This is a genomic window from Nitrosospira sp. TNL300 (assembly GCF_055385915.1).
Genome location: NZ_AP041005.1, coordinates 748,938 through 806,608, shown reverse-complemented (window position 1 = coordinate 806,608; position 57,671 = coordinate 748,938). Strand labels below are relative to the sequence as shown.

Genomic DNA, 57,671 nt, shown 5'->3' with positions numbered 1-57,671 from the left:
TTCTGTATTTCCTCAGTACTTATTGCCTAAACACGCGCTGACACTGCTGGCTGGACGTATTGCCAATGCCGATGCCGGCAGTCTCACCACGCTTCTTATCCGCTGGTTTGTCTGGCGCTACGGTGTCAATATGAATGAAGCGGTCAATTCGGATATCCACAGCTACCGAACCTTCAACGATTTTTTTACCCGCCCTCTGCTTCTGGAGAGCCGTCCGATATCCGACGCGGAGTATGTTTGTCCAGCCGACGGCCTCGTAAGCCAGCTCGGTGTCATTTCCGGCGACCAGATATTTCAAGCCAAGGGACACAATTATTCCGCTGCTGCGCTGCTGGGAGGGGATACCCGGCTGGCGGAAAAATTTTATGGGGGCAACTTTGCCACACTGTATCTGAGCCCAAGGGATTACCATCGGGTCCACATGCCTGTAGATGCACGTGTGAGCCGAATGATCTATGTTCCGGGAGATCTGTTCTCCGTGAACGCGAAAACCGTTCGTGGTGTCCCCGGGCTGTTTGCGCGCAACGAGCGGGTGATTTGCATATTTGAATCGGAATTCGGACCATTTGCTTTAGTACTGGTGGGCGCCACTATTGTTGGGAGTGTGGCCACTGTATGGCATGGGGTGGTCAACCCGCGGGACTCGGAGGGGACGCGCGATGTGCGCGAGTGGCGGTATGACTCACCGGATCTGGTGCTCAGAAAAGGGGATGAAATGGGCAGATTCCAATTGGGATCAACAGTGGTAATGTTATTCCCGAAAAACGAAATAGTGTTTAATCCGGCCTGGGCTCCCGGCCGAACCATACGGTTCGGGGAAACGATGGCGGCCAAGGCTGATCCAGCCAGATAGAGAGAAAAGAGAAGAGCGTTCCTCGTTTCCTTCTTCCCTCTCGCTCGCAGAGACGGCAGGTTATAGGCGGGCTGAAAGAAGCAAACGCTATCAGGAAGAATACGGGAAGTGATGAGTCTTCCTGATCTCCTTGATCTCCATGACGACTCGCACGACCCGGAGTGGAGCCGAGCGAACCACGAGCAGGCAGGTTATCTTTAACTGAAGAATATAAGAATCATCCCCCTCTCAGGCGATCGATCATGCCTGAGCCGCCTTCAATATGGGTTCGTCCGCAACAACAGTGGCAGTGGGTTCCGATTCCTGTTGAAATTCCTGGATGAGCTCCTGCCCTACCCTTAATAAGGTTTCCCTGAACTCCATCGCCACTTCCGGGTGCTGCAAGCCATAGGCGATGGTCGCCTCCAGGAAGCCCGCCTTGCTGCCGCAATCATAATGCTTCCCCTGGTAACGGTAGGCCAGGACAGATTCCAGCTTGAGAAGGCGAGAGATTCCGTCAGTAAGCTGAATTTCTCCTCCTGCTCCCGGGTTCAGATTGCTGATGCAGTCAAAGATGGCAGGGGATAGAACGTAACGACCTACGATAGCCATCGTAGATGGCGCAGTATCGGGAGAAGGCTTTTCCACTACCGCCCGGATTTTCAGCGTATCGCTCTCTGCATCTGTGTCAAAAGCATCCACGATTCCATACCGCCGCGTCTGTTCGCGCGTAACCTGACGCACCGCTATGAGGCTGCTTTGGACTTGTTCATACTGGGACACCATCTGTGCGAGTACAGGAGGATCTCCATCGATCAAATCGTCCGGAAGCAGCACGGCAAATGGTTCGTTGCCCAGGAGATGCCGCGCGCAGTAAATTGCATGCCCCAAGCCGCGGGGCTCCTCCTGGCGGACAAAACTGAAGTGAACGCCACCTGGCGTCAACTGTCGCAGCATTTTCAGCGAAGCATGTTTTCCCTGCGAGGCCAATTCGCTTTCCAGTTCCACTGCCCGGTGCAGATGATCTTCAATGGCGCGCTTGCTCCGATGGGTAATGAAAATGATTTCTTCGATACCTGCCGCAGCCGCTTCTTCCACCGCATACTGGATCAACGGCTTGTCCACAATGGGCAGCATTTCTTTGGCCACTGCCTTGGTCGCGGGCAGAAAGCGGGTGCCAAGTCCGGCTACGGGAAACACGGCCTTGCGCACCGCTCGCGGGGATTTGCGAACAGAGGGTCCGGCAGTCAACGAAAGCACATCTTTTCGGTTCATTACAGGTGTGGCAGTAATGCTCATGAGTAATCTCCCCCTAAAACTTCATCTATATATTAATAATGTTACAAGAGCGCTAAGCTCGAAAGATAATGCTCCCTTAGGGGCATTGGTTATAGTTGCCGCATATACGCGACCAGATCGGACTTCTCCTCATCTGTGAGCTTGAGCCCCAGCACCAGATTGAAAAACTCGACCGTATCTTCAAGGGTCAGCAGGCGACCATCATGAAGGTACGGGGGGCTGTCCTTGATACCCCGCAGTGTGAAAGTCTTTATCGGCCCATCCCCCGGCTCATTCAGGAAACGCTCGAGCTTCAGATCATGCATCTGATGATCGAGGAACGTGGGAGGCTGGTGGCAGCTCACACATTGTCCCTTCCCGAAGAAGAGTTTCTCTCCGCGCATTTCCTTCTCAGAAGCCTTGGTCGAATCAAGTCTGCCGTCACTCTTGAGTTTTGGAGCAGGCGGGAAATCGAACATGTTCTGAAGCTGCGCCATATGACTTACGTGAATCCGATCAAAAATAGTCATTCCTTTTTTCATGGCGTGAATAGGATCGCCATTGAAGTAGGCGGTACGGAATTCGAACTCGGTGAAGTCTTCCACTGAGCGCAGGCTGCGTTTCGAACCGTGTATCTGCTGGTTATACATGCCGCGCAGGCTTACGGTATCGAGGCGGAATCGACGCTCTTCCGGACGAATATCGGGACTCAGATGAAATTGCCCTGTCGTATGGCCATTGACATGACAGTCGAAGCACGTCACCCCCAGGCTCGGTTCTGTACTTTTACGGTCATCTGTCGGATTAAATTCTTCCTGCGGGAAGGGAGTAAGCAGCATGCGAAAACCATCGAGCTGCACAGGAGTCAGGATATCCTTGAACAGGCGATAATAATTGTTGATCGACACAACCTCTCCCCGCGAAACATCCCCTAGCTCGGGCCGGCTCTGGAGGAATATCGCAGGCGGGAATTCCGGCAGGAAAGCTTCCGGCAAGTCATGGTCGACATCAAACCGTTGCAGCCTGGGAAACATGTCGATCTGCATTTGGGGAAACACTTGCCCCCCCGGAGACTGCTTGGGATGAGGCAGTGATGGATACGGAAATGCGTTTTTGCTTTTTATCTCTTCAGGCGTCATTCCGGCGAGCCTCTGCCATGTCATGCCTGACGGCAAACGTGCGGTCGGTCCCATCGCCAGCGGTTTGCCGCGAGACATTTTCGCCTCCTTATCCAGGCGCGGCGTCAAATCATATCGCCGCTGCAGCAACTCGCGCTGGACTCTCATGACCTGAGGGCGCTGTTCTACGTCCCCCTTCATGGTTTCTTCAAAAGTTTGCATCGGCTTCTTGGCGTTCAACGGATCCCGGTAAAACTCAAACCCGGGTGTCTTTCCATTGTCCGGTTGATTCCCAAAAGCTGGCGAAGAAGGCTTTGCGTTCTTTGCGTCAAAAACATTGGAACGATCATGTTCGTCTTTTTTCTGTTCCGGCCGGGTGACAGACACGCGGTGAACTGTCTGGGCATCTTCAACCGCATCGTGCGGAGCACGATTTGCGGAATGCTTTGCGCGATCGTCCTGACTCAAGGCGCCATTCATTCCCGCACTCAAGCTGAGGAATCCTGCACTCAGGATAAGGATATTCATATTTTTCATCGTCGATCCTCCTTTCTTGACTGCGGGCAGCCAGCACGCACTTATTCCCGCATTTTCTTGTCCGGATTTCCCATGTTCAGCTAAACGATTGAAATAATGTCATGTCCAGGAAAACAACTCTGTTCGAAACCGCACACACGGTCGCCCGGTCAAGCCCTGAGCGGGGGAGGCAATATTCAGTACTTCTGGCAGGAGGCGCCGAATAGTGTCCTGATTTACTCGGCTGACTGAAAAAACCGCTTGAATCTTGTAGGAGACAATTCGGAAGAATGAACAGCATGCGAAGCATAAAACGCTGCCAGGCACTCGTATTCTTTTTTTACGACCTCATACTGCTCGCCCGCGCTTGCCTCCAGTTGCTGGCGGTCTGCAACTGCAAGATGCCCCCGGCGGCAGCGAATCGCACCGGCGGCCTGAAGCTTGTGTGCCGCAACCGTTACGCTTTCGCGGCGTACGCCCAGCATGATTCCTGCCTGCTCGTGGGTTATATGAAGCTCATTTCCCGGCAGACGATCCAGACTCATCAATAAAAGATAGCTCAACTGTTGATCAACCGTATGGTACCGATTGGAGACGGCTACCTGTTCGGTCTGGACCATCAGAGCATGGGCAAAGCGCAGGATGAATTGCCTCAGTTCGTCGCCCAGCTCAAACTCATCTCTTACGAAACTGGTTTTAATGCGATAACCCTTACCGGTGCTCAGCACCAGAACACGAGCAGGATAGTTTTCACCGCCCAGCAGTGCCGAAACGCCGACTAACCCCTCGTTTCCGATAATTCCGGTCTGTGTACACGCTCCGCTTGCCGTCTCATACAGCCGTGCAACTACGGAGTTTGTCGGGAAATACACATATTTGAAAGGAAGACCGGGGTCGTAAATGACTTGACCGGCTGGCATGGGCACATGTTCAAGAAGAGGCAGCAAGCGGGTGTAGCTTGGGAGAGGCAGTGCTGCGAGAATCTGGTTCTGCTTGGGACTCTGCGGTGGAAGCATGATGAACTTCAATATAGGTCTGGCATCGGAAAATGTAGCCGGCACATGTCGCCCATAACGCTTGTCGTTTTACAGCAGTATTAGCAGTATTTCTAGGCCTGAGCTTATTCCTTTGCAACTCTGCCCATCTCTTTCGGGCATAAGACAGTCTTTAGTTTTCATTCTTCAATTTCAGACCATCTATCTCTGCTACCCGAAGAATCAGAATGTTAAATATTAGCGGGTACAATTACCGGATTCTGTACGGTGACACACATAATACTTCCGGGTCCTATTGATAAGACGAGAACAGAAATGGAAACGAATCTGGCAAATGGGAAAGAATCGGGCAGGCGAATACAGAAGCCAGGATGAGTGAGCGGGCTGAAGTGTGCGTTCACACCGGCATGGATCTGCCGTCGGTCAATGCCAGCCAGCCGCGAATGAGACGGTACGCCACCCAGAATCCCGTGCCCACGACGAGAATGTACGCAAGCATGATGCCGATGATGGTCGCAAACAACAGGGCTGCAATCACCAGCCAAAGCAAGGCATACCAGAAAGTGCGTATCTGCCAGCCGAAATGGGAATCAAGCCAGGTGCCGCGCACATCGCTCCGCTTCGCGTAGTTGAGAATCACTGCGATGATCGAGGGCCACCCGGTGAGAAAGGCTGTAATGATGAATGCCGGTCCCAGGATTCCCATCAGGACGCTGAAACCATGCAACAGATAGACGAGATGAGTGAGATGAAGCAGCCCAGCAGATACAGGACGCTCTATTCTTCGGCCGAACTCGCTCATGGTTGACGCTCCTCGCGACTACTTGGCTACGGGCTCCTCCTCCGCGGGATCGTCGTAAACCTGGGGGGGAGGATTCCCATCGTAGATCAAATGCTTGCGCTGTTGCAAGTAAGCGTCGCGCACGAACAGATAAGGCTCAAGCGCTGCTTCATCACGGATCTTCATCGGGCCGGAGAGTCTTGCCCGCTTGTCAATGACACCCAGAACGGAAAGCGGCACCGTGACGGGAGCACCGATCACATAAGTTCCGATGTAGAAAAGGACATTCGTAAATAGAGCGACTGGATACGAGGCAACATCGCGGTTGCTGCTAGGCCCAAGCAAGGGAACAAAAAGGTAAGTGTTTGCATCCACCCCCCACACCCCCAGTGTTTGTCCAAAATCTTCATCGTGCTGGGTCAAACCCATGGAAGCAGCCGGATCAAAGAGTCCGGCGACACCAACGGTGGAATTGACGACGAAGCGCAGACCATCACGAAATCCCTGGCGTGCCTTGCCTTGCAGGAAATCATTCAGGACGACGTTCGGATACTGGATATTGTCATAAAAATTCCCCACCGAGCGTTGCACCCGGACAGGGACGTAATCCATATAGACGTCGGCCACCGGCTCGATGAGTTTCCGGTCGACCATGTCAGTAAAAGTGTAAAACTTGCGATTGATACCCTCAAATGGGTCGATCGGATCCGTATAGTCTGTACCCTGATCGTTCGGCGCCGTCGATCCCTTCGTGCGGGTAGTAGCACATCCCGTGACGAGCATTGTGCAGGCAAGCAGCAAGAGGACAGTGATACGGTTATATGTCACGGATTTATGATGAAAATGACAAAAAGGCTACGGATCAATGAACATGGAGGCACCTAACGCAAAGTATAAACATAAATCGTTCCAGTGGCAGATAAAAAAGATGAGTCTGGGAACGGGCTGGGCAGACACTGCGAAGAACTCCGGAAAAGACTGGGGATCGGGATAGAAAGAGGGTATATAGTGAGAGTAAATCGGAAAAGCTTTTTGGACCGCTTTATAGTTGATGCATTTTGAGCGTTTCAGCGCCGATAATCGTTAACCGTCATCTCTATCCGGACGCACAGGCATCAAGCGAAACAGTCAGATCGAGAGTGCGCTCATCTGCCCCAGTTCCTCCACGATAGCACCGAGAGCGCGAAGGAAATCAGCAACCTGTTTCGAAGAATTGGAGGCACCCAGGCTTACCCGCACAGCGCAACGAGCCAGAGCGGGCTCCACTTCCATCGCTTCCAGCACATGGCTTCGGCCGGGGTTGACACTGGAACAGGCAGCACCGCTTGCCACTGCGAAACCTGCCTTATCGAGACGCACTACCAGAGTATCCCCTTCGATACCCGGTAGCGCAAAATAGCAGGTATTGGGCAGACGGGAAGCGCCGAAACCAAAAACAGTCCCACCCATCTCTATCAGGCCCTGCTCCAGTTGCTGGCGTAATGCCGAGATATGCGTGGTATGTTCCGCTATTCGTCTCTTGACTAACTCGCAGGCCACGCCAAATCCCACAATTGCGGGAACGTTTTCGGTACCCGAACGCAATCCGCTTTCATGTCCTCCTCCGTAGATGAGAGGTTTTAGCAGGAGCCGCTTATCCATGATAAGCGCCGCGGCGCCCTTGGGGCCGTAAATCTTATGGGATGACAGTGTCAGGGCATGTACATTGAGCGAGGCAAAATCGACAGGTATCTTGCCAAATGCCTGTACCGCATCTGTATGAATCCACGCACCTCGCGCGCGGGCCTTCTCCGCCACCATCGAGACATCCTGAATCACGCCTGTTTCGTTGTTTGCCAGCATGACTGAAACCAGCCCCGACTGTTGATGCGACAGTGCCTCGTCAAGGTCGGCCGGGTCCAGCCGGCCCTGATTATCGACCGCCAGGCGACGTAGATTCCAGCTTCCGCGCGAAGCACGCGCCAATTCCTGCGCGGTTTTCATCACGCAGGGATGCTCGATCGCGCTTATGGCAATCTGTCCCGGCTTCATGTAACCCGCGGCGCCCTGGATGAACAGATTATTGGCTTCCGATCCGCCGCTGGTGAAAACCACCTGCGATGGCTGCACCCCCACTGCATCCGCCACCTGCTCGCGCGCGCGATCAACCGCCCGGCGAGCTGCAATGCCGAGGGCATGCCGGCTGGAGGGGTTGCCGTACTCTTCCTGAAAGTACGGCAACATGACATCAAGCACGGTTTTATCGACAGCAGTCGTGGCGTTATGGTCGAAATAGGCGTAAGTCATCGTCCGGGCCCTTCAAGCTCATCGAAATGGAAAATCGGACCTGAAACCAGCAGACTGTTACCGCTCAGGCAAGAACTGTACGATGTTGCGATGAGGAGCAGACTCTCACATCCTGCAGGACAGCAATATCCTTCACCTTGGGGTTTGATACGAGCTGCTCCAGTGTAACCAGCGCCAGGTAATCGCGTATCCGCGCGTTCAGGTTCGCCCATAAATCGTGCGTCATGCAGCGCTGATCATTGTGGCAGTTTTCCTTGCCTCCGCATTGGGTGGCGTCGATGGGTTCATCCACAGCCAGAATAATGTCTACTACAGATACCTCGTTCATGGGTTTGGTCAAGCGGTAGCCACCCCCGGGGCCGCGCACGCTGCCTACCAGCTTGCTGCGCCGCAGCTTTCCGAACAACTGTTCAAGATAAGACAATGAAATTTTCTGACGTTCACTGATACCCGCCAATGTAACCGGCCCATCCGCGCTGTGCAACGCAAGATCAATCATTGCCGTTACTGCAAAACGACCCTTGGTTGTTAACCGCATTTTCTGCTCCCGAATAGAAATTGACACTGAGTGAAACCACAAAATAATCGGCGACAAATCCCGCACAGTTGCCGGAACAAAGCGCTCCGAACAAGTCTTCCTGATTCAATTCAACGAAAGCGCTCGTTGCGCATCAATCTGGAATTCAGATGCTCCCTCCGAACGCCTTCCTCACGTAAACAATTCCAATACCCGACAACATTGGTCAAGTATATAAATCCCCTTTGTCATGGTCAACTATTTTGTCCGGCTATTTTCGTTTAAACCTGACTGCCGTCAACTCTTCCTGTCATTATTCAATTTCGTTTGCATCAGGGGTATCAGGGGTATCAGGGGTATCAGGGGTATCAGGGGTATCAGGGGTATCAGGGGTATCAGGGGTATCAGGGGTATCAGGGGTATCAGGGGTATCAGGGGTATCAGGGGTATCAGGGGTATCAGGGGTATCAGGGGTATCAGGGGTATCAGGGGTATCAGGGGTATCAGGGGTATCAGGGGTATCAGGGGTATCAGGGGTATCAGGGGTATCAGGGGTATCAGGGGTATCAGGGGTATCAGGGGTATCAGGGGTAAGCGAGAAAGCAGCAGCGTTCGCCTGCATCCGCTTCTCACAGGCGCCCAGTATCCCCCGCAATATATTGACCTCTTCCTTTTCCAGGCGCGCTCGGGCAAATAGCCTTCGCATGCGCTGCATCAGCCGTTTCGGCTCCCGGGGATCGAGAAAACCACTGTTGATCGCGACCTGCTCCAAGTGAGCGTAAAGCAATTCGATTTCATCAAAGGTCGCTGCCGCTCCGCCGCCACGCAGGGTCGACAACACAGGCTTGATTTCCAGCAAACTCGTGCAGGCCATGCGCAATTCGTACGCCATGACCTGCACAGCGCTGGCAAGATTGAGAGAGGAATATTCCGGGTTGGCTGGAATATGGATGATGATCTGGCACTTGCTGACTTCAAGCGTCGTAAGGCCGGACATTTCCGTGCCAAACACCAGTGCAACGAAATCCTTTTGCGCAAGATCGAGCAGTTTGGCCGCACCTTGCCGGGCATCAAAAACTTCGTGGGAGAGATCGCGTTGGCGGGCCGTTACAGCCGCTGCCAGAACAGTGCCGCTGAGCGCTTCATCGAGCGTGCCGCAGACTTCTGCCTTATGGAGGATATCCAATGCGCCAGTGGCCCGTCTTTCAGCTTCCTTGTCAGGGAAAAACCTGGGATTCACAAGATAGAGCGACTCCAGCCCCATGGTCTTCATTGCCCGGGCCACTCCCCCGATGTTACCGGGATGGCTGGTATGGCTCAGGACAATTCGGACTTTATCGAGCATCTCGCGCCCTGACGGATTATCTGGGTTAAAATCCACGATTCACTTTATTTTGAATCCCGACAAATGCATCCCATGCTCACCATCGCGGTAAGGGCCGCGCGCCGCGCAGGCGGCATCATCAATCGTGCTGCACAGAACCTGGATTTACTGAATGTTTCGCGCAAGGCGCATAATGATTTTGTCAGCGAAGTAGACGGGGCTGCAGAAAACGCGATTATCGAGACGCTGCTCGATGCCTATCCCGGCCATTCCATTCTAGCAGAAGAAAGCGGTGCCCAAGGTGATCCGGGCAAGTCTGAATATCAGTGGATCATCGACCCCCTGGACGGCACCACCAATTTTCTTCATGGTTTCCCGCATTACTCGGTTTCGATCGGATTGATGCATAAAAACGTCTTGTCGCAGGCAGTGGTCTATAACCCGGCAGCCAACGAATTATTCACCGCAAGCCGTGGGGCAGGCGCCTATCTCAATGACCATCGCTTGCGCGTGAGCAAGCGCACCAAGCTTGGCGACTGCCTGATCGGCACGGGCTTCCCGTTTCGCGAATTCACGCATGCCGAGGCCTACCTTGCCATATTCAAGGATATCATGCCCCGGGTGGCGGGGATCCGGCGCCCCGGCTCCGCCGCGCTCGACCTGGCCTATGTCGCGGCAGGACGATACGATGGCTTCTGGGAGTTCGGGCTGTCAGCCTGGGATATGGCGGCTGGCTGCCTGCTCATTACCGAGGCAGGCGGACTGGTGGGAGACATGGAAGGAAACGATACCTATCTGAAAAGCGGCAACGTGGTTGCGGGTAATCCGAAAGTCTTCGGCCAACTGTTGCAGGTCATTGCCCCGCACCTGACACTGGAACTGAAGACGGCTCAAGGCATGGGATGATGCATGCGGGAGCCCATGAAAAGGATGGAAGCGGTAATCTCCGTTTTCCTGGAGCGGCCCGCCCGGCGTCAATCCTGATGTCAATCCTGATAGGCAGCCAAAGGAAGATAGGCAATCCGAGGAAGGCGTGTGAAACAACCGGATAAATAACGTCATGTCCATCTCAGCGGATGCCGAACGGCAGCGATTGGAAAACCAGCGGCAGGGCCGGGAAGCCTGGCGTTTGTGGGGACCTTATCTTTCAGAACGCGCATGGGGTACCGTGCGGGAGGACTACAGCCCGGATGGGACGCCCTGGGAATATTTCGACCATGACCAGGCGCGTTCGCGCGCTTATCGCTGGAATGAGGATGGGCTGGGCGGTATCTCGGACGAGGCGCAGCATCTCTGTTTCTCACTGGCGCTCTGGAACGGCAGGGATGCCATCCTCAAGGAGCGCGCCTTCGGTCTCACGGGAAACCAGGGCAACCGGGGAGAAGACGTAAAGGAATGCTATTTCTACCTCGACGCAACGCCTTCTCACGCGTGGCTCCATTACCTCTACAAATACCCGCAATCCCCATTCCCCTATACGCGGCTGATCGAGGAAAACGCCGGCCGTTCGCGCGCAGAGCCTCCGTTCAACCTGATTAACAGCGGCGTTTTCTCGGAAGACCGGTATTGGGATGTGGAAGTCTTCTACGCCAAGGCGTCCCCGCATGAACTGCACATCCGCGTAGTTGCAAGCAACCGCGGGAAAGAGGAAGCTTTACTGTGGCTGGTGCCGCAACTGTGGTTTCGCAATTACTGGTCCTGGTCGGGAAAAGATGAGGTAAAACCTCTCCTGCACGCAGCCTCCGCGCCTAGGAATGCCACCTGGGCGGTGATGGCAGAGCATCCCGCGCTGGGAAACTATTATCTCTACGGCCGGCAGCAAGCCGATCTTCTCTATACGGAGAATGAAACCAACAATACCAGGTTATGGGGCGTGCCCAACGCCGAACCTTACGTCAAAGATGCCTTTCACCGTTATCTCGTGCAGGGTGAGCAGTCCGCTGTAAATCCCGCAAAAAAGGGAACAAAATTCGGCGCAGCGCATAAGCTCGCAATCCCGCCCGGCAAGACAGGCATGATCGAGCTGGTGCTCACGGCTGAATCCAATCTTCATCCGTTCGAAAATCAGGACAGGATTTTTGCCCAACGCCGTACGGAAGCGGATGCTTTTTTCCATACGTTCCTGACAGACGACGCGCCCGCCGAGGATCAGCGCATCCTGCGGCAGGCACTGGCGGGCATGATATGGACCAAGCAATTCTATCACTACGATGTATCCGACTGGCTGAAAGGTGACCAGGCAACACCGCTGGCATCGAGGCGGCAGGTGCGCAACCACGCCTGGTCCCATCTCAAAGCGAGCCATGTCATTTCCATGCCGGACACTTGGGAATATCCCTGGTTTGCCGCCTGGGATCTCGCGTTTCACTGCCCTACGCTGGCGCTCATCGACGTGGATTTTGCCAAGGAACAGATCGAACTGCTGCTGAATGAAAACTACCTGCATCCCAACGGGCAAATCCCGGCATATGAATGGACATTCAGCGATGTGAACCCGCCGGTGCACGCAATGGGCGCGCTCAAGGTATTCCGGGCCGAGCGGGTGCAGCGCGGCAGGGGTGACATCGGTTTCCTTAAACGCGTGCTGCACAAGCTTTTGCTGAATCATACCTGGTGGATCAATCTCAAGGATTCAACAGGCACAAATGTATTCGAGGGAGGGTTCCTCGGACTAGACAATATCTCGGTATACAATCGCTCCGAGCCGCTCCCGCCGGGTTACACACTCAAACAGGCTGATGCAACCGGCTGGATGGCGATGTTTTCCCTGCAACTGACTGTCATGGCACTGGAAATTGCAGTGGAAGACCCAGCCTATGAGAATATCGCTGTCCAATCCTATAGCCAGTTCCTGGCAATTGCCAATACGATTGCCGGACATACCGGAGCTGGCGTTTCCCTGTGGGACGACATCGACGGCTTCTTCAAGGATCTTGTCGTAGAGCCGGACGGAAGCACACACCGCATCGACGTTTTCTCCTGGGTGGGCATCATTCCGCTGTTTGCGTGCGAGGTCGTGGATGCACGCCTGCTTGCTAACCGCAAACGTTTCAATGCACTGCTATGGGAACACAAGGGTGGAATGTTCGATGGAAGCGTGATATGCGCCTGTCCCGTCGACACCAACGAACGGGGGGAGCATCTGCTATCCCTGGTGACCCCCGCGATGTTCGTCAAGATATTGCCCCGGATTTTTGATGAAGAAGAGTTCCTTTCCCCACACGGGGTGCGCAGCGTCTCCAAGCGCCATGCCACGCAAGGAAACCTCGGCCATATCCCGGGCGTCGGCGATGCTGTCATCCGATATGTTCCTGGCGAATCCGACTCCCCCCTGTTCGGAGGCAACTCGAACTGGCGCGGACCGGTGTGGATGCAGACCAACTATCTGCTCATTCAAACCATCGAAAAGATGCATCGCTACCTCGGCGATGCCTTTACTTTTCCTGCCCCCTGCCTGAATCATTACGAAATCAACCTCAAATACGCTGCCAACCTATTAGCGGAACGGCTGGTGGATATTTTCCGCCGCGATGAATCCGGCCTAATCCCGGCCTTCCCCGAAAAGAGCCCGCATCAGACAGATCCTCACTGGCGCGACCTGCTGCTGTTCCATGAGTATTTTCACGGTGAAACCGGGCGGGGTTTAGGCGCCGCTCACCAGACCGGCTGGACCGGCCTAGTGGCGAACCTGGTAATGCGGCGCTATCGGAAGGGGATTCCGGAGTTTTGGAAGAGACAAGCGGAGGAAAGAACGGGTCAATGACAAGAGTCAATATCATTGTGGCAGAGGAAATTTCGGCTGTGGCTCAGCTTGAAATTGCCGATCTGTAGTTTCCGTCTCTGGAACAAGAACGGAAAATAGCTTACCATCATATATGATTTCCCATATTTATGGGTGAAAAATGAAAACCACCATAGAGATACCTGACGAGTTATTCCGGAAAGCAAAAGCAGTAGCTGCCCTACGCGGGCAGAGTATGAAGCAATTTATCACCCAATCCATCATGACCTCGCTGCAAAATCCCACCGATGTTCAACCGGTCCGCCGAGAACCCACAGGATCGAACCCAGCGGATGCATTCAGCCAGGAACTCGCCACACTTGCCGCACAAATATCGGAAGCATGGCAGGGCCCACAGGATGCCGCAGCAGCGATACGGGAGCAACGACGCGAACTTGGTACGGACGTCGATGGTCATTGACGCCTCAGTATGGGTAGCTGCCCTACTGAAGAATGACCGTCACCACGAAGAAAGCGCCTCATTATTACACACCCTTGTGCAGCGTAACCAGCAAGCCGCTATACCACTATTGGCGTGGCCCGAAATTGCAGGGGCGATTGCTCGTAAAACCGGTAATAGCGAGCTGGCCAGAATAGCAGTTGCTTTTCTAAACAAGCAAGCATGGCTGGAAAGCGTACCTCTTGACTCCTCCATTGCGCGGCGTGCTACCACGATAGCGACTGAGCAGCGCCTGCGTGGCGCGGATGCAGTCTATGTGGCGCTTGCGTTGCAACGCGACGGGGTGCTCATCACTCTCGACCTTGAAATGCTACAACGTGTTCCAATAGCTGTGACCGCGCATATGCCTGGGGACTGTTTTAAGGGTGCGTGAAAGCGACCAGGAGATCTCACGATAAAAATCCACAATAAAAAAATTTCAGTAATGAATGCGATAATTAAGGAATGCATCCTAACCAATCCATAGAACAGATTCGACTCGCTGTATCCGCTCAGCTTGATCCATTGACTCGCTCTACCCTTGGACAATTTATGACACCTTGGGCAATCGCTTGTTTTATGGCGTCTCTGTTTTCCGAGCGAACTCCTGTGACGCTATTAGATGCGGGGGCTGGAGTAGGATCTCTATCTATGGCATTCCTCAATCGCTTCCCTAAAAGCCACATAGAAGCTTGGGAAATTGATCCAACGCTTCGTGGTTACCTCATCGATTTATTGTCTGACGCTAATGCTACGATTCACGGTAAGGATTTTATTGAGGATGCAACAAACAATATTCAGTTTGGATTAGGTGCCCGATTTAGTCATGCAATCCTGAATCCACCCTACAAAAAGATTAACAGCAATAGCGCGCACCGCGCATTACTCAAAGAACTCGGTATCGAAACAGTCAATCTCTACACAGCTTTTCTGGCCTTGACGATCCTGCTGATGGAGAACGGCGGCGAAATCGTGGCAATTATTCCCCGCTCTTTCTGTAATGGTACTTACTACCGGCCTTTTCGAAAATTAATGCTATCGAAGTGTGCGATCGATCATATCCATATTTTTGAATCACGCAAGAAGGCGTTCCGGGACGACGATATTCTGCAAGAGAACGTTATCATCAAGCTTGTCCGCAACAAGATACAGGGTGATGTTGTTATTTCCGAAAGCCATGATGGAAGTCTGATCGACTACGATGAAAGCGTTTTATCTTTCAATCAGATTGTAAAACCAGACGATAGCGAAAGCTATATTCATATCCCGGCAGTTGCTGGCAAAGAGGAAACGCATTCACCCTTGTTTGCTCATTCAGTGAACGAGATTGGAATCGATATCTGTACGGGACCTGTAGTGGATTTTCGTTTACGAGAATACTGCCGAACCGAATTGTGCGAGGGTGCTGCTCCATTATTATATGCGCACCATTTTTCGGACGGTATAGTTCGCTATCCAAGAGCCCACAAAAAACCCTCGGCTATCCTTATCAATGATAAAACCCGTCGTTGGTTGATGGTATCCGGCTGCTATGTGGTGACAAAGCGTTTTTCATCCAAAGAGGAAAAGAAGAGAGTAGTTGCGTCTGTGTTTGACGCGGAAACACTGCCATGCAAATTGGTCGGGTTCGAAAACCATTTGAATATCTTCCACTCCGGCAAACATGGTCTAGATCGGGAGACAGCTTATGGTCTGGCCACATTTCTGAATTCGACCGTCGTAGATAATCATTTCCGGGTATTTTCAGGTCATACTCAAGTTAATGCTACTGACCTTCGGAACATGCGATATCCCTCTCGCCAGCAACTTCGGGAGTTTGGTCGCATAGCGATGATCAAAAATCTAAGTCAATCTGAAATTGACGCCATGATCAAGGGGGCCAGAGAAACAAAGTGGTTACCAAGGCGACTCGACTTCGCGAGGCTTTGCAAGTCATTACTGATCTCGGGCTGCCCAGCCAGCAACAAAACGAACGCACTGCTCTTTCTTTGCTCGCACTTCTGAACTTGAGTGCTAATAAACGTTGGCATGAAGCCGAGGCACCGCTCATCGGAATTACTCCTATCATGGATTGGTCCCGAGATCACTATGGTCGGGCATATGCCCCTAACACCCGAGAGACTTTCCGCCGCCAGTCAATGCATCAAATGGTTGCTGCCGGGATTGCACTCTACAATCCCGACAAGCCGGACCGAGCAGTAAATTCTCCTCACGCCGTTTATCAGATCGAACCAAGTCTCCTGTCAGTACTACGGGCTTATGGTACCGATAAATATCGCATGTTTCTGACGGAATGGTTAGCAAACCGAGAAGTACTTATCGAACGGTATGCAAAAGCCAGGGCAATGCGAATGATCCCGGTTCAAATTTCCGCGGGACAAGAAATTAAGCTATCCAGCGGTGAACATAGTCAATTAATAAAAAATGTCATCGAGGATTTTGGGCCTCGATACGTTCCCGACGGACAGCTGGTCTATGTCGGGGACACTGGAAACAAGTGGGCGTTTTTTGATCAGGAGTTGCTTGCAACCCTGGGAACCTTGATAGATGAGCATGGCAAAATGCCCGATGTTGTCATCTACTGCCTCATCCGCAATTGGTTACTGCTAATCGAGTCTGTAACCAGTCATGGCCCGATTGATGGCAAACGACATGCCGAGCTGGTTCATGTGTTTGGCAAATATACCGCAGGGTTAGTCTATGTATCGGCCTTTGCCAATCGGAGAATGATGAACAAATACTTGGACGTCATCTCATGGGAGACGGAGGTATGGGTTGCCGATGCACCTTCTCATATGATCCACTTCAACGGTTCTCGATTCTTGGGACCGTACTGACCCACGGCCAGCGGTTATCGAGCGCCTGCTTGCGAAATTCCTCCAATTCTGGAATGTAGTTATACCTGTAGAAAAGAACTGAGCAGTAGTTGCTACAGGCAGAATTCGAATAAAAAAATTGGATGAGGCGGCGTTGAATCGTTTTTTACCACGCGGAATAAATGGAAAACTTGACTCAACACACTCCCATGATGCAGCAATACCTGCGCATCAAGGCACAGCATCCCGATATGCTGATGTTTTACCGTATGGGGGATTTCTACGAGCTGTTCTTTGAGGACGCGGAAAAAGCGGCGAAGCTGCTCGACATCACCCTGACCCGTCGCGGCACCTCGGCGGGAGAGCCGATCAAGATGGCGGGCGTGCCTTACCATGCAGCGGAGCAGTATCTGGCAAAGCTCGTCAAGCTTGGCGAACCGGTCGTGATCTGCGAACAGGTGGGTGATCCTGCCACTTCGAAAGGACCGGTAGAACGCCAAGTGACGCGCATCGTCACCCCCGGTACCCTGACCGATGCCGCACTCCTGGAAGACAAGCGCGACAACGTCCTGCTTGCCTTGCTCGTGCATGAATCCACCGTGGGATTGGCGTGGCTCAATCTTGCGGCGGGGCAATTTTCTGTAATGGAGACTTCGGTGAACAATCTCGCAGCCGAACTCGAACGCCTGAAGCCCGCCGAGATTCTTTTGCCGGAATCACCGAATCTTGCCGGGATCAACGAAAGGGTGATGCAGGAGAAGTTATGCGTGAAGCATTTGCCGGCATGGCAGTTCGACACCGGGGCGGCTGTGCGCAATCTCTCCCGGCAGTTCGGAACACATGACCTTTCCGGTTTCGGCTGCGAGGATCTGGATGTTTCTCTCGGCGCCGCAAGCGCGTTGCTCGATTATGCCCGGCTGACACAGGGCGCCAGCATAGCCCATGTCAAGGGGTTGCGGGTTGAGCGGGAGGATACCTATCTGCGCATGGATGCCGCCACCCGCCGCAACCTGGAGATTTCCGAAACCATACGAGGCGAAGCGTCGCCCACTTTATTGTCCCTGCTGGACACCTGTTCGACCAATATGGGCAGTCGGCTGCTGCGGCACTGGCTGCATCATCCGCTTCGCGACCGCGGGCTGATCCAGAATCGGCTGGAGGGCGTATCCTTTCTAGCGGGTGAGGCGGGAATCGGACCTTATCTTTCGGTGCGCGATTGCTTGAAGCGCGTGACGGATATCGAGCGCATTACTGCTCGTATCGCACTGAAATCGGCAAAGCCACGGGACTTATCCGGGCTGCGCGACAGCCTGAAACGGCTGCCCGCAGTCAACAACGCCATTGCCGGTACTGCCACTACAGGCAGTGACAGCAGTAACAGCAGTGACGTGAACGCGCATGTCGCGGCGCTCATCCACTTGATGGCGCCAGACAATGCTCTCGTTGCGCTGCTGGAGAAATCGCTGAAGGAAGAACCGGAGGTGATGCTGCGTACCGGAGGCGTGATTGCCGATGGCTATGACGCCGAGCTGGATGAGCTGCGCGCGATACACAATAATTGCGACGAGTTCCTGCTGCAACTCGAAATCCGGGAAAAGACCCGTACCGGTATTGCGAATCTCAAGGTGGAATACAACCGCCTGCACGGTTTTTATATTGAAGTGACGCATGCCCACACCGAGAAAATCCCCGACGATTATCGTCGCAGGCAGACGCTGAAGAATGCCGAGCGTTATATTACGCCTGAGCTCAAAGCTTTCGAGGAAAAGGCGCTTTCTGCACAGAGCGGGGCACTGGAGCGGGAGAAATTGCTGTACGGCGAGCTGTTGGATATACTTTCACAGTATATCGACCATCTGCAACAGGTTGCGCGCAGCGTTGCCGAACTGGATGTCCTTGCGACCTTTGCCGAACGCGCACTGGCACTTGACTACACCCTGCCCATTTTCACTAGTGACAGCGTTATCGAAATCCAGGCAGGTCGGCATCCGGTAGTTGAAAAACAGGTGGACAGCTTCATCGCCAATGATGTCCGGCTTGGCAGCAGCGAACGTGACAGGCGGCAGATGCTCGTCATTACAGGACCCAATATGGGGGGGAAATCCACCTATATGCGCCAGGTTGCCCTGATTGCGCTGCTCGCCCATTGCGGCAGCTTTGTTCCGGCGCACAGCGCGCTCATCGGGCCGCTGGACCAGCTTTTCACACGAATCGGCGCATCCGATGATCTCGCTGGAGGACGCTCCACCTTCATGATGGAAATGACCGAGGCGGCGAATATCCTGCACAACGCCACCGCGCAAAGCCTGGTGCTGATGGATGAAGTGGGCCGGGGAACCTCTACGTTCGATGGACTGGCGCTCGCTTTCGCAATTGCCCGTTATCTGCTGGAAAAGAGCCGGAGCTACACGTTATTCGCCACGCATTATTTCGAATTGACGCGGCTTGCGGAGGAGTTTGCGCAGGTCGCCAATGTGCACCTGCGCGCCGTGGAGCACAAACATCATATCGTGTTCCTGCACGCCGTCAACGAAGGTCCTGCCAGCCAGAGCTACGGCCTCCAGGTGGCCGCGTTGGCCGGGGTGCCTGACCCGGTAATAAGAACAGCGAGAAGATACCTGCTGAAACTTGAACAGGAGGCGTTGAGCAATCAACCGCAAGGAGACTTGTTCTCCGGGGACGACCCCTTCTGGAAGCAGGACAGGATGCCGGAAGGTTCCGTTGATAAAAATGACGGCCCGCCGGAGCATCCTGTGCTTGCACTGTTACACGCTATCGTGCCCGACGACTTGAGCCCGAAACAGGCCCTGGATCAGCTCTACGCCTTGAAGAAGGCAGCAGAAAAAGAATAGCTTCGACTTTCCTTTCTCTACCGATGGCTTTACCGGTAGTGGGCCCGCATCTTAGTGCTCATGCCCATGGCCATGACCATGCGGACCATGTGCATGGCCATGAGCCAGTTCTTCGGCAGTAGCGGGACGCACATCGGTTACCTGGCATTCAAATCGAACCGACTGTCCTGCCAAAGGATGATTGCCATCCACCACGACCTTGTCTTCGGCAATGTCAGTCACTGTATATATCCGGACATTGTCCGACTCTTCCTCGCCCCCTTCGAATTTCATGCCCACCACGACATCCTCGGGAAAGCGGCTGCGCGCCTCGACCCGCACGAGTTCGCTGTCATATTCACCAAAGGCATCCTCCGGTTCCATCACGACCAGGCAACGGTGCCCTGCTTCTTTGTGATTCAACTCTTCTTCCACCTTCGGAAACATTTCATCATTGTAACCACCGTGGAGGTAGCTTACAGGAAAATTGGATTTCTCCAGAATTTCACCGGTTGAATCAGACAAAATATAGTTGAGCGATACCACGGTGCCTTTTTCAATTCGCATATCGTTGAGCCTGCAGGGTTAGGTTATCAGGAATTTCCTCAGGAAATGATAAAAATGCTACGAGCCCATGCTCTCTTGGGCTCGCTGCCTTCATCGAGAATCATTCATTATTGCACTCGCAATCCTGAAATGGAATACGGCTTTTTTGTGAACCCGCCCCGGTCAACCGAAATGGAGACGGGTCAAGCAGTGTTAATCGACCTGACAGAAGCATGATTCAGGGCAGGATTTATTCCTGATTCCGGGTTTTCTTCATTTGCCATGAGTTCCCTTACCGGCGCAAAGCTGAGGCGGTGCACAATGGAGACACCGTGAACTTTCAGCGCGGCAAGATGCTGCTCCGTGGAATATCCTTTATGCTGATCGAAGCCATAACGGGGAAAACGCCGGTGTAAGGCCCTCATCTCGGCATCACGAGCGGTCTTGGCAAGAATCGAGGCAGCGGAAATTTCCGGCACCAGGCTGTCGCCCCTCACGATGGTAGTCACGGGAAACTTCAGGCGGGGACTGTGGTTTCCATCCACCAATACCCGTGCTGGCGTCACCTGCAATTTTTCGATCGCGCGTTTCATCGCCAGCAGGCTTGCTTGCAGTATATTCAGCCGGTCGATTTCCCTGACGGATGCGGACCCGATAGCCCAGGCAATCGAATGCGCCTTTATGGCAAGGGTCAGGCTGTTGCGCTTTCCCTCGGTAAGCGTTTTCGAATCTGCCAGACCCTCTATAGGAGAAGCTGGATCGAGTATCACACAGGCGGCAAACACCGGTCCTGCCAGCGGCCCCCTGCCTGCCTCATCCACACCGCAGACCCAATGGTATTCATCGCTGCACATGGGTTAACTCCCGTGCTCTTCCGGAAGTATTTCAGGTCTCTTTTGGCCTGACGGTACACATCAGTTCGGCCTCGGCAACAACGCGGCCGTCCACTTCCGCCCGTGCTGCATATTTCCAGATTCCGATCCTCTCCCTCAGAACTGTAGCCTTGAGTATCAACTGATCGCCTGGTTCCACCGGCCGCTTGAAGCGTGCATTATCGATGCCGACGAAATAATAGACGGAATTCTCGTCCGCTTCCACATTGGCTGTCTTGAGCGTCAGAAGAGCAGCCGCCTGCGCCAGCGCTTCGATCACCAATACCCCTGGCATGACGGGATGATGAGGAAAGTGTCCTGTAAAAAAAGGTTCGTTGATCGTTACATTCTTGAGCGCGGTAAGACTCTTTCCCGGTTCGAAAGCGAGAACACGATCGACGAGGAGCAGGGGATAACGGTGAGGAAGGTACTTCAGAATTTCATGGATGTCCATTAGCGCGATGTTTTCCCGGGTTCTTGATAAGAAGTGAATAAAGGATGATCAGAGGACTTGCCCGTTGCACCTGCCCGACGAGCTACTTGTCGGCCAGCGCTTTGAGTACCTTGTCAGTAATATCGATTCGCGGGCTCCGATAGACGAGATCGCGCAGGGGCAATATGAGGTCGTATTTCTCGGTCTCGGCAATGATTTGAATGGCCTTGGTGGCGGTCAACTGAAGTGCCGCAACCTCATCGTTCTGGCGCAGGCTCAGATCTTCGCGCATCTGCCGTTGCCCGCGCTGGTATTCCCGGTTAAGCGCAGCCAGATCGCGCTCCTTGCTGCGGCGTTCCGCTTCTGGCATGCGCTTTCCTTCTTTTTCCAGCAAATCCTGAAGCTCCTTCGCCTGTATCGCGAGTTTCTTGAGCTCCTGGTCCCGCGGGAGGAATTCCCTTTCGATTTTTCTAAGCGCTCTGACGGCGGGTGCAGATTCAGCCAGAACGCGTTCCGTGTCGACAACGCCGATCTTGATATCTTCTGCCAGCACACTTGCGGTCCCGTAGATAGATGCGACGAGAATGCACGTTATCGCGATTAAAGTTCGTCCCAGTATCTTGTGTTTCAATTTTATCTCCGGATCTAGAATTGTTGCCCAAACTGAAACTGAAAACGCTGTATGTTGTCACCGGGCTGACTGTTCAAGGGCTGGGCCACGCTGATTTTGAGCGGTCCCATAGGGGATATCCAGGTAACAGCGATACCGGCAGAATAACGCAAGCCCTCCTGCTCCGGTCTTACTCCGCCAGGCCCCCAGACCGTGCCGCCATCCAGAAATGCGCTCAGGCGTACAGTGCGGTCATTTCTCATGCCGGGCATCGGAAACAGAACCTCGATATTACCTACCGCACGTTTGTTACCTCCCAGGGTTCTGTTGGTTGCGTCCCTGGGACCAAGCGAACTGATGTTGTAACCCCGCACAGAGGTATTGCCACCCGCGAAGAAATTCTTGAAAAAGGGAAGCTCTTTACCGAAATAACCATCCCCATATCCGAGTTCTCCATTCAGCATCAGCGTAAATATCTCGGTGATGGGGAAATACCAGCGAAGGTCATAACTCAATTTGTAATAAGTGAGGTCTCCTCCCGGCATGCCCACCTCGGCGAACACGCGCTGCGTGGTTCCCGAAGTTGTCCAGATTGCACTGTCACGACCATCCCGCCTCCAGCTGAGTGTTGCAGGTATGTTGAGCGTAGTTCGCCCGAATTTATTCACGAAATCGATATTACGCTGCGGACTGTCAGCCCCAAGATCGATCGTGGTTTGTTCCGCTCCCAGCCCCCCCAGGATGCTGTCATTTTCGTTGATGGGAATGCCGAAACGCAGACCTGCGCCCAGTGTGTCGGTATTGAAGTTCATCACGGAGGACAGGGTACGCGTATTGAGCACGCGCTTATAGAGATCGAGTCCTGCCGTGACACCATCCTTGGTGAAATAGGGGTCGGTATAGGACAATGAATAGGTCTTGTTGACGCTACCGGTATTCACCATGAGATTGACGAACTTGCCGGTGCCGAATATGTTGTCCTGCGCAACAGACGCGCTCAGTATCAGCCCCTCCATGTTGGAATAGCCCGCACCGAACATCACGGCGCCCGTCGGCTTTTCCTTGACTTCGACATTCACGTCGATCTGGTCCGTGGTACCGGGAACCGCCGGGGTTTCAACATTGACGGCGGTAAAGTAATTCAATCTGTCGACCCGCGTCTTGGAGCGGTTTATCTTGCTGGTCGAATACCAGCCTCCTTCGAACTGGCGCATTTCCCGCCGTATCACTTCATCCCGGGTTCGGGAGTTGCCGGTAATATTGATGCGCCTGACATAGACGCGACGGCCGGGATCGATAAAAAAAGTGAACGCCACCTGCTGCTTTTCCTTGTCCAGCTGGGGAGAGGCGTTGACATTGGCGAATGCGTAGCCGTCGTCCCCGAGCCGGTCGGTGATGAGCTTGATGGACTCCGTCAGTTTCTCGCGGGAAAACGTATCTCCCGCCGAGAGTTTTATGAGCTGGCGCAGCTCCTCTTCCGGAACCAGCAGTTCACCGGCAAGCTTGATTTCGGAAACATCATATTTAGGACCCTCGATGATATTTACCGTAATGTAAATATCCTGCATGTCGGGTGTGATCGATACCTGCGTCGATTCTATGCTGAATTCGAGGTAGCCGCGATTGAGGTAATAGGAACGAAGCGATTCGAGATCGCCGCCGAGCTTCTGCTTGGAATACTGGTCTTCCTTGGTGAGCCAGGTCAAAAGGCCAGGGGTCCGCAGCGAGAATGCGCTCAACAGATCCTTTTCCTTGAAAGCTTTATTTCCGACGATATTGATCTTGCGAATCTTGGCGGTCCTGCCTTCGTCCACATGGAAAGTAATGCCCACGCGGTTTCGTTCAAGCGGAGTTGTGGTCGTAGTGATTTTTACGGCATATTTGCCGCGTGCCATATATTGCTGCTTGAGTTCCTGTTCGGCCTTTTCCAGCGTCGAGCGATCGAAAATACGGGATTCCGCCAGGCCTGCCTGTTTCAGCCCCTCCTTGAGCTTGTCTTTCTCAAACTCCTTGGCGCCGACAATGTTGATCTGAGCAATCGCCGGCCGTTCCTCTATCACTACGATCAGGACACCGTTCTCGGATTCGAGCCGCACATCCTTGAAAAAACCGGTGGCATACAGTGCCTTGATCGCTGCCGCAGCCTTTTCATCGTCGAGCACATCCCCGACCTTCACCGGCAGGTAACTGAACACGGTTCCGGCCTCGGTGCGTTGTATGCCTTCCACCCGGATGTCCTTGACTTCGAAGGGCTCACGTGCCCACGAAACCGAAGCGCACAAGGCAGAAACAAGCGCGACCAGATACCTGACTTTCATGCTCTAACCGGGGATGAGGCGGTTTATGTCGTTATAAATGGCAAAAGCCATCAGGGCAAACAAAAGTGCCATCCCCACCTGCTGACCGATTTCCATCGCTTTCGCGGAGAGCGGACTGCCCTTGACGATTTCGATGACATAATACATTAAATGCCCTCCATCCAATATGGGAATGGGCAGCAGGTTCAATACCCCCAAACTGACACTGATCAGGGCGAGAAAACCCAGATAAGGCGAAAGACCCATCTGGGCAGATTTTCCTGCATAGTCGGCAATAGTGATGGGGCCACTTACATTCTTCCAGGACACCTCACCTGCCAGCATTTTTCCGAACATTTGCAAGGTGAACTTCGAAGTTTCCCAGGTTTTGGTTATCGCCTTGGCAAAAGCGGTGCTCAAGGGATAGCGCACTTCGATCAACAGCTTTTCGATCTCATCGGAATCAATCCGCGGCGCAATTCCAATTTTCCCGATTTTTTCTCCATTCTCTGTGACACTGTCGGGAATAACCTCCTTGTCGATCACGGCACCGTCACGCCGGATTTCCAGCATGAGCGATGATCCCGGCCTGTCTCGCACCTGTTGCACCAGGTCTTGCCACAGGGAAACTTTCCGCCCGTTTACTGCCAGAACCTCATCGCCCGGCAGCAAGCCCGCGCGGCTTCCGGCACTATCGGGTATAACCTGCGAAATGACGGGTTTAACCTCGGGCTGATAACTGCTGAGGCCGATTTTCTTCAAAAACTCCGCATCCAGATCATCCGCCTGGATGCTGCTCAAATCCAGCTTCCGAAGCCCGGTCTGACCATGGATGTCAGTCACTTCCACGGCAAGTGAAGGAGGCCGTTCCACGGCATGGGACAATAGCAGCCAGCGCGCATCCTGCCAGGTTTCCACCGGTTCGCCCTCGATTCGCCTCAGAATGTCGCCCTTCTCGAAGCCGGCAAATGCCGCCGGGGTTGCGGGAGCAACAGGTCCAAGAACAGGCTTCATCGCATTGATGCCCAGCATGAACAGCAGCCAGTAAAGGACGATCGCCAGCAGAAAATTCGCGGCCGGTCCGGCTGCGACAATAGCAAACCGCTGCGAAACCGGCTTGCGGTTGAATGAGCGTGGCAACTCCTCCGGCGCAACCGTTCCTTCACGTTCATCGAGCATCTTCACATAGCCGCCAAGAGGAAAGGCTGCGATAACCCATTCGGTCTGGTCTTTTCCCACCCTCTTCCGCATCAGCGGGCGACCAAAACCGATGGAGAAACGCAACACTTTTACTCCACACCAGCGGGCGATGAGGTAATGGCCGAATTCGTGAAACACGATCAGCAGGCCGAGAGCGACGACGAAAGCGGCAAGGGTGAAAAGGAATGTCATGCTTCTGCAGATCTCCGTTCCGGCAGACTCTCTGATACGGGGAAGTAAAAGAAGTCTTCCATCTTCGCATGGCTGAAATGGAAGCCGCAATTGGGATTGATGGGGCTTGCGCAACCCGCAGAACTAGTAAAGCTGTTCCCGCAAACGGATCCGACGCTCCGCAGGCTCACATCTGCCACAGCGCCTGCATAAGCGCTACCGGAACCAGCCGAATGTCCGAGTCCCCTGGATGAATGAGAAGCTTTCCTCAGAAGGAGTGGATAAACCGTTGTCCGACCTGCCGGAAAGACCAATGATTGCGACACTTTACGCCAGACACGTCAACCATTCTTGGGCCGCTTCGCGCGCCATGCCGTCTGCCGCCAGCACATCATCCAGAGTCGCAACGTCCCGGCGGCCAATTGTCTGCATGACATCCTCGATCATGGCGGGAATGGCCGTAAATGGCATTAGACATTTGAGAAAGGAATCCACTGCCACTTCATTGGCAGCGTTCAGCACAGCCGGCGCGCTTCCCCCGCTTGCCAGCGCCTGATATGCCAGCCGCAGGCAGGGAAAGCGTTCAAAATCGGGGGCCTCGAAATCCAGCCGGGCGACCTTGAACATATCCAGAGGGTTGACTCCAGTCTCGATCCGTTCAGGGAAGCCAAGTGCATGGGCAATGGGCGTACGCATATCAGGATTGCCCAGTTGTGCCAATACTGAACCATCCACATACTCGACCATGGAATGAATGATGCTCTGCGGGTGAATGACGACCTCTATTTGCTCGGGCGATGCTTCGAACAACCAGTGCGCTTCGATGACTTCGAGTCCCTTGTTCATCATGGTAGCGGAATCGACCGAAATCTTCTGCCCCATTACCCAATTGGGATGAGCACATGCCTGTCCGGGTGTTACATTTTCCAGTGCGGCCAGCGGCATCTGGCGAAAGGGCCCGCCAGATGCGGTCAGCAAAATACGGCGCACGCCCACTGCACGCAGATCGCCGCTGAAGTGCTGCGGCAGGGACTGGAAAATGGCATTGTGTTCGCTATCAATCGGGAGCAGCGTGGCGTGATTTTCCTTGACCACGTCCGTGAATATGCGTCCCGCCATCACCATTGTTTCCTTATTGGCAAGCAATACCCGCTTGCCGGTCACAGCCGCTGCAAATGTGGGACGTATCCCGGCCGCACCCACGATCGCTGCCATCACTGTATCCACGTCCGGCAGTGAAGCGACCTTTTCCAGCGAATCCACCCCCCAAAGCACTTCAGTGGCAAGTCCTGCTCCACGGATTTCCACCCGCAGCCGTTCCGCGCTGGCCTCATCCAGCAGCACCGCATAGCGCGGCTCGAAGCGCCGGCATTGTTCCAGAATTTTCTGGACGCTCTTGTTCGCGGTAAGGGCCACGACGCGAAACCTGTCGGGATGGCGCGCCACTACGTCCAGCGTGCTTACGCCGATGCTTCCTGTGGAACCCAGAATGGTGAGATGACGAACAGCGATCATGATCAGGTATGTAGCAGGAGAAGTGCCAAAGCCGCAATGGGCAGGGTTGAAGTCAGTGCATCGATCCTGTCAAGTATACCACCGTGGCCCGGCAAAATAGCGCCACTGTCCTTGAGTCCGGCGTGACGCTTCATCAGCGATTCAAATAAATCGCCCACGATTCCCAGCGCGGCAAGAAGCAGCAGCAGCGGGATCAATAACGTGGCGGGAATTGCGTCCTCGCCGTAACTCCAGATAAGCGCGTAAACCAGTACCGCAACAAGCGCTCCACCCACACCCTCCCAGGTTTTACCGGGACTGATGCTCGGCGCGAGTTTGTTTTTTCCCCAGGTGCGCCCGGAAAAATATGCGGCTGTATCGGATAGCCAGATGGCGCCCATGAACCCGAGCAGGAGGAGCGGATCGATTGCGCGCAGCTGGTATAACGCAAGACAAGTCGGCAGCAGTACCAGCCAGCCGATAAACGCGAGCAGGACGGCACTCCCGACAGGACGCTTTGATTTCAGGAAAATCGTCGCGCCGAAGATCCAGAATATCAGCGATGCAACGTAAACCCCCAGGAATAAGGGCGTATAGGGATCAACAGCAACTGCGCCGCTCAATACAAACAGGAGCTCGCCTGCCAGCAGTACCGTCAATAAAAGATAAGCGATGGTATGGTTGAGAGAGAACCTGGCAAGCCGGGTCCATTCCAGCGAGCCGGCGGTTGTCAGCGCAAGCAGTAACGCCATCCAGAAGATGGGAGATAGATAGAATAACGCCGCCAGAAAGGCGGATAACATAATGACGGCGGTAAGAATCCGTGCCCGGAGCATAGTTGAGACGGTCAGTAAAAAGCACGGATCGGAACGTGTGGAAGCTATGCCGTCGCTTTCTCGGCGACTTCTCTGCCCCCACGCAAGGATGATGCCGCCTGAAGCTGCTCGCTGGTTCGTCCAAATCGGCGCTCGCGTTGCTGATAAGACTGGATGGCGAGATCCAGGGCGCGCGTATCAAAATCCGGCCATAACGTGTCGGTAAAATAGAGCTCGGTGTATGCCAGTTGCCAGAGAAGGAAGTTGCTGATGCGCTTTTCGCCTCCCGTACGAATGAATAGATCGGGTTCCGGCGCATGGTTGAGGGCAAAATACTGCATCAGGTCTTTTTCATCGAAAGTCGTCGCCAGGTGGGGACATTCGGTAAGCATTTTTCGAACAGCCTGCATGATATCCCACCGTCCGCCGTAATTGGCCGCAATAGTAAGCGTAAACCGTTCATTGGCAGCCGTGAGCGCCTCGCCGTTGCGTATGAACTCGACGATCTTCGGTTCGAATCTCGATAGATCTCCGATTACCTTGAAGCGGATACCGTTCTCATGCAGCTTGGACACCTCCTGCTCCAGGACGCTTATGAACAACTGCATCAGGAACGCGACTTCCTCAGGTGGCCTGCGCCAATTTTCGCTGCTGAAGGCAAATAATGTCAGGTATTTGACACCCCGCTCCATGCAGGACCGGATTGCGGAGCGTACTGTCTCCACCCCACGCTTGTGGCCTGCCATACGCGGCATGAACCGGTTTTTTGCCCAACGTCCATTGCCATCCATGATGATGGCGACGTGCCGGGGTACTTCGCCAGTTTCAGGTATTTCCCGGGTCGAACTGATGATGGCTGGCATGGAGAATACGGTTGAGATTCAAAATTGAAATCGAAGGTATTTTTATTTCAGGTGCGGCTATTCCGGAACAGGCAAGCGAAGACATCTGCTTTCACTTCCCGCAATATTACTCCATTTATACGGCCATCAACTCGGCTTCTTTGGCCTGGAGGAGCTTGTCTATTTCCGCGATATAGCGATCGGTAAGTTTTTGGATATCATCCTGCCCCCGGCGTTCTTCATCCTCGGCAATCTTTTTTTCCTTGAGCAGGTCCTTCAGATGCGCATTTGCGTCCCGGCGAATGTTTCGCATTGCCACGCGCGCAGCTTCACCCTCATGCTTTACCACCTTGGTGAGATCACGCCTCCGTTCCTCGGTGAGCGGCGGCATGGGTACGCGGATCAATTCGCCTACGGTTGCAGGATTCAACCCCAGGTCTGAATTGCGGATAGCTTTTTCTATCGCACCCAGCATTTTCTTTTCCCATGGCGCTACGGTAATAGTGCGGGCATCCGCAAGGTTGATGCTTGCCACCTGGTTGATTGCTGTCGGATTCCCGTAATAATCCACGGTGACGTGATCCAGCAGACCCGTATGGGCGCGCCCGGTTCGTATCTTGCCCAGATCCAGTTTCAATGCTTCCAGGCTTTTCTGCATTTTCTGCTCGGCGGATTTTTTTATCTCGGCAATCATGATAGTTAGAAATGACGTAAATGATTATAGCCCAAGGCCATCCTGGTTTCGGCACCCATGCCGCAGCACGATGCCGACAATTCAAGCTGTGGCGCTCTATAGTGCGGCCAGATAGCGAGGGTAGCCAGAAAGCACTCAGACCTCCACCAACGTACCCTCTTCTTCACCCATGACTACCCGTTTCAACGCTCCCGCCTTGAAGATACTGAAGACTTTGAGCGGAAGCTTCTGGTCGCGGCACAACGTCAGCGCCGTCGCGTCCATTACCTTGAGATTCTCGGCAATGGCTGTATCGAACGACAGTCTCTGGTAGCGTTCTGCATCCGGGTTTACCTTGGGATCGGTGGTATATACGCCATCGACCTTGGTGGCCTTGAGCACGATATCCACGTTCATCTCCATTCCCCGCAGAGCCGCCGCTGTATCGGTCGTAAAAAATGGATTACCGGTGCCGGCGGCAAAAATGACCACCTTGCCTGCCTCCAGGTAGCGTATTGCCTTGCCCCGGATATACGGTTCCACTACCTGATCGATGCGCAGGGCGGATTGCACCCTGCTCACCAGGCCCGCCCGCCGCATCGCATCCTGCAACGCCAGCGCATTCATGACGGTAGCCAGCATCCCCATATAGTCCGCGGTCGCTCGGTCCATGCCTTCCGCGGCGGAGGTCATCCCCCGGAAAATGTTGCCACCGCCTATCACTACCGCAACCTCGACACCCATCTGATTCACTTCGGCTATCTCGGCCACGATTCGCTCGATTACATCCCGGTTGATGCCATAACTATCGTCACCCATGAGAGCTTCGCCCGAGAGCTTCAGCAGGATGCGCTTATAAGCGGGTAAGGTCATGAGCAATCCGGCCGGGCTAAGAAGCTTTTTCCTGGTTGGCCTGACCCACTTGCGCCATGACTTCGGCAGCAAAATCGCCAGATTTCTTTTCTATCCCTTCCCCAACGATATACAAGGTAAAACCGTTGACCTGGGCGGATTTTTCTGCGAGCAGCTGTTTCACCGTCTGATCCGGATTTTTGACAAACGGTTGCCCCAGAAGCGTTATCTCGGCGAGATATTTGGCAATACGGCCATCGACCATGCGCGCAACGATATCGGCCGGCTTCCCGCTCTCCGCTGCCTGGGCGGTATATATCTGGCGTTCACGCTCCAGCAGCTCCGGAGAGACCTGTTCGCTTGACACGCATACCGGCTTGCTGGCGGCGATATGCATCGCGAGGTCCTTGCCCAGGGCCTGATCGCCACCCGTATAATCGACCATGACTCCTATTTTTGCGCCGTGCAGATAGGATGCAAGACGATCCTGCGAACCGGCCACCTGATGGCGCGCAAAACGGCGTATGCTGATATTCTCGCCCAGCCTCATTACGAGCGCTTTCCGCAGCTCCTCCACACTTTCACCGTTTGCCAACCTGGCGTTTGCGAGCGCCTCGTTGTCCGCTACGCTTTCCGTTGTCAGCAATTCTGCAAGACTATGCGCAAAGCTGATGAAGTCCTCATTCCTTGCGACAAAATCGGTTTCGCAGTTAACTTCCACCAGCGCACCGCTCCTGCCGTCACGTGCGATATGAGCCGCCACCATCCCTTCCGCTGCAGTCCGTCCGGCTGCCTTGCTCGCCTTGGCGCCACTCTTGATCCGCAGAAGGTCTTCTGCGGCTTTCATGTCTCCACCGGTTTCAGTCAAGGCCTTCTTACACTCCATCATGCCGAGACCCGTCATCTCGCGCAGTTCCTTCACCATTTGTGCGGTGATTTCCGCCATATTCGCTCCAGATAATTTTCAAAAAAGAAGCGCTGGATGTGCGCGCTCCGGCACGGATTCATGTGCCCCACTCCGACGAAATTTATCCCTTATCCTGTTCGCCGGCTACTGCCTCATCCGCTTCCTCGAAATCGCCCTGTACACCCTGTACAATTTCCTGGATGGCCTGATTTCGGCCCTCCAGAATAGCGTCCGCGACACCGCGGGCATAAAGGCGAATTGCCTGGCTGGAATCGTCGTTTCCGGGAATGACATAATCCACGTCGACCGGACTATGGTTGCTGTCCACGACACCGACAATAGGGATACCGAGCTTCCTGGCCTCGGTAATTGCCCCTTTCTGATAACCGACATCAATGACGAACATGGCATCCGGCAGGCTCTTCATGTCCTTGATGCCTCCCAGACTGCGATTGAGTTTTTCCAGTTCGCGCTGCAGATCCAATGCTTCTTTCTTGGAAAGCTTGTCGAGCGTTCCATCCTCCATCATCGTTTCCATATCATGGAGTCTTTTAACGGATTGCTTGATCGTCTTGAAGTTGGTGAGCATTCCACCGAGCCAGCGTTGGTCGACGAAAGGCGAGCCGCAGCGCATCGCTTCCTCGTGCACGATGTCCCGTGCCTGGCGCTTGGTTCCGACAAATAAAATCGTACCCTTGTTGGCCGCCAGCTGACGCACGTAATTCATCGCTTCCTGGTACATTACCAGCGTTTTTTCCAGATTGATGATGTGTATCTTGTTGCGGTGGCCAAAAATATAGGGCGCCATCCTGGGATTCCAGAAGCGGGTCTGATGTCCGAAATGAACTCCCGCCTCCAGCATTTGCCGCATCGTTACTGACATAAAATTTCTCCTTTAGGGTTGAGCCTCCATCCGCCATAGTCGCTCCCCTTCAATGCAGAGCACCCTTTTCGAAACAGGCAGATGTGTGAATTTGAACCGACAATCGACGTTTACGACGTTTAACCTGGCCGTCCCATCTGGATGCAGCAATGAACGCTACCGCAGCAACTGTAGCGGCGCGAAGCAGTACCCGCGGAAAAAATGGCAACAGGACTCTGCAAACCGGGCGAGGCCGAGTTAACTATAGATTATACCATTCCTGAATTGATTCACTCAATTGAACTTGTGCAACGCCAGGTACGGATACAGTGGTCCCCACTATTCACAGGAGGAGCACCCCGCTCGCGGAGGGGAACTGATGGGAATCTGCGGATTGGAACCTACGGATGTGCTATGTGTGTCAACGAACAGACCGGCATCTGCAACTGCCGGAAACTGGCACCTGACGCGTACTGAACAAGTACCGCCTATCTTTCAATGAAACCAATTAAAAGGAAAAGGAGAAGAACATGGCACAGGATACCTCAAAGAATGAGAATGCAGCGAGCGATACTCGGGAAGCTGCGGAGAATATGACTCAGCATGCGGGCGATGCCGCCCGGCGTGTAGGCCACGCAGCGAAATCGGCAGGTCAGGAAGTCGGATCGGTGGCAAGAGACGAATTTGCAAAACTGAGAGCTGACCTGGATGATCTCATTTCCCGCATTCCCAATCTGTCAGACGTTGACCTGGAAGAAGCCAAGGAAAAACTTATGGCAAAAATTGCTGACACTCGCGAGGCTGCCCACGACCTGGCGGAGGACGCCCACGAGCAATTCGACTATGCCGTCGAGTGCTCGAAGGAGTGTATACGTGAACACCCTCTTCAATCGGTTGGCTACGCGGCCGGGATCGGCCTGATAATTGGCCTGTTGCTGGCCCGTCGTTAAGCTACGCGTTCCGCTACTTAACCCGAGATGAACCGCCATGTTTGAGACCATTAAAAAAGCGAAAGAAATTGGCGCTCTTATCCTGGAACGCCTCAGCGAATACCTTGAGCTGGTAAAAATATCCGTGGAGATTCAGGGGAAGAATTTCAAGCGACGATTGATCGGCTACGTCGTGATAGCGTTTCTCTCCGTCTTGAGTCTGGTGTTCGCAGGAGTTGCTGTGATCGTTACTTTCTGGGACACCCCCTATCGCGTGGTCTCAGCTTGGGGGATTGCCGCTTTCTATGCCTTGACTGCCTTTGTAGTTTATTTCACAACCCCCGGTCAGACAGATTCTGTTTCAGCTTTTGATACCGTGCGTGATGAACTACAGCAGGATATCAAGCTGATGAAGGATATTGTATGAGCACCTCGCTGGAATATGAAAAAAAGGCGCTGTTGGAGCGGATGAACGCCACCCGCAGGGAATATCGATCCAGATATGGACATGAGGATGAGCGGACGCAGGCGACGGGCGACGATGTTTTTCCGCGCAGCCGGACATTCAGGTTCATAGCGCGCCACCCCTACTCTATCTCACTGGGTCTGTTAGTCGTGTTGTCCGCAGTACCATCCAGATCGTTGAGCAAAGCGGTAAAAAGCGGGATTGCCCTGTCCTCTGGCGTCCTGGGCAGCAGCGCGAGAACGCTGGTGATGCGTGAGGTTCTGCCGGCGGTGATAAGGTCGCTGAATTCCCGCGGGCGGATGTAACTTCGAGTGTGGAAGTAATAGAAGCACGTCATTTAAAAAGCACAGGAAAAATTGGTCATGGAGGAAGGTTTTCCAGTTTTCTCGGGAGAATTATGATGGGGAAATATTTTATTGCCTGGCTTCTGGGTGTGCCTGCGTTTGTTTTAATCATCATTTACTTTCTGATGAATTAGGCGAGACAATCCCAATCCATACGGTCGCGCGGGGTTTTCTGCTCCCTCCGCCTCCCCTGCGTGCAATCGCAACCACAACCGCAATTCAGTGGAGTTGACTTGAAAAATCGCTACATATCAGGAAGTATTGACATCGCGTTGATCATCGCTGCTTTCGGCCTTCCGGCACTGGTCCTCGCGGAGGTTTCCGCGGAACGAAAACCGAATGCGCCCGAGGTTGTCACGCCGCCCTGGGAACTGTACGACACCGATGAGGATGGGTACATAACCATGAAGGAGGCTGCGGTGCAGAAAATGTCCCCCCAGGTTTTCCACAGTCTTGATATCGACCGGGATGGCAGACTGAACAGGAATGAGTTCACCAAAGTGCCTCCTATGCGGGAGAAGTGAGCAGCGGTCTTTTGATATTCCCTGTGAAAAATCGGGCGGAGTATTGAAAACTCGAGGCGGTGGAATAGGTGCAAAACTTGTATTTCCGCTACAATTCTCCCGATGATTTCAACAGATGCAGTTGCTCCCGCAGTTGATGCGAAAGGGGAGGCTGACGCCCGCACGGCCACCGGAAACATCTTCCTGGTCGGGATGATGGGCGCCGGAAAAACGACGGTGGGAAGGCTCCTCTCCCATTTCCTGGAAAAAACCTTTTACGACTCGGATCGGGAAATACAGAAACGAACGGGTGTCAGCATTCCCACGATCTTCGAGATCGAAGGGGAAGCCGGCTTTCGCAGGCGCGAGACCGAGATACTGTCCGAACTCATGAATGCAAGAAATATCATTCTGGCGACGGGAGGCGGAGCCGTATTGAGTGGATTAAACCGGACGATGCTGAAGCACGGCGGCACCGTGATATACCTGCGAGCATCCATTGACGACTTGTGGCGCCGCACGCGGCATGACAAGAACCGTCCGCTGCTGCAAACTCCCGACCCCCGCGCAAGACTGGCTGAACTGTTTGTGCAGCGCGATCCGTTATATCGGGAAACGGCGCATATCGTGGTTGAGAGCGGGAAACGAAGCCCTCGGCATCTGGCTCAATCGCTGGCACAACAGCTGACGATCTCATCCCGCACCGGATAAAATAAAAACCGGCTGGAAGGTTCTGTTCGTTTCCCTTCCGCCGATTGGAAAACCGCTATTCGGCTAAGGGCGGTCTGTCCGGGAACAGCACATCGGTAAAACCGAATGTGCGAAAATCGGTAATACGCATCGGGTAGAGAATCCCCTGCAAGTGATCGCATTCGTGTTGCACCACCCGGGCGTGAAATCCCTCCACCGTCCGGTCTATGCGGTTACCATATTGGTCCGAACCCTCATAACGTATTCCGGCATACCGGGGGACCATCCCGCGCAGGCCGGGAACACTCAGGCAGCCTTCCCAATCCTGCTCCATATATTCCGTGAGAGGGGTCAGTACCGGATTTACCAACACCGTGTAGGGTACCTCCTCCGCATCCGGATAGCGCGGATTATGCTTCACCCCGAAAATGACAACCTGTAGGCTGATTCCGATCTGCGGCGCAGCCAGGCCAGCACCCTCCAACGCCTCCATCGTATCATGCATGTCTCGAAGCAATGCTTCGAACTCAGGCGCGCTGAAATTCTCCACCTTCCGAGCCACTTCCAGTAAGCGGGGATCGCCCATTTTGAGGACGGGCTTAATCGGCATCGAGCGTCACCACCCATTCGAGAATATTTCTGACCCTGACCATCGTTTTTTCCAGAACTGCATGCGCCTCATTCAGACGGATGAGATGAGCACTGCTTTTACGGCCGGCCGCATAATTTGCGACCACAGCCATGGTTGCGTAGCACAGGCCCAACTCCTTGGCAAGGGCGGCCTCGGGCATACCCGTCATTCCAACCATGTCAACCCCATCCCGCTCCAGCCGGTTGATTTCAGCCGCAGTTTCGAGTCGCGGCCCCTGGGTCGCCCCATAAACCCCTCCGTCAAGCACCTTTTCGCCGGCACGCTCTGCTGCTTCCAGGAGACGCTTGCGGGTCAAAGGACAGTAGGGCTCGGTGAAATCAATGTAGGTCACTGACCGTTCCTTGCCATCGTAATAGGTATACTTGCGACTGTGGGTATAGTCGATGATCTGGTTGGGAATCACCACCGTGCCCGGCGCGAGATCAGGACGGATTCCACCTACCGAAGCAACCGCTATCACCCTCGTCAGATTCACCGACTGCAATGCCCACAGATTGGCGCGGTAATTCACCTCGTGAGGGGGAATCGTATGGCCATATCCATGACGTGCCAGAAAAACAACCGTATTGTTGCGTATCTTGCCAAAAGTCAGAGGACCTGATGGTTCCCCATAAGGGGTCGTTACAACTTTCTGATGGGAAATTTCAAGACACTCAAGCTGGGCCATTCCGGTCCCGCCAATAATTGCAAGCATATTCTGGATTTTACCTCACTCTTTCAAGGCATAGATGGCGGGCAAATTTCGCCATGCCCCATATATATCCATGCCGAAGCCGAAGACGTAGCGGTTCGGCACCACAAGACCTACAAAATCCGCACTGATCGGCTTGGGACTGGCAATATCCTTTTCGGCAAAAACGGCGCTGTAAAATGCCGCGGCGCCGCGGCTCATCACCCATTCACGTATGGCGGCGAGCGTAATTCCCTGATCAAGGATATCATCCACCACCAGTACGACCCGGTCTTGCACATTCTCGCCCGGTGAGACTTTCCAGTCGATCGCGCCACCGCGCGTCTGGTCAGCGTAACGGCTGACATGAAGATAATCGAAATTAAGCGGGAATTCCAGCAGGGGAAGCAGTTGCCCGGTAAACACGACCGCGCCCCCCATGATGCTCAGCACCAGAGGATACCGATGCGCCAGAACAGCCGTAATATCGGCTGCCATACGTCTGACGGTTTCCACGACAGCATCAGCAGGAAGTATCTGCTCTGCTTCTCTCAGAATTTTCTGTGCATCCTCGTATGGGAGCATCGGCCGGGTAACCTGATGAAGAATAAGGAACAGGAAAAATTCGATCGGACAGCGGATGGATGGCTAGACGCTGGTATGCCCGATGCATCTGGCGTCGAGATACGCCGCAAACTCACGCCCGACCTCCGGATGCTGGAGCGCCAGCGCAATCGTTGCCTTGAGGTATCCTATCTTGCTCCCGCAATCGTAACGCGTTCCGCGGAATTCGTATGCCAGCGCCCGCTCTTCCCGCAGAAGCGAGGCGATTCCATCGGTCAATTGAATCTCCCCGCCGGCACCCGGTTGCACCCTTTCCAGGTGCTCGAAGATTTTCGGGGTCAAAATATAGCGTCCGACGACGCCCAAGGTAGAGGGAGCATTCTTCGGATCGGGTTTTTCCACGATGCCGGTAATGGGATGCAAGCCGTTCATTCCAGGTCCGCATTTCACAATGCCATAATTCATGGTGTCTTCAGGCTCGACATTCTGTACGGCCAGAATCGAACAGCCGTTCTCCTCGTAAACCTTGCCCAGCTGCCGCATGATCGGCTCATCTCCCACGAGCAAGTCGTCTGCCAGCAGCACGGCAAAAGGATCATTTCCTACCGCGGGACGCGCGCAAAGGATAGCGTGCCCTAACCCGAGTGCTTCCGATTGCCGGATGTAAATGCAATGAATGTTCTTGGGCAGGATGCTGCGCAGCATTTCCAGCGTTTCATTTTTGCCACGTGCCTCCAATTCACTTTCCATTTCGTACGCTTTGTCGAAATGGTCTTCGATGGCGCGCTTGTGACGGCCGGTTATGAAAATCATCTCCGTGATACCCGCTGCGATCGCTTCTTCAACCGCGTACTGAATCAGCGGCTTGTCTACAATAGGCATCATTTCCTTGGGATTTGCCTTCGTCGCGGGGAGAAAACGAGTGCCCATTCCTGCCACCGGAAAAACTGCTTTACGTATTTTCGGCATTAACCCACCCATTCAGGAATCCGCTTACAGCGTCGAATTGTCATCTGCTTGTGAAGCCTGCAATAATCGTATCAATTCCGCTTCGTCAAGAAGCGCCACTCCCAATTCAAGCGCCTTGTCATATTTGCTGCCTGAGTCCGCGCCTGCCACGACGTAATCGGTTTTTTTGGACACGCTGCCGGCAACCTTCCCTCCCATCGCTTCAATTTTCTCCCTGGCCTCCTCCCGGCTCATGGTCGGCAGGGTTCCCGTCAGCACAAAGATCCTGCCGGCAATTTTGCTGCTTGCGGCGCCTGCCTCCAGATGTACCGAACCGGCTGCATGGTCTGTTGTCTGTGTTCCCGCATCTTCTTTCCAGTGTATTCCCGCGGCGCGCAGTTGCTCTACAACCTCAAGATTGTGCCTTTCGCCAAAAAAATCGGCAATGCTTTGGGCGACGACAGGTCCCACATCCGATACCTGCTGCAAAGTTTCCACGTCTGCTTCCATCAGGCGATCGAGTCCTCCGAAATAGCGGGCCAAGTCCCTCGCAGTGGCCTCGCCCACGTTGCGAATACCCAGGGAATAGATGAACCGGGCCAGGATCGTGTCTTTGCTTTTTTCAATTTCATTGATAATATTTCCCGCCGATTTCTCCCCCATCCGATCCAGCGCGGCGAGCGCAGCCAGCCCCAGCTTATACAAGTCTGCCGGGGTCCGAATAATGGCATTGTCCACCAGGTGATCCACCAGCTTATCACCCAGCCCGTGGATGTTCATGGCGCGACGCGAGGCAAAATGCAGAATTGCCTGTTTCCGTTGAGCGGGGCAAAACAATCCGCCCGTGCAGCGGGTCAGGGTTTCTCCTGGCAGTCGAACTGTCCTGGAGCCGCACACCGGGCAGTGCTCAGGCATCACGAAAGGTTTCGCGTTCGGCGGCCGGCTTTCCTTCTGAACTGCGACCACTTCCGGAATGACATCTCCTGCTCGCCGTACCGTTACCCGATCGCCGATCATGACGTCCTTGCGCCGAATTTCATCTTCGTTATGCAGAGTCGCATTGGTGACGGTTGCGCCTCCGACGAATACGGGCTTGAGGCGTGCCACCGGCGTCAGTGCCCCCGTTCTGCCCACCTGCACATCGATTCCGAGCAACTCGGTCGTTGCCTCCTGCGCCGGAAATTTATGGGCGAGCGCGAATCGCGGAGCGCGCGATACAAAGCCGAGTTTTTCCTGATATTCCAATTCGTTGACCTTGTACACCGTACCATCGATGTCATAAGGCAATTGTTCGCGCAATCCACTTATTTCATGATGATACTCCAACAAACCGGCAACACCTGTGACCGTCCTGCGTTCACGCATTACGGGAAAACGCAGTGACGAGAGATAGTCAAGCAAGTGGCTGTGTGTATCATGGGGAACATTTCCCCCTTCGCAGACACCGATGCCATATGCGAAGAACCTCAGGCTGCGATTGGCAGTAATGCGGGGATCGAGTTGCCGCAGGGAACCTGCGGCAGCATTACGCGGATTTATAAAGGTCTTTTCGTTCTTTTCACGCTGCTGCCGATTCAATCGCTCGAAATCCGCTTTCAACATCAATACCTCACCCCGGACTTCCAGAAATGCAGGAACTTCGGCGCCCCCGTCTGCCACCTTCAGGCCAAGAGGAATGCTGCGAATGGTTTTCAGGTTCAAGGTCACATCCTCTCCGATGTAGCCATCTCCGCGGGTGGCTCCCGAGACAAGCATCCCGTTCTCATAGCAGAGGCTTATGGCGAGACCATCGAATTTCGGCTCTACCGCATACTCAACGTAGTCGATGCCGAGGGACTGGCGCACGCGCCGATCGAATGCCGCTACCTCACCCTCAGTGAATGCATTACTCAGGGAAAGCATCGGGGTACGGTGAACGACCCGGGGAAACGCTTTGAGGGGAGGAATACCAATGCGCTGAGTGGGGGAATCAGGCGTTATGAGTTGCGGATGACGTTGCTCAAGCTCCTCCAGTTCACGGAACAGCTTGTCGAAGTCCGCATCGGGAATCGTCGGGGTGTCCAGTTCGTAATAACGGATATTATGCAGTTCGATTGCATCGCGCAGTTCCCGCATATGACGCGATATCTCGCTCAGGTGTTCACTCACCCAAACAGCCTCAGCGCTATCTGACCCCCCGGCGGGATATTGCGCGCCATCATCACGGATTGAATGCTGCTCAATTGTTGCTTGATTTTCCGGATCCCGCTATCGGTCAATGGCACGCGGTTGTCATCCACCATGAAGCCCCCGAGTGCTTCGGAAAAAGTTTCAGCCAGATGCACCATCTGATTGAAAACGCGTTCACCATTGGCAACTCGCGGCACGTCAAGAAAAAGCGTGATGCCACGAGTGGTGAGCGTTCGAATACTGTCGGGAAGAAAAGGAGGCGGTTCATAATTGCCCAGGGAAAACAAAACAACGTTGTTTTCGTCCCGGTAATGAAACATCCCCTCGTCCCCCAGTTTGAAGCCGCATGCTTCCACCATGACGCGAATCTTGGCGCCGGTAAAAACGCTGTTATCCCTGCTGATGATATTGATGCCGGCCATGACATCCACCTGAGTACAGAATTCATCGAGCATCAGGGCCCGGCGGTAGCTCTTATGTATGTCAGGGCAATGGGCAGTTGCATTGACGCGGGCCGCAAAATTTTCCGCCATGTCGCGAAATTCACCCAGGCTCACTTCGCTCACAGGTCCTGCGCGATCAGCCAGTTGCAGGCAACCCTTCAGATTGACGTAGCTCGCTTTGCCCTCCCGGCTACGTGTATCCGCCGGGATTTCTTCCCAGGATGCATCTGCTTCCTGCTTCCCCATCCACCGCACCGGCTTGCTGAAATCAGATTTACGATCCAGCACGTCCGCCAGAGTTAAATCAGCGAACGGTGTCTCACGGGCGATCCCAACTACATAATCCACTGCGTCGGAGACATTGTCCCCTTCGGCCGGCCTTTCCTCATCGCCCGATGCGGCAACAGATATACTGAATCTTTCGTGAACAACGGCTCCTTCACGGCGAGAATCTTCATCGACCGATCTGCGGGCAGGCACACTGAATGAAGCCGGTCCTTTAAACCAGGTGCGCTCAACCGCTTTCCCGGCCTTCGGCCTGGATGGAGGGTGGAGAGCTGGATGGACGTTCGCTTTCTGAACCGGTTCGGTTACTTCCGGCGAAGCATTTGAATCCGTACCGGGTTCGGCTTCAGGATCGTGCAGTTCGGCGTCACTGCTGAGGCGAGGTTCTATTCTTTCCTCTCCCTTGGCAGACACACCCGCTCCCAGGAGTATATCCTCGTGCTCCCGGCTGAATGCCTGCTCCGCGTTGCGACGGTAGCGGCGTTGCTGCGTCCAGTTAAAAACGATTACGCCGAGCACCACGACGATGCCAATGCCGATCAGGCTGAGTTGCAATTCACTTAGATTGCCCATGGTCGTTCACGTTGCAAAGGCCGTATCGCCCAGTCTTACAGCTTCCTCGATTTCTACCGCCACCACGCGCGATACACCTTTCTCCTGCATGGTGACCCCTATTAACTGCTGCGCCATTTCCATGGTAATTTTGTTGTGGCTGATGAATACAAACTGGGTTTGACGCGACATCTTCCGCACAAGATTGCAGAAACGTTCAGTATTGCTGTCGTCCAGGGGAGCGTCCACCTCATCCAGCATACAAAATGGCGCCGGGTTGAGTTGAAACAGCGAGAATACAAACGCCAGCGCGGTCAACGCCTTTTCGCCACCGGATAGCAAATGAATCGAACTGTTTTTCTTGCCAGGTGGTTGGGCGACAATCTGTATGCCTGCATCCAGAATTTCTTCACCTCTCAGCATCAGCTTCGCATGCCCACCCCCGAATATGGTAGGGAACATGTCGCCCAGATGATTATTCACCTTCTCGACCGTTTCGAGCAGCCGCTCACGGGTTTCACGATCTATGCGCCGTATTGCGTTCCTGAGTGTTTCCGACGCCTCTTCCAGGTCCTGCGCCTGTGAATCGAGATAGGTTTTTCGGGTCTGGCAAGACTGCAATTCATCGAGCGCCGCGGTATTGACCGGCCCCAACGCGGCGATGTCGCCACGCAACCGGCTGACCTCGCTCTGCAATGCGGCAGGACGTGTCTTTCCCAGAGAATTTATCAATTCCTCTTCAGAGATTTCGCACCCCTGCAGTTGTTCGCCAAACTGATTCTCGGTAATTCTGGCCTCCTGCTCCTTGAGGCGCATATGGTTGATTGCCTCACGCAACGGATGCAATTTTTGTTCGGAAGCCATCCGCTCCTGCTCTATCTGCCACAATCCCGCAGCCAGATCTTCCAGGGCATTACGCGCCTCCGCCAGTTTCTGTTCACGCTGCTCACGCAATTCCAGCCGTTCCTGCAGCATTCCTACCAGATGGCTTTCATCGAAACTATCTTGCTCGACCTGCAATTTCTCCAGGTGAACTCCGAGTTCACCGACACTCTGCTCGATTCCCCCGATAGCATTTTGCGCTTCCGCGATTTTGTGCTCGCAGGTTTTTTCATGAAAGGCAGCTTCCTGCATTTCTCTCGATGCATTCTGAGCAAGGTGACGCTGAGTGACGAGTGACTCCTCAGCAGCCTCGCGCGCGCGTTGCTCCGTTCGCACCTTCTCCTGCAGGAATTTGATCCGTTCGCCATGCTCGCCAAGCCTTGCTTCGGCATCGCACTGACGGGAAGCTTCTGCCTCTGCATCCTGTTTGATTTCGGCCAGATCGCAATCGATCTGTTCGCGCCTCTGCTCGCTGCGTTCAGTTTCCTGGGTCAGCTTCAATGCCTGCATCTGCACATTATGATGCAATTGCTGAAGCTGTTCATTCTCATGACGCAGAGTGGACAGGGATGACTCCAGATCGTAACACGTGTCTTCTGCGGTATCGAGCGCCGACTGCTCGACGTCGAGCTTCGCCCTCAGCGCTTCCATTTCCACTTCAATCTGCGCGATCTCCCGTTGCCGTGCAAGCACGCCATGCAGCTGTGAGTCAGGGGAGTAAAAGGTGAGGCTATGGCAGGTAACCACACAGCCTTCCCGCGTCACCAGCATTTCACCAGGCGAGAGCAGGTTTCGCCGGGAGAGCGCCGCATTGAGGCTATCAATCGCAAATATGCCGCTCAGCCATTCATCCACTACAGATTTTACGCTCGTATCGCTGCAGGTCAGATAGGATCGCAATGCGACTCCTGCTCCCCCGTCTCTTGCAGGTTTGTCGCCCACCTCTTCAGCCTCTGCTACCTTTGTAGCCTTTGTAGCCTTTGTAGCCTTTTGCAGCCTCATCCCTGCCGGCTCGAACAGCGCACACTTCCCTGGCGGAGGGTTGGCCCACTCGAGCGCCGCCTCCAACTGCGCCACGCGTGTACCATTCAAACGCTCGCGCAGCACAGCTTCAAGCGCGTCTTCCCAACCCTTCTCGATCTGTATGCCTTGCCACAACCGCGGTAGAGAATCGAGCCCATACCTTGCAAACCAGGCGTTCAGTCCTTCGCTGCTTTCAAGACGTCCCTGCAGACGCTGTAACGCGCTCAGCCGCGCTTCAGCCTGCACAACCTGCTGTTCCAGCGCCTGTACGTTGCGCGCAAACTCGCGTTTGACTTCCTCAGCGTCAAGCAGCAGGTTTTCTGTTTGCGCAAACTCCTCCTGCTTTTGTTTCAGATCATGAGCAGTCGCTTCCACCTCGCGGGTCAGATCCGACAACTCCTCGATCTTTGATTCCGGCAAGGCATCGCGCTCAACCACCAATCGTCTGAGGCGTATTTCGAGCTGCTGCAGTGCCTTTTCGGCATGGGCACGATGACTTTTTTCGAGCTGCTCCGACTGCTCCGCCAGCAGCAGGTCGCGCTGCGCCTCGGCAAGCTTTTCCTGCCGCGTGCGAAAGGCGGTCTCGACCAGCGGCAATTTTTCATTCTCCACCGCGGCTTTCTGTTTACTTGCCTCGCTGCCCGATCGCGCCTGTTCGTACTCTTCGCGCCAGCGATTCAAGCTGTCCACCGCAGTATCGGCCTGCCTGGCATAATGCTCAAGCTGGTGCTTCATTGCGGCAATCTGTTGCGCGATGCGCTGATAATTTTCCCGCACGTGCTGTATCTGCTGTTCGGTGTGCGCCACTTCGGCATTGGCGGCATACAGCTCGCCCTGAGCATCATGCAAGAGATCGCTGGCCGCAAAATGGTCCGCGCGCTTTTCCTCAAGCTGTTTTTCGGCCCTGCGCAACGTCGCTGTCTCGGCTTCGTGGGTTGTTTGCAGCGATTGAATTTCCTTTTCCGCCAGTGCCCGCTGCGATGCGGCTTCCTGTTTGCGGGCAAACCACAGGAGATTTTGCGCCTTGTCCAATCGGCTCTGCAAGTCCTCGAACCGGCGGGCTATTTCCGCCTGCTGCCCAAGACGCACCAATTGCTTTTCCAATTCCTGGCAAATATCGTTTACACGCAGAAGGTTTTCGCGGGTGTCCGCCAAGCGTGATTCCGTCTCACGCCGCCGCTCCCGGTATCTGGAAATACCGGCTGCTTCCTCCAGAAATACACGGACCTCCTCCGGCTTGGCTTCGATGATGCGGGAAATCATTCCCTGCTCGATGATGGCGTAGCCGCGCCCCCCCAAGCCGGTGCCAAGAAAAATATCGGCAATATCGCGACGCCGCACGTGAATATTATTGATGTAGTATGTGGATTCTCCGTCGCGCCTCAGTACCCGCTTGATGCAAATCTCCGCATAACTCGACCATTGCCCTGCTGCCTTGCCAAGGCTGTTGTCAAACGCCAGCTCCACGCTGGCCCTGCCCACAGGCTTGCGGCTCGTGGAGCCGTTAAAAATGACATCCTGCATCGATTCACCGCGTAGCGCGGAGGCCCTGGATTCACCCAGAACCCAGCGGACAGCATCGATAACATTGGATTTCCCGCACCCATTGGGACCCACGACCCCCACCAGATCCCCTGGAAAGGGAATTTCCGTAGGATCAACAAAGGATTTGAAACCGGCGAGTTTGATGTGGGAGAGACGCAATTTATCGTTTGCAAGCAGTTATAATGTGCAGCCGCAGAAGGTGATCTCCTGGATGAAGCTTCCGGTTCGGGAACATTTCGAATCATCCTGGGGAAAGCCTCCCAAGGGAACTCATTCTAACCGATTTTGACCCACGTGCGTGGCAAGCCTCGGCGCCTTCAGGCTCGGGAAGGATAGCGCCGATGGCGCAGCCATCGTATAATTGAGATCGCAAGATCTACCGCCGGGCTGGCGGGAAGTGAAGCCTGTGGAGAGGCGTAAGCGCTGGACGCTCTGCGTCACAGCCTGCCCCATTGAAGCAGGAACCCACCGAAGCGACTCATTTCGGCTCGATGCCGGAATGAGGGCCGTAGGAATCCTCTGCCTTTAGGCAGGGGAGGATGTCAAAGAGATAAGAGAATGCCCAGCAACCCCGGTAAAAACCTGGAAACCTTCCCCAATCCTGCTCAGGAACGGGACTACCATATCCATATGGAAATTCCCGAATTTACCTGTTTGTGTCCCAAAACCGGACAGCCCGATTTCGCAACCCTGATCCTTGATTATATTCCTGACAAGAAGTGTGTCGAACTTAAAAGCCTCAAGCTCTATATCTGGTCTTTCCGTGACGAGAACGCTTTCCACGAAGCGGTGACAAACCGGATTGCCGATGACCTGGTTACAGTCCTGGAGCCTCGTTATCTGCGTCTCACGGCAAAATTCTACGTGCGCGGCGGCATTTTCACCACGGTTGTTGCAGACCACCGTCAATCCGGCTGGGCTCCCCTGCCTTCCGTAGACCTCCTCCGTTTCGATAGCCAGTCCTCCACCCGCGGATGAATCTGCCCATGCGCATACCGGATGCAGATCCTGTTCGGATGCAGACCCTGTTCAGCAGCGACCTCTGCCCTCCATGCCAGCCGGCAATCTTGCCTGATTTCTGCGCACGGTGCACAGCGCAGCCAGACCCAGCGCGAGAAGCGCTACTGTAGCGGGCTCAGGGAGGATTGCTACTTCGCTTGGGGGCGGACCTTCCCCCTCCCCCGGATCGTTCCAGTTCCCGGTATCGCCATTTCCGCTACCCCAATCCTCATTTCCTCCGATTCCTCCACTTCCGCCGTTGCCTTCGCCCGTTCCACCATTCCCATTACCCTGGTTGGACCCACCTCCTTCAGCTCCGCCCGGATTGCCTTCACTGCTATTATCCAGGTCGGAATTATTACTGTCCGATGGAGACATCCCGCCGTCCTTGCCACTCTCGCCTGTACCTGGAGTGGCAGCGTCACGGGGACCCTCCCCTGCTCCACCTCCGCCACCCCCTGTTCCACCTCCACCTCTGCCACCTCCCCCGGCATAGGCGCCGTCCAGAGCACTGCCATCCCTGGCATTTCTATTTCTGGCAGCAATTGCGTTGGAACCTCCCCCAGCCCTGCCCCCATTTCTATTCGCATTACCGCTTCCATCCGGGCCACCCCCGAAGCCAATGCAGTCGCCATCCCTTGGCTCCAGTTTGTTTCCCGGAGCATCACGCGCTTGTGCGCACGCCTGTGGGATATTTCTTACCCGAGCCACGTTGCCACTATAAGAATGTGGAGTAAACGGTGTGATTTGTGAGTTACCTTCGGCGGGTTGCCACTGTGCCTGCATGAACAGATCCGGAACGGCCAGCAGGTTTACCAACCCTGCCTCATCATTGATGAAACCTGGAATATTGACGTCGAAAGCTTCATTCCCTCCGAGCAGAGGGAGATCTAAGCCGGTCGCTGGAGAAGCAAAATCCTCGGACAGGGGAAGCATATCGAAATATCCCGCAGCCAACGGCGGAATGAAGTCCGGCAACCGGTTCCAGGACGGATGACTTGAATGCTCCCCTGTACCCTCAGTACCATCCGCTTCCATTCGGCCCCGGGGAATATGGTATTCAAATTCAGGGGCAGCAGGCTCGACAAAGTCGAACTGAAATAACGCGATCGCATACGTATTTGCCGCAAGCGTAATCCCCACGCACGCCCCCAATCCCCAGACAGCTTTCCTCATACTCATCATACGACACTCCGATTCAGGCCCGTTCTCACAATGTCCGCTTCTGTCTTGTATATCGTTATTGGGCGGCAATTGGAGCAGGCGCAACAACTTAGGCAGGACCTGAATCGTAGCAATTCCTACTGTCCAAACAATTGGACGTTGGTACACCGGGTGAAGAAAGCGGCGATAAAAGTGGGCGAACGGGGAAATGGAGAACCAGGGCCTGTATTTCCTTCCTGGAGTTTCTTCGGGATTTCCTTCCCGGACCAGGATTATCCGTCAATGAACGGTGGATGTAGAAAATACGTTCAGGATAACCACACCGGCAACGATGAGTGCGAGACCGAGGATAGCGGGACCATCGAGCGCTTGCCCGAGAAAGAGCCAGGCGACAAGCGATATGAGCACGATGCCGGCACCGGACCAGATAGCGTATGCGATTCCCACAGACAGGGTGCGCAAGGCAAGGGAGAGAAAGAAGAAAGCAACAGCATAGCCTGCCACGACCACTACTGATGGCCAGAACTGCGTGAAACCATTACTCGATTTCAGGGCTGAGGTTGCCACCACCTCGCTGACAATTGCAACAGACAGGAAAAACCATTGCATACCGGGAATCCTCAAGCAATTTCGGAAAAGCGCAATGAGGACAATCAATCCCAATGCGCGGTGTGTGCGCAATCATACCGACTTGTTATGGGTTCTCCACTAGCATTCCACGGTCCTCGCGGTTCGGGGGCGCAGCGTGGGCACATTTTAAATAGAAACCAAAAGTCTTTTTACTTCCCAGTCTTTTATTGACCGGAAAATATTATGAATCTCGTCATTCCGGACCTGACCCGGAATCCAGCCCACACCCAACAATGGCGTGCTTTGAACGTCACTGGATACCGGTTCCGCCGATATGACTTTGTACTGTTTGCTCGCTGACTCAATAGCGCATTATTTCTTATACGCCACTCTGGCGAGCAAAGAGCCAGCCGCAGTACACAAAGCAGCAGAAAGACTAAATGTCATATTCTGTTCTCGATTGAATATCAAGAAAGGGGAAACCGTGCGTTATCTGAATATCATCGCAGTCATGTTGTTTTTTACCTCAACTGTCCATGCTGCGGTAACGGAGGATGCCTATATCGCCGGTTACGCGGCAGGTGTCCTGAAACATGGCTTTGGAATGGAAATTCCAACTCTGGTAGTGAAAGATGGCATCATTACTGTAAGCGAGGATAAACTGAAATCCGAGAACCGCGCACAGGTTGTTCAGGCACTGTCGAAAATTCCGGGGGTGGCCGGGGTAACCATAGCGGAAAAAAGTGTCAGCAGGACCGCGGAGCGCGAGGCATTCAAGCCTATTCAGCACCCTTCCGCCACCGCTCGGGAGCCTGGAGCAGCAACGAGAGCAGCAACGACCGAAACCGAAGCAGGCATACCTGCGGCGGGTCCCACCGTTCTGGCAACCGGAATGCTGCCCGAGGGGCATTTATTCAAGCCCTTACTGGCCGATCCGCGATGGGCACATTTCTCCGCCGCATATCGCAACTATGTCGGAAACAACATTGACGGAAACAACAATGCCTCCGTCAGCTTTGGTGAAACCATTCCGTTCTACCGCGCGAATTTCGGACAATCCACGGTGCAGTGGGAAGCAGGTCTTCAAGCAGCCGTCTTCAGCGATTTCAATCTCGGCGCGCCTTCGTCCGATCTCATCAATAGCGATTTCATAGCCTCCGCTTATGGAAGCGTGCGGGCAGGCCACTTTTCTGCTTTCGGCCGTGTCTATCATCAAAGTTCTCATCTTGGAGATGAATTGTTACTGCGCAGGTTAACCGACCTGGAGCGGATCAACCTCAGCTATGAGGGGGCCGATCTCAGGCTGTCTTATGAATTTCCGTACGGGTTGAGAGTTTACGGCGGCGGAGGTGGAATCTTCCACAAGGAACCCTCGAGCATCAAGCCCTGGTCGATCCAATATGGCGTCGAATTCCGGAGCCCATGGCGGATCGCATTTTTACCGCTGCGACCGATCGCGGCGGTTGACCTCAAGAACCATCAGCAGAATGACTGGAACGCCGATGTATCCGCGCGGGCGGGCGTTCAACTGGATCACTTCCGGGCATTCGGCCGCAACCTTCAGTTCCTGGTTGAGTATTTTCACGGAAACTCTCCGACGGGCCAGTTTTTCAGGCAACGGGTAGACTATCTAGGCATTGGAGCGCACTATCATTTCTGACCCTCATCACTGTAAAGAAACCGGGAAGTGTAAAGCGCTATACTGTCTGAGCCTTCTGTCCCTTCTGTCCTGACATGCCCGACACCATCGCCCGCAATTACTCTCGCCAGACTTTTGATACGCTAATCCGGCACGGTTTCCACCCCGTCCTGGCCCGTGTCTATTCTGCACGCGGTATCGAGGAGCCAGGCCAGCTTGAAATCGACTGGCCCCGCCTGATCCCCTTTGCGCGCCTGAAGAATGCAACCGTGATGGCGCAATTTCTGGCCGAGGCGATTGCACTCCGCAAGCGCCTGTTGATCGTGGCTGATTACGACTCGGATGGCGCCACGGCTTGTGCCGTAGGAATACGCGCATTAAGGAAATTTGGCGCCCAGGTCGACTACCTCGTCCCCAATCGTTTCGAGTATGGCTATGGCCTTACCCCGGAGATCGTGCGAGTGGCTGCCGCGAGCACTCATCGTCCGGATATCCTGATTACAGTCGATAATGGCATCGCCAGCGTGGAAGGAGTTGCCGAGGCCAATCGCCTCGGAATGCAGGTTCTCGTCACTGATCATCATCTTCCAGGCGATACGCTGCCTGAGGCGGTCGTCATCGTCAATCCCAACCAGCCCGGCTGTGATTTTCCCAGCAAGCACCTCTCCGGCGTTGGCGTCATGTTCTATGTCATGCTCGCGCTGCGGGCCGAGTTGCGGACAAAAGGCATGTTTGCATCTCCGCAGCAGGAACCAAATCTGGGGAGCCTGCTGGATCTGGTTGCGCTGGGCACCGTAGCGGATGTCGTGAAGCTCGACGACAACAATCGGCTTCTGGTACAGCAGGGTTTGAAACGCATTCGCAAGGGAAGCGGATGCGCGGGCATCAACGCTCTGATCAACATTGCACGCCGGGATTTCAGGCAAACTTCCACCTACGAACTGGGTTTCATGATTGGACCGAGACTGAACGCGGCAGGACGGCTGGACGATATGTCCTTGGGCATCGAGTGCCTCATTACCGATGACCCCACGCGCGCTGCCCAGCTTGCGCTGCAACTGGACACATTCAACCGCAAGCGGCAGGAAATTGAATCCGGCATGCGGGATAGTGCCCTGCACATGTTGGAGAATATCTTTTCTGGTAGCAGTGGTTTGCAGGACTCGCCCACACTGCGGTCATCGGATATGCCCCAGGGGGCAAGCGTATCCCAATCGAATAATTCCGCGCGAGAGGCGCCGAATGCGTATGCCTTGACCCTGTTCGATCCCGGATGGCACCAGGGGGTAATCGGCATACTGGCGTCGCGCATAAAGGATAAATTTCATCGCCCGGTTATCGCATTTGCATCGGGGGGCCAGGATGAGCTGAAAGGGTCGGGGCGGTCCATACCGGGCTTCCACTTGAGAGATGCGCTGGATCGGGTTTCAAAACGCTGTGCCGGGCTTTTGCTCAAATTCGGTGGTCATTCCGCGGCAGCTGGCCTGACCATACGTACATGCGATTTCGAAAAATTCTGCGATGCCTTCGAACAGACTGCCAGGGAATTGCTGGGGCCGGCGGATCTCAAGCGGGTCATCGAAACCGACGGCGACCTGGATGAATCCGAAATAACTCTGGAACTGGCTGAACATCTCATGCGGCAGGCATGGGGACAGGGATTCCCGCAACCCGCGTTTCGCAGTCGCTTTCATGTGGAAGACCAGCGTGTCGTCGGACAAAAACACCTTAAATTAAAATTAAGAAAGGCGTGGACCGAAACCGGAAACGGCCAGCCGGAGAAATCAGTCTTTCTTTATGACGCCATACTGTTCCTCCACGACGCCCCTCTTCCCGAGGTGATAGACGCCGTTTACCGGTTGCAGGTAAATGACTTCAAGGGTGCTGCTTCTCTGCAATTTGTCCTGGAGCATTGGTCGGAAGCAACTATGATGTAATCACGAATCCTCACTCATTCCGCGCGCCCACGTTTACCCAGGATGTCCACTCCATGAGACTGACATATAATATTTGACCGGCCAGCATGATGCCGCCAGCCGGTCAAATCCCGCTGGGGTGGTTGTCCAGTTCCTGTTTGATTACAATCCACTGACTTTCGTGCCCCGGCGCTTACCTTATTGTCACCTGCTGTCACTTGTTAAAACCACCTGGCTCAAATTAAAACAGAATGGCATTCAATCTGACCATTCCCTCATCCGGATCGACTATTCGCTACGGTCACTTTGACGGATCTTCCGACTCGCTTGCCCTCGCCCAACTGGCACTGGAGGCGAAAGCAAAGCCCGTTGCCATTATTACGGCGAGCGCTTTGGCCGCCCAACGGCTGCTGGAGGAAATACCTTTTTTTGCACCGGAGCTGAGAACCCGGCTGCTGCCGGATTGGGAAACGTTGCCCTACGATACTTTTTCGCCGCATCAGGACCTCGTTTCCGAAAGACTGGCCACGCTCTACCAGCTCATGAATGGCGCCTGCGACATATTGATCGTTCCCATCACCACGGCCCTGTACCGCATGCCACCGCCCGAGTACCTTGCGGCACACACTTTTTTTCTCGCTCGCGGCGAAACCCTTGACCTGAACGCGTTGCGCGGCCAGATGACCCTGGCGGGCTACAGCCACGTGACCCAGGTACTTTCACCGGGGGAATACAGCGTACGCGGCGGGCTGATCGACCTGTTTCCGATGGGAAGCCCGCTGCCCTATCGGATCGACCTGCTCGATAACGAAATCGAAACCATCCGTACCTTTGATGTCGATACCCAGAGAAGCGTTTATCCCGTCACCGAGATACGATTACTGCCCGCGCGCGAATTTCCTCTCGATGAAGAAGGCCGCACCCGCTTTCGAGGCAAATTCCGTGAAAAATTCGAGGGAGATCCTTCCAAGAGCCTGATTTACAAGGATATCAGCAAGGGTGGCAGTCCCGCGGGCATCGAGTACTACCTGCCTCTTTTTTTTGAGCACACCGCTACACTGTTCGATTATTTGCCGCAAACGGCGCTGTTGTGCCTGCATCATGAACTATATCAAACGGTAGAGAGTTTCTGGCAGGACACTCAGGCGCGGTATCAGCTTCTGCGAGGCGATAGTGACCGGCCCCTGCTGAAACCCGCAGAGTTGTTCCTTACTACGGACGCATTCTTCGCCGCACTGAAGCCCTATCCCCGCATTGAGATTCCATCGGAAGACCATGCGACGAAAACTTCTGGAGTCGAAGTGCAAGGTTTCAGCATTCCTTTGCCCCCGCTCCAGGTCGATCGTCGCGCCGTGAATCCGGCAGAGAAACTTTCTGCCTTTATTGCCGAATTCGCATCCTCCCAAGGTGGAAAAACACTGCTCCTTGCCGAAAGTCTGGGCAGGCGTGAGTTGATTGCCGATCATTTGAAGCAATACAGGCTCAGTCTGGACATATGCGACAACTATGCGCAATTTCGCGCGAGCGTTAAACCCTTCGTGCTCGGTGTGGGGCCGTTGCACAATGGCTTCATATACTCGGCGGAAGGAATAGCCTTTGTAACCGAGAGCGAGCTCTATGCCAGACACTTGCACGGCCGGAGTGAACGGGATTCGCGCAAAACCAGTGCGATTGCCGATGCCGTGCTGCGCGATCTGTCCGAGATCAAGGCGTGCGATCCGGTCGTACATGAACAACACGGCATAGGCCGTTATCTCGGGCTCGTCAGTATGGATCTGGGAGAAGGCGAAACGGAGTTTCTGTCGCTGGAATACGCCGGCGGCGACAAGCTGTACGTACCTGTCTCGCAACTGCATCTTATCGGCCGATACAGCGGCGCTTCACCGGAATCCGCACCCCTGCACAAGCTGGGCAGCGGCCAGTGGGATAAGGCAAAGCGCAAGGCGATGCAACAGGTACGGGATACCGCGGCGGAACTGCTCAACATCTATGCCCAGCGCGCCGCCCGCGTTGGCCACGCATTTCGCCTGAAGGAGCAGGATTACGAGGCCTTCGTCGAAGGTTTCGGATTCGAGGAAACGCCGGATCAGGCGACCGCCATCGCTGCGGTAATCGACGACCTGACCTCCGCCCGGCCCATGGACAGGCTCATCTGTGGGGATGTCGGTTTTGGAAAAACGGAGGTGGCGCTAAGGGCTGCTTTTGTCGCTGTCGCGGATGGCAGGCAGGTCGCGGTACTGGTCCCTACCACGCTGCTGGCGGAACAGCATTTCCAGAATTTTTCGGATCGTTTCGGTCTGATTGCCGAGGAATGGCCGGTTAAAATTGCAGAGCTGTCGCGTTTCCGTTCAGGCAAGGAGCAGACCCAGGCGCTGGCGGGCCTGGCGGACGGGCAGATAGACATCGTGATCGGTACGCATAAGCTGATCCAGAAAGGCGTCAGATTCAAGAACCTGGGGCTGGTCATTATCGACGAGGAGCACCGTTTTGGTGTGCGCCACAAGGAGCAGTTGAAAAATCTCCGCTCTGAAGTGGATGTCCTGACGCTTACCGCCACGCCTATTCCGCGCACCCTGGCCATGTCATTGGAGGGACTGCGCGATTTCTCCGTCATTGCAACGGCGCCGCAACGGCGGCTGGCCATCAAAACCTTTGTAAACCGTTTTTCCGAGGGAATCATTCGCGAGGCCTGTCTGCGGGAGCTGAAGCGGGGCGGGCAGATATACTTTTTATATAACGAGGTGAGTACCATCCAGACGATGCATGACAAGCTTGCCCGCCTGCTGCCCGAAGCGCGAATAGGCATCGCCCACGGACAAATGCGGGAACGCGAGCTGGAACATGTGATGAAAGATTTCTACCAGCAGCGGTTCAATCTGCTGCTCTGTACAACCATCATCGAAACCGGCATCGATGTACCCACTGCCAATACCATTATCATCCATCGGGCGGATAAATTCGGGCTGGCGCAACTCCATCAACTGCGTGGGCGGGTAGGACGCTCGCATCATCAGGCGTACGCCTACCTGCTGGTACCGGAGGAGGAGGCATTAGGGGCTCAGGCCAGAAAGCGCCTGGAGGCCATTCAGTCCATGGAAGAGCTCGGAGCCGGCTTCTATCTCGCCATGCACGATCTCGAGATTCGCGGCGCCGGTGAAGTCCTCGGAGAATCCCAAAGCGGCGAGATGCAGGAAATCGGCTTCAGCCTCTACGCCAGCATGCTGGATGCGGCCGTGCGGTCACTGAAGGAAGGCAAGGAACCCGACATGCAGCATCCCCTTGGCGTTGCCACGGAAATCAACTTGCATGTTCCCGCTTTGCTGCCTGAGGATTATTGCAGTGATATACATGAGCGGCTGATCCTGTACAAACGCATGGCCAATTGCACCAGCGATGAGCAACTGGATGAAATGCAGATTGAATTGACGGACCGCTTCGGCCTATTACCGGATCCGGTCAAAGCATTGCTCGATTGCCACCGTTTACGTATCGCTGCAGCGCCCCTGGGAATTATCCGTGTTGAGGCAAGCAGTGAATCCATTCAGATTCAATTTACGCCCAATCCCTCCGTGGATGCGGCGAAGATTGTCGCCCTTCTTCAGCGCAGCCGCGACTACCAGCTTTCCGGACCTGATCGATTGAAAATAAAAACGCGTATCGCGGAGGCGAGAGAACGGGTTGCGCGGATAATGGACTTGTTTACCGAATTGAGCACATAGGATAGGGTGGAAAGTGACGCATTCTCAGTGGTGGAGGCGGGAACGGGATATATCGAATTGCGCGTCGTTCCCGGGGCATTGATTAGCGATCTGCAGCCCATATTTTAATCGCTGTTTTTCGGAATAATGCTGCTGAATTTTTGACAGTATTTGTCCGTTGAGTAACCTTTATCCGGAACTCCGTCCAATGGCGCTTCTAAAGAGCATTAAGAGCAAACTCGTGGTGTTCGCCACCAGGGCTAGGCTGATCCCGTCGTCGCTAGGGCTCGGATTAAAGAGCATTAAGAGTAAACTCATGGTGTTCGCCACCATGACCAGGCTGATCCCGTCGTCGCTGGGGCTCGGATTAAAGAGCATTAAGAGCAAACTCGTGGTGTTCGCCACCATGGCTACGCTGATCCCGCCGCTGGGACTCGGATTATTGACATTCAGGCAGAGTGAAGCGCAGATCAACGCCAACGTCACGCGCGAGCTTCGCGCTCTCACGGATTATGCGGGCCGGGAAATAGAATTCTGGCTCGACAGGCGCGTGCATGAAGCGCACGTTACCGCAGCATCCGGGGTGGTCATCGAAGCATTGTCCGCGTCTTATCAGCGCCGCGCGGATATGTCGGCCAAATATCCGGGAGCCCTCGCGCGTTACCTGCAGTCTGTTCAGGGAAAGCTCGATGCGATACGGGAGTTGACCGTGATGAACGCATCCGGAAAAATTATCGCCAGCAGTGCCGAAAAACCGGCGGGAGCAACGCTCCCCGATGAGTGGCCACAAAACTCGGTCACGGAAGGCCTTGTGATCGCACCCCCTCACTGGAACGAGCAGTACAATACTGCGACCCTCAGCGTCGCGGTTCCGGTATTGTCATACGACAACGTATTGATGGGCGCCCTGGTAGCCGTGCTTGACCTGCGCAACCTGCAACCCCATTTGAAGAGTCCCGCAACATCGCCGCCCGGCGAAGTACTTCTGCTGAACTCGGACGGCCGGATTCTCACTGGCAGTCAGACGGAGGGAGAAACCATGGCCCACCTCGATCCCGTCGTGTTGCGGAATCTTCTCGCACAGCCCCGCGAATCCCTGTTCTTCGAGGGATTGACCCATCGTGAAGTAATCGGCCTGGCCGATGTATCCCGTGAATTCCCCCTTACCATTCTGGCGGAGCGCGACCGGGCCGCGGTCTATGGCGCATGGATAGAGCTGCGCAATATGTTCCTGATACTGGTCGGCACGCTGGTTCTGATAGTAGCCGCCGCAGCATTCCAGATGGGACGCTCGATCGTCGTGCCGCTGCAACGTCTTATGCGTGCGGCGGACCGGATCGCAGATGGCGACCTGGAAGTGCGGCTCTCCGCAACACGGAACGATGAGATCGGTCATCTCACGAAGTTATTTGATCAGATGGCAGGCAGATTGCGCCGAAACCACGCTGAAATCATGGCTGCGCATGAAGCCATGCAACAACAAAACCGGGTGCTTGAAACACTCTCGATTACCGATAGCCTCACCGGCCTCTATAATCGCAACAAGCTCGATGCCATCCTGGCCGATCAACTCGCGCGATTCAGACGCACGCAGCGCCCCTTTGCACTGCTGATGCTGGATATCGACTATTTCAAGACACTCAATGATACATATGGCCATATTACCGGCGACAAAATCCTGGCCAAGGTTGCGCAAATACTTCTCCAGTCGATCCGCAGTATTGATTATGCGGCGCGCTACGGTGGCGATGAATTTATCATCATCCTGGTCGAGACCTACATCGATCAGGCTGTCAAAACCGCTGAGCGCATCCGCGCGCATGTGGAAAATCTGACCTATGACATAGGAAAATCGACGATATCAATCACGGTGAGTATCGGGGCCGTGGAGTGCCGACCCGACGACAACACAACGACAGCAGTATTCTCCCGCGCCGACAATGCACTTTATGAAGCCAAGCGCGCTGGCCGCAATCAGGCATATTTCTCCCGCTAAATCTTATTTGGCAACCATATCGATTCTTTTGGCCACCTGCGCCTCCACCAGCGTACTGAATATCCATCCCGATCGGCCATCTGCGGTAAGAATTTGCAACCATTCCCCTCTATAGGCCTCCGCCGTCATTGCCGACTCTTTTTTCAGCACCCCTAGAATCGGAGCCTTCAATCCCGGTTTTTCACGCAACTTACTGTTGACACTAGCACGCAGCGGAACGGGCACCTGGAACAGGACAGTGTGGTGCGGTTCCGAAACCTTGCGCACACGGTTGTTCCTCATCATGTTGATGAATTCTCGCGCCTGAGAGGCATAATCCATTGCACCGGCATAATTTTCCTCCTCATATGCGGCAACCGCAGCATCCAGCAGGCGCTGTGCCTGGGTTTGCAGAATTAACTCTGAACCGGCCATGGAAGATTTCAGGTTTTCCATGCCCATTTCAACTTCCGCAATGGTAGAAGCGGCGGCAGGCCGGGTGGCAAGCCGTCTCAGCCTGACCTGAGCATGCGCGGCGCGGTTACTGGTTTCCTGCAACGTCTTCTGCTGATCCTGCTGCCGCACTTCCTGACTGCGAATATAGGCCTCTTTCTCTGCCAGCAGCTTCTGCAGGCGTTGAATTTCCTGCTGCTGTGCCTCCCTTTCCGCTCGCAGATTGCTGCAGCCGAATTCAAACTGTGCCATTTCACGGGTGAGAGGGAAACTTCCCGTGGCCTCGGGTGCGGGTGAATGCACTTTCTGGATATGGCTGCACGCAGCAATATTCATACCAATAAGCACGAATACGACTCGAGCGGATATTTTTTCCGACCACATTTTCAGATATCTGTAAAGTCTGAGGGCCTGTCTGAGTAATGTCACGATTGTTCAACTCCGATTCTTATATAGAAATACTTTGGATGATTATTATTACCCGACGTCAGGCGCACGTCTGAA

The 57,671-nt window shown here is 54.4% G+C and carries 48 protein-coding genes and 1 pseudogene (1 of these 49 only partly in view); 18 read left to right on the top strand and 31 right to left on the bottom strand.

Annotated features, from left to right (window positions below):
* Positions 1-853: the 3' portion of an archaetidylserine decarboxylase gene (gene asd / locus ACZ5BW_RS03635; RefSeq protein ID WP_464542625.1), read on the top strand. The gene continues 17 nt to the left of window position 1, outside the view; 853 of the gene's 870 nt are visible here — the last part of the coding sequence; its start codon lies beyond the left edge, outside the window; it ends in the stop codon at positions 851-853.
* Positions 854-1,093: 240 nt separating this feature from the next.
* Here asd and galU (ACZ5BW_RS03630) read toward each other — a convergent pair whose 3' ends face one another.
* The 8 genes and pseudogenes from galU (ACZ5BW_RS03630) to ACZ5BW_RS03595 all read right to left on the bottom strand — a co-directional run.
* Positions 1,094-2,131: a UTP--glucose-1-phosphate uridylyltransferase GalU gene (gene galU / locus ACZ5BW_RS03630; RefSeq protein ID WP_464542623.1), complete on the bottom strand. Its 1,038-nt coding sequence runs from the start codon at positions 2,129-2,131 to the stop codon at positions 1,094-1,096.
* Between the two features lie 89 nt (positions 2,132-2,220).
* On the bottom strand, positions 2,221-3,765 hold the full coding sequence (locus ACZ5BW_RS03625) for a cytochrome B6 (RefSeq protein ID WP_464542621.1): 1,545 nt from the start codon (positions 3,763-3,765) through the stop codon (positions 2,221-2,223).
* A gap of 215 nt (positions 3,766-3,980) precedes the next feature.
* A complete protein-coding gene (locus ACZ5BW_RS03620) occupies positions 3,981-4,760 on the bottom strand; it encodes a Crp/Fnr family transcriptional regulator (RefSeq protein ID WP_464542619.1) in 780 nt (259 codons plus the stop codon).
* A gap of 376 nt (positions 4,761-5,136) precedes the next feature.
* Entirely contained in the window at positions 5,137-5,541 is a 405-nt protein-coding gene (locus ACZ5BW_RS03615) for a DUF4870 family protein (RefSeq protein WP_464542617.1), read from the bottom strand.
* Between the two features lie 18 nt (positions 5,542-5,559).
* A complete protein-coding gene (locus ACZ5BW_RS03610; protein ID WP_464542615.1) occupies positions 5,560-6,348 on the bottom strand; it encodes an MlaA family lipoprotein in 789 nt (262 codons plus the stop codon).
* 300 nt (positions 6,349-6,648) lie between these two features.
* The gene (locus ACZ5BW_RS03605) at positions 6,649-7,806 is read right to left on the bottom strand and encodes a cysteine desulfurase family protein (RefSeq protein WP_464542613.1); all 1,158 of its coding nucleotides are present in this window, start codon (positions 7,804-7,806) and stop codon (positions 6,649-6,651) included.
* 64 nt (positions 7,807-7,870) lie between these two features.
* Entirely contained in the window at positions 7,871-8,344 is a 474-nt protein-coding gene (iscR, locus tag ACZ5BW_RS03600; protein ID WP_464542611.1) for a Fe-S cluster assembly transcriptional regulator IscR, read from the bottom strand.
* A gap of 601 nt (positions 8,345-8,945) precedes the next feature.
* Positions 8,946-9,668: pseudogene (locus tag ACZ5BW_RS03595) on the bottom strand (RNA methyltransferase); the annotation flags it as partial.
* A 63-nt stretch (positions 9,669-9,731) separates the two neighbouring features.
* Between ACZ5BW_RS03595 and ACZ5BW_RS03590 the strand changes: the two are divergent.
* The 7 genes from ACZ5BW_RS03590 to mutS all read left to right on the top strand — a co-directional run bounded on the left by ACZ5BW_RS03590 (position 9,732) and on the right by mutS (position 19,535).
* The gene (locus tag ACZ5BW_RS03590) at positions 9,732-10,553 is read left to right on the top strand and encodes an inositol monophosphatase family protein (protein WP_464542609.1); all 822 of its coding nucleotides are present in this window, start codon (positions 9,732-9,734) and stop codon (positions 10,551-10,553) included.
* A 154-nt stretch (positions 10,554-10,707) separates the two neighbouring features.
* Positions 10,708-13,410 (top strand): MGH1-like glycoside hydrolase domain-containing protein, encoded by a 2,703-nt coding sequence (locus ACZ5BW_RS03585; RefSeq protein WP_464542607.1) that lies wholly within the window; start codon positions 10,708-10,710, stop codon positions 13,408-13,410.
* 139 nt (positions 13,411-13,549) lie between these two features.
* Entirely contained in the window at positions 13,550-13,849 is a 300-nt protein-coding gene (locus tag ACZ5BW_RS03580) for a hypothetical protein (RefSeq protein ID WP_464542605.1), read from the top strand.
* Positions 13,839-14,261 carry a type II toxin-antitoxin system VapC family toxin gene (locus tag ACZ5BW_RS03575; protein ID WP_464542603.1) on the top strand — a complete coding sequence of 141 codons (423 nt, stop codon included), beginning with the start codon at positions 13,839-13,841 and terminating at the stop codon, positions 14,259-14,261. Before ACZ5BW_RS03580 ends, ACZ5BW_RS03575 begins: the two co-directional genes overlap by 11 nt.
* Before the next feature lie 158 nt (positions 14,262-14,419).
* Positions 14,420-15,871, top strand: coding sequence for an Eco57I restriction-modification methylase domain-containing protein (locus ACZ5BW_RS03570; RefSeq protein WP_464542601.1), 1,452 nt, complete (start codon positions 14,420-14,422; stop codon positions 15,869-15,871).
* Entirely contained in the window at positions 15,793-16,704 is a 912-nt protein-coding gene (locus ACZ5BW_RS03565; RefSeq protein ID WP_464574184.1) for a BsuBI/PstI family type II restriction endonuclease, read from the top strand. The genes ACZ5BW_RS03570 and ACZ5BW_RS03565 overlap by 79 nt, the downstream gene beginning before the upstream one ends.
* Before the next feature lie 161 nt (positions 16,705-16,865).
* On the top strand, positions 16,866-19,535 hold the full coding sequence (gene mutS, locus ACZ5BW_RS03560) for a DNA mismatch repair protein MutS (protein WP_464542597.1): 2,670 nt from the start codon (positions 16,866-16,868) through the stop codon (positions 19,533-19,535).
* Positions 19,536-19,586: 51 nt separating this feature from the next.
* Here mutS and ACZ5BW_RS03555 read toward each other — a convergent pair whose 3' ends face one another.
* From ACZ5BW_RS03555 to rpsB, 13 genes are all read right to left on the bottom strand, one after another.
* Positions 19,587-20,081 (bottom strand): FKBP-type peptidyl-prolyl cis-trans isomerase, encoded by a 495-nt coding sequence (locus ACZ5BW_RS03555; protein ID WP_464542595.1) that lies wholly within the window; start codon positions 20,079-20,081, stop codon positions 19,587-19,589.
* Between the two features lie 182 nt (positions 20,082-20,263).
* The gene (gene rnhB / locus ACZ5BW_RS03550) at positions 20,264-20,914 is read right to left on the bottom strand and encodes a ribonuclease HII (RefSeq protein ID WP_464542593.1); all 651 of its coding nucleotides are present in this window, start codon (positions 20,912-20,914) and stop codon (positions 20,264-20,266) included.
* A 31-nt stretch (positions 20,915-20,945) separates the two neighbouring features.
* Positions 20,946-21,386 (bottom strand): 3-hydroxyacyl-ACP dehydratase FabZ, encoded by a 441-nt coding sequence (gene fabZ / locus ACZ5BW_RS03545; RefSeq protein WP_464542591.1) that lies wholly within the window; start codon positions 21,384-21,386, stop codon positions 20,946-20,948.
* Positions 21,387-21,468: 82 nt separating this feature from the next.
* Complete coding sequence (locus ACZ5BW_RS03540; protein WP_464542589.1) at positions 21,469-21,996, bottom strand: OmpH/Skp family outer membrane protein; 528 nt, start codon at positions 21,994-21,996, stop codon at positions 21,469-21,471.
* 14 nt (positions 21,997-22,010) lie between these two features.
* The gene (gene bamA / locus ACZ5BW_RS03535) at positions 22,011-24,293 is read right to left on the bottom strand and encodes an outer membrane protein assembly factor BamA (RefSeq protein WP_464542587.1); all 2,283 of its coding nucleotides are present in this window, start codon (positions 24,291-24,293) and stop codon (positions 22,011-22,013) included.
* Positions 24,294-24,296: 3 nt separating this feature from the next.
* On the bottom strand, positions 24,297-25,664 hold the full coding sequence (gene rseP / locus ACZ5BW_RS03530) for an RIP metalloprotease RseP (RefSeq protein ID WP_464542585.1): 1,368 nt from the start codon (positions 25,662-25,664) through the stop codon (positions 24,297-24,299).
* Between the two features lie 306 nt (positions 25,665-25,970).
* Positions 25,971-27,158, bottom strand: a complete 1,188-nt coding sequence (gene ispC / locus ACZ5BW_RS03525; protein WP_464542583.1) for a 1-deoxy-D-xylulose-5-phosphate reductoisomerase — start codon at positions 27,156-27,158, stop codon at positions 25,971-25,973.
* A 2-nt stretch (positions 27,159-27,160) separates the two neighbouring features.
* A complete protein-coding gene (locus tag ACZ5BW_RS03520; RefSeq protein ID WP_464542581.1) occupies positions 27,161-27,973 on the bottom strand; it encodes a phosphatidate cytidylyltransferase in 813 nt (270 codons plus the stop codon).
* Positions 27,974-28,017: 44 nt separating this feature from the next.
* Positions 28,018-28,815, bottom strand: a complete 798-nt coding sequence (gene uppS, locus ACZ5BW_RS03515) for a polyprenyl diphosphate synthase (protein WP_464542579.1) — start codon at positions 28,813-28,815, stop codon at positions 28,018-28,020.
* Positions 28,816-28,930: 115 nt separating this feature from the next.
* Positions 28,931-29,488: a ribosome recycling factor gene (frr, locus tag ACZ5BW_RS03510; protein ID WP_464542577.1), complete on the bottom strand. Its 558-nt coding sequence runs from the start codon at positions 29,486-29,488 to the stop codon at positions 28,931-28,933.
* A 135-nt stretch (positions 29,489-29,623) separates the two neighbouring features.
* Positions 29,624-30,340, bottom strand: a complete 717-nt coding sequence (pyrH, locus tag ACZ5BW_RS03505; RefSeq protein WP_464542575.1) for a UMP kinase — start codon at positions 30,338-30,340, stop codon at positions 29,624-29,626.
* A gap of 16 nt (positions 30,341-30,356) precedes the next feature.
* Positions 30,357-31,265: a translation elongation factor Ts gene (gene tsf / locus ACZ5BW_RS03500; RefSeq protein ID WP_464542573.1), complete on the bottom strand. Its 909-nt coding sequence runs from the start codon at positions 31,263-31,265 to the stop codon at positions 30,357-30,359.
* An 82-nt stretch (positions 31,266-31,347) separates the two neighbouring features.
* On the bottom strand, positions 31,348-32,109 hold the full coding sequence (gene rpsB, locus ACZ5BW_RS03495; protein ID WP_464542571.1) for a 30S ribosomal protein S2: 762 nt from the start codon (positions 32,107-32,109) through the stop codon (positions 31,348-31,350).
* 509 nt (positions 32,110-32,618) lie between these two features.
* Between rpsB and ACZ5BW_RS03490 the strand changes: the two genes are divergently transcribed.
* The 5 genes from ACZ5BW_RS03490 (at position 32,619) to ACZ5BW_RS03470 (ending at position 35,041) form a co-directional block, all read left to right on the top strand.
* Positions 32,619-33,038, top strand: a complete 420-nt coding sequence (locus ACZ5BW_RS03490; RefSeq protein WP_464542569.1) for a DUF883 family protein — start codon at positions 32,619-32,621, stop codon at positions 33,036-33,038.
* 37 nt (positions 33,039-33,075) lie between these two features.
* Positions 33,076-33,444 (top strand): phage holin family protein, encoded by a 369-nt coding sequence (locus ACZ5BW_RS03485; RefSeq protein ID WP_464542567.1) that lies wholly within the window; start codon positions 33,076-33,078, stop codon positions 33,442-33,444.
* Positions 33,441-33,788: a hypothetical protein gene (locus ACZ5BW_RS03480; RefSeq protein ID WP_464542565.1), complete on the top strand. Its 348-nt coding sequence runs from the start codon at positions 33,441-33,443 to the stop codon at positions 33,786-33,788. Before ACZ5BW_RS03485 ends, ACZ5BW_RS03480 begins: the two co-directional genes overlap by 4 nt.
* Positions 33,789-34,060: 272 nt before the next feature.
* Entirely contained in the window at positions 34,061-34,351 is a 291-nt protein-coding gene (locus ACZ5BW_RS03475) for an EF-hand domain-containing protein (RefSeq protein WP_464542563.1), read from the top strand.
* Between the two features lie 102 nt (positions 34,352-34,453).
* Positions 34,454-35,041 (top strand): shikimate kinase, encoded by a 588-nt coding sequence (locus ACZ5BW_RS03470; protein ID WP_464542561.1) that lies wholly within the window; start codon positions 34,454-34,456, stop codon positions 35,039-35,041.
* A 55-nt stretch (positions 35,042-35,096) separates the two neighbouring features.
* Here the strand turns inward: ACZ5BW_RS03470 and def are convergent, their stop codons facing one another.
* The 7 genes from def to smc all read right to left on the bottom strand — a co-directional run bounded on the left by def (position 35,097) and on the right by smc (position 44,912).
* The gene (gene def, locus ACZ5BW_RS03465) at positions 35,097-35,630 is read right to left on the bottom strand and encodes a peptide deformylase (protein ID WP_464542559.1); all 534 of its coding nucleotides are present in this window, start codon (positions 35,628-35,630) and stop codon (positions 35,097-35,099) included.
* Positions 35,620-36,366, bottom strand: a complete 747-nt coding sequence (locus ACZ5BW_RS03460) for an S-methyl-5'-thioinosine phosphorylase (protein WP_464542556.1) — start codon at positions 36,364-36,366, stop codon at positions 35,620-35,622. The genes def and ACZ5BW_RS03460 overlap by 11 nt, the downstream gene beginning before the upstream one ends.
* 15 nt (positions 36,367-36,381) lie before the next feature.
* On the bottom strand, positions 36,382-36,927 hold the full coding sequence (locus ACZ5BW_RS03455) for a hypoxanthine-guanine phosphoribosyltransferase (protein WP_464542554.1): 546 nt from the start codon (positions 36,925-36,927) through the stop codon (positions 36,382-36,384).
* A gap of 63 nt (positions 36,928-36,990) precedes the next feature.
* Positions 36,991-37,875 carry a UTP--glucose-1-phosphate uridylyltransferase GalU gene (gene galU / locus ACZ5BW_RS03450; protein ID WP_464542552.1) on the bottom strand — a complete coding sequence of 295 codons (885 nt, stop codon included), beginning with the start codon at positions 37,873-37,875 and terminating at the stop codon, positions 36,991-36,993.
* 24 nt (positions 37,876-37,899) lie between these two features.
* Entirely contained in the window at positions 37,900-40,002 is a 2,103-nt protein-coding gene (gene ligA / locus ACZ5BW_RS03445) for an NAD-dependent DNA ligase LigA (RefSeq protein ID WP_464542550.1), read from the bottom strand.
* A complete protein-coding gene (locus ACZ5BW_RS03440) occupies positions 39,999-41,324 on the bottom strand; it encodes a cell division protein ZipA C-terminal FtsZ-binding domain-containing protein (RefSeq protein WP_464542548.1) in 1,326 nt (441 codons plus the stop codon). The genes ligA and ACZ5BW_RS03440 overlap by 4 nt, the downstream gene beginning before the upstream one ends.
* A 6-nt stretch (positions 41,325-41,330) precedes the next feature.
* Positions 41,331-44,912 (bottom strand): chromosome segregation protein SMC, encoded by a 3,582-nt coding sequence (smc, locus tag ACZ5BW_RS03435; protein ID WP_464542546.1) that lies wholly within the window; start codon positions 44,910-44,912, stop codon positions 41,331-41,333.
* Positions 44,913-45,311: 399 nt separating this feature from the next.
* On the opposite strand from smc, the gene queF reads away from it, so the two are divergent.
* Positions 45,312-45,731: a preQ(1) synthase gene (queF, locus tag ACZ5BW_RS03430; RefSeq protein ID WP_464542544.1), complete on the top strand. Its 420-nt coding sequence runs from the start codon at positions 45,312-45,314 to the stop codon at positions 45,729-45,731.
* Between the two features lie 51 nt (positions 45,732-45,782).
* Here queF and ACZ5BW_RS03425 read toward each other — a convergent pair whose 3' ends face one another.
* Positions 45,783-46,937, bottom strand: coding sequence for a PEP-CTERM sorting domain-containing protein (locus ACZ5BW_RS03425; protein WP_464542541.1), 1,155 nt, complete (start codon positions 46,935-46,937; stop codon positions 45,783-45,785).
* 258 nt (positions 46,938-47,195) lie between these two features.
* The gene (locus ACZ5BW_RS03420) at positions 47,196-47,525 is read right to left on the bottom strand and encodes a DMT family transporter (RefSeq protein WP_464542539.1); all 330 of its coding nucleotides are present in this window, start codon (positions 47,523-47,525) and stop codon (positions 47,196-47,198) included.
* Between the two features lie 445 nt (positions 47,526-47,970).
* Between ACZ5BW_RS03420 and ACZ5BW_RS03415 the strand changes: the two genes are divergently transcribed.
* From ACZ5BW_RS03415 to ACZ5BW_RS03400, 4 genes are all read left to right on the top strand, one after another.
* Complete coding sequence (locus ACZ5BW_RS03415) at positions 47,971-49,146, top strand: DUF1207 domain-containing protein (protein ID WP_464542537.1); 1,176 nt, start codon at positions 47,971-47,973, stop codon at positions 49,144-49,146.
* A 74-nt stretch (positions 49,147-49,220) separates the two neighbouring features.
* Entirely contained in the window at positions 49,221-51,062 is a 1,842-nt protein-coding gene (gene recJ / locus ACZ5BW_RS03410) for a single-stranded-DNA-specific exonuclease RecJ (protein WP_464542535.1), read from the top strand.
* A gap of 230 nt (positions 51,063-51,292) precedes the next feature.
* Positions 51,293-54,760: a transcription-repair coupling factor gene (mfd, locus tag ACZ5BW_RS03405; protein WP_464542533.1), complete on the top strand. Its 3,468-nt coding sequence runs from the start codon at positions 51,293-51,295 to the stop codon at positions 54,758-54,760.
* 295 nt (positions 54,761-55,055) lie between these two features.
* Positions 55,056-56,735, top strand: coding sequence for a sensor domain-containing diguanylate cyclase (locus ACZ5BW_RS03400; protein WP_464542530.1), 1,680 nt, complete (start codon positions 55,056-55,058; stop codon positions 56,733-56,735).
* Between the two features lie 3 nt (positions 56,736-56,738).
* On the opposite strand, the gene ACZ5BW_RS03395 is transcribed toward ACZ5BW_RS03400, so the two are convergent.
* Positions 56,739-57,515 (bottom strand): SH3 domain-containing protein, encoded by a 777-nt coding sequence (locus ACZ5BW_RS03395; RefSeq protein WP_464542528.1) that lies wholly within the window; start codon positions 57,513-57,515, stop codon positions 56,739-56,741.
* Between the last annotated feature and the right edge of the window lie 156 nt (positions 57,516-57,671).

What these genes read in the sequence shown, in the direction of transcription:
- galU (WP_464542623.1), bottom strand. Translation starts at nt 2,131, where the DNA reads ATGAGCATTACTGCCACACCTGTAATGAACCGAAAAGATGTGCTTTCG.
- ACZ5BW_RS03625 (WP_464542621.1), bottom strand. Translation starts at nt 3,765, where the DNA reads ATGAAAAATATGAATATCCTTATCCTGAGTGCAGGATTCCTCAGCTTG.
- ACZ5BW_RS03620 (WP_464542619.1), bottom strand. Translation starts at nt 4,760, where the DNA reads ATGCTTCCACCGCAGAGTCCCAAGCAGAACCAGATTCTCGCAGCACTG.
- ACZ5BW_RS03615 (WP_464542617.1), bottom strand. Translation starts at nt 5,541, where the DNA reads ATGAGCGAGTTCGGCCGAAGAATAGAGCGTCCTGTATCTGCTGGGCTG.
- ACZ5BW_RS03605 (WP_464542613.1), bottom strand. Translation starts at nt 7,806, where the DNA reads ATGACTTACGCCTATTTCGACCATAACGCCACGACTGCTGTCGATAAA.
- iscR (WP_464542611.1), bottom strand. Translation starts at nt 8,344, where the DNA reads ATGCGGTTAACAACCAAGGGTCGTTTTGCAGTAACGGCAATGATTGAT.
- ACZ5BW_RS03590 (WP_464542609.1), top strand. Translation starts at nt 9,732, where the DNA reads ATGCATCCCATGCTCACCATCGCGGTAAGGGCCGCGCGCCGCGCAGGC.
- ACZ5BW_RS03585 (WP_464542607.1), top strand. Translation starts at nt 10,708, where the DNA reads ATGTCCATCTCAGCGGATGCCGAACGGCAGCGATTGGAAAACCAGCGG.
- ACZ5BW_RS03580 (WP_464542605.1), top strand. Translation starts at nt 13,550, where the DNA reads ATGAAAACCACCATAGAGATACCTGACGAGTTATTCCGGAAAGCAAAA.
- ACZ5BW_RS03575 (WP_464542603.1), top strand. Translation starts at nt 13,839, where the DNA reads ATGGTCATTGACGCCTCAGTATGGGTAGCTGCCCTACTGAAGAATGAC.
- ACZ5BW_RS03570 (WP_464542601.1), top strand. Translation starts at nt 14,420, where the DNA reads ATGACACCTTGGGCAATCGCTTGTTTTATGGCGTCTCTGTTTTCCGAG.
- mutS (WP_464542597.1), top strand. Translation starts at nt 16,866, where the DNA reads ATGGAAAACTTGACTCAACACACTCCCATGATGCAGCAATACCTGCGC.
- ACZ5BW_RS03555 (WP_464542595.1), bottom strand. Translation starts at nt 20,081, where the DNA reads ATGCGAATTGAAAAAGGCACCGTGGTATCGCTCAACTATATTTTGTCT.
- rnhB (WP_464542593.1), bottom strand. Translation starts at nt 20,914, where the DNA reads ATGTGCAGCGATGAATACCATTGGGTCTGCGGTGTGGATGAGGCAGGC.
- fabZ (WP_464542591.1), bottom strand. Translation starts at nt 21,386, where the DNA reads ATGGACATCCATGAAATTCTGAAGTACCTTCCTCACCGTTATCCCCTG.
- bamA (WP_464542587.1), bottom strand. Translation starts at nt 24,293, where the DNA reads ATGAAAGTCAGGTATCTGGTCGCGCTTGTTTCTGCCTTGTGCGCTTCG.
- rseP (WP_464542585.1), bottom strand. Translation starts at nt 25,664, where the DNA reads ATGACATTCCTTTTCACCCTTGCCGCTTTCGTCGTCGCTCTCGGCCTG.
- ispC (WP_464542583.1), bottom strand. Translation starts at nt 27,158, where the DNA reads ATGATCGCTGTTCGTCATCTCACCATTCTGGGTTCCACAGGAAGCATC.
- ACZ5BW_RS03520 (WP_464542581.1), bottom strand. Translation starts at nt 27,973, where the DNA reads ATGCTCCGGGCACGGATTCTTACCGCCGTCATTATGTTATCCGCCTTT.
- uppS (WP_464542579.1), bottom strand. Translation starts at nt 28,815, where the DNA reads ATGCCAGCCATCATCAGTTCGACCCGGGAAATACCTGAAACTGGCGAA.
- frr (WP_464542577.1), bottom strand. Translation starts at nt 29,488, where the DNA reads ATGATTGCCGAGATAAAAAAATCCGCCGAGCAGAAAATGCAGAAAAGC.
- pyrH (WP_464542575.1), bottom strand. Translation starts at nt 30,340, where the DNA reads ATGACCTTACCCGCTTATAAGCGCATCCTGCTGAAGCTCTCGGGCGAA.
- tsf (WP_464542573.1), bottom strand. Translation starts at nt 31,265, where the DNA reads ATGGCGGAAATCACCGCACAAATGGTGAAGGAACTGCGCGAGATGACG.
- rpsB (WP_464542571.1), bottom strand. Translation starts at nt 32,109, where the DNA reads ATGTCAGTAACGATGCGGCAAATGCTGGAGGCGGGAGTTCATTTCGGA.
- ACZ5BW_RS03490 (WP_464542569.1), top strand. Translation starts at nt 32,619, where the DNA reads ATGGCACAGGATACCTCAAAGAATGAGAATGCAGCGAGCGATACTCGG.
- ACZ5BW_RS03485 (WP_464542567.1), top strand. Translation starts at nt 33,076, where the DNA reads ATGTTTGAGACCATTAAAAAAGCGAAAGAAATTGGCGCTCTTATCCTG.
- ACZ5BW_RS03480 (WP_464542565.1), top strand. Translation starts at nt 33,441, where the DNA reads ATGAGCACCTCGCTGGAATATGAAAAAAAGGCGCTGTTGGAGCGGATG.
- ACZ5BW_RS03470 (WP_464542561.1), top strand. Translation starts at nt 34,454, where the DNA reads ATGATTTCAACAGATGCAGTTGCTCCCGCAGTTGATGCGAAAGGGGAG.
- def (WP_464542559.1), bottom strand. Translation starts at nt 35,630, where the DNA reads ATGCCGATTAAGCCCGTCCTCAAAATGGGCGATCCCCGCTTACTGGAA.
- ACZ5BW_RS03460 (WP_464542556.1), bottom strand. Translation starts at nt 36,366, where the DNA reads ATGCTTGCAATTATTGGCGGGACCGGAATGGCCCAGCTTGAGTGTCTT.
- ACZ5BW_RS03455 (WP_464542554.1), bottom strand. Translation starts at nt 36,927, where the DNA reads ATGCTCCCATACGAGGATGCACAGAAAATTCTGAGAGAAGCAGAGCAG.
- galU (WP_464542552.1), bottom strand. Translation starts at nt 37,875, where the DNA reads ATGCCGAAAATACGTAAAGCAGTTTTTCCGGTGGCAGGAATGGGCACT.
- ACZ5BW_RS03440 (WP_464542548.1), bottom strand. Translation starts at nt 41,324, where the DNA reads ATGGGCAATCTAAGTGAATTGCAACTCAGCCTGATCGGCATTGGCATC.
- queF (WP_464542544.1), top strand. Translation starts at nt 45,312, where the DNA reads ATGCCCAGCAACCCCGGTAAAAACCTGGAAACCTTCCCCAATCCTGCT.
- ACZ5BW_RS03425 (WP_464542541.1), bottom strand. Translation starts at nt 46,937, where the DNA reads ATGATGAGTATGAGGAAAGCTGTCTGGGGATTGGGGGCGTGCGTGGGG.
- ACZ5BW_RS03420 (WP_464542539.1), bottom strand. Translation starts at nt 47,525, where the DNA reads ATGCAATGGTTTTTCCTGTCTGTTGCAATTGTCAGCGAGGTGGTGGCA.
- recJ (WP_464542535.1), top strand. Translation starts at nt 49,221, where the DNA reads ATGCCCGACACCATCGCCCGCAATTACTCTCGCCAGACTTTTGATACG.
- mfd (WP_464542533.1), top strand. Translation starts at nt 51,293, where the DNA reads ATGGCATTCAATCTGACCATTCCCTCATCCGGATCGACTATTCGCTAC.
- ACZ5BW_RS03400 (WP_464542530.1), top strand. Translation starts at nt 55,056, where the DNA reads ATGGTGTTCGCCACCATGACCAGGCTGATCCCGTCGTCGCTGGGGCTC.